Below are 54,381 nucleotides of genomic sequence, written 5' to 3'. Positions count from 1 at the left end.
ACCGGGGGACCGGGGACGGAGTGGGCACAAGGAGGACGCGCGGGAAGAACCCACTGCCATCACGTAGCGCGGGCGCCGCGTGGCCCTACCTGCCGTTCACTCCATCGGCATGGGTGTGGTCTGCACTTCGCCCGGCTCCGGCGGGGTTTCAAGAGGCGGAACGGGCTCTGGTGGCGGCACATCAGGGCTGGTGGCCATGTTTGTTTATTTCTCCTTTTTTCCTGCCTTGCGAGGCAAGTCGCGGATCATGGCTTCGCCTTTCTCGTCGCGCCCGTCGGAAGGCAGGTCTTCTTCAAACGCCGGCTCGGGCTCCTCGTTGCCTGGGCGCTTTTCCTGGCGCTTCCCGGAGCGGGATGACGGCTGCGCACCCGCGGGTCTGGCAGCCGGGACTTTGGTGATTTGTGCCGGCTCGGCAGGCAGCGTGTGGGCGGGCTCGTCAGGTGAGCCTGCCCCCAAGGGGGCGCCTTCCGGAGACCGTCCACGCGCGGCGTTCATCACAACAGGCCTACCATCATCAGCGGCAGATCATGCGTAGCCAGCGCGGCCGCGGCGGCCATGCTGGCAAAGACGGTGATCAGGAAGGCGATATACGCGGCGGCCCGCGGACGGCGAAAAGTGCGAGGCTTGCGCTGTTGCTGCTGCGGCGGCTGGAGCAACTCACCGCTGAGATCGTAGGCGGACGGACGGAAAGCGCTGGAAACCGTGGTGGAGTCTGAATGGAAATTCATGGCGGGCCTGCCTTTGCACAATGGTTTGCACAACGGGAACTCGGAAACTCGGAAGAATCTTTGCCTTGATCTTCCCGCTTGGCCCGAAGTCCGCCTATAGGCCGCCAGGCCCTGACCTTGTCAGGCGCCGTCTGACAGTAGCGCCGCCGGTTTCAGTGGTGATGCGCCATGCTGCTGATCAGCGTCACCAGACCAATGCCGATGGCCAGCCAGGCGATTTGCGCCACGGTCTCCCGCGCGGTGACGCGCTTTTGCAGCTGGGGAATCAGGTCGGCCAGCGCGACATAAATGAAGCTGCTCGACGCCATGATCAGAAAGAACGGCAGGTAGTCATAGAGCTGGTCGACCAGCGCATAACCGACCACCCCGCCCAGCGCCGTGACGGCGCCGGCCAGCGACACCTTGACAAAGGCGGCGCGCCGGTTGTTGGAGGTCTGGCGCAGCACCACCAGGTCGCCCATGTGGTGCGGCACCTCGTGCACCAGCACCGCCAGGGCGGCGACCACACCCAGCCGCAAATCAGCCATGAAGGCCGACGCGATCAGGATGCCGTCACCGAATGCGTGCACGCTGTCGCCGGCCAGCACGGCCCAGCTGCCGCTTTTGGCTTCAGCATGGCCGTGGCCATGGTGGCTGTGCGCGGCATGCACGTGCTCCGCATGGTCATGCTGCGCATGCGCCGCCACTTCAGGGCCGTGGTGCTCGCCGCCATGGTGTTCATGCCCGTGGTGCCACAGCTCGGCCTTGTCGAGCAAAAAGAAAAAGACCAGCCCCACCAGCAAGGTGGCAAACAGCTCCTTGGCGCCGGCCTGGCTTTCAAAGGCCTCGGGCAGCAAATGCATGAAGGCCGTGGCCAGCAATGCGCCGGCAGCCAGGCTGAGCATGTGCTGGGTGTAGCGCGCCAGAATGCCAAAGCTGAGCAACGCCGCCAGCCAAACGCTGCCAATGCCGGCGGCCAGGGTCCCGACCAGGATTGCTATCAAAGTCATAGCTGCTTGCGCTCGTATTTATTGGGGCTAAGGCCCGAAATCATTCAAAAATATCCGCAGAGGTTACACCACAGACGACAAAACCCCGGGCGCGGCATCCAATGCCTGCGGCCGGGGTTGCTTTGATCTTATCAAGCGTGTCAAGCGGTTAGCCCCCACGGTCGCTCACTTCGTGTAGCTCCCTGCCCCCCGAGGGGCCGCCCGCCCTACGGCCCGGCAAAGCCGGTTCCGGGGCTCATGCTGGGTTTAAGAGCTCTTTGGGTGCAACCAGCGACCGCAATAAAAAAGCCGCCGGCGGGGTCTTAGGCCACGCCGTGGGACTTAAACCATTCCAAAGCACGCTTGAAGCCGTCATCCGCCGCATCCTTGCGGTAGCTTGGGCGGTAGTCGGCGTGGAATGCGTGGGGCGCTTGCGGGTAGACGACGAACTCGGAAGCGGCGGCTGCCTTGTTGCCTTTGGCGGCCGCTTCGGCCAGCGCGTCTTTCATCTGGTTGACGGTGGTCAGCGGAATGCCGCCGTCCTGCCCGCCGTACAGGCCCAGCACCGGCGCCTGGATGTTGGCAGCCAGGTCCACGGGGTGCTTGGGCGTGAGGGCTGATGGCTGGCCGACCAGGCGGCCGTACCAGGCCACGCCGGCCTTGACGTTCTTGCTTTGCTCCGCATACAGCCAGGTAATGCGCCCACCCCAGCAGAAGCCGGTAATGCCGACCTTTTTGGCATTGCCGCCGTTAGCGGCTGCCCACTTCACGGCGCCGTCCAGGTCGGCCATGACCTGCGCATCGGGTACCTTGGAGACGACTTCGGCCATGAGCTTGGCCATTTCGTTGTAGGTGCTGGGGTCGCCTTGGCGCGCGTAGAGTTCCGGGGCGATGGCGAGGTAGCCGGCCTTGGCAAAGCGCCGCGCGGTGTCGGCAATGTATTCGTGCACACCGAAGATTTCCTGGATCACCAGAACCACGGGAAGGTTGGTCTTGCCTGCGGGCGCGGCGAAAAACACCGGCACCTTGAAGCCATTGACTTCATACGTTGCTTCGCCGGTCTTGAGCCCCTCCGAAGTGGTCTTGATGGCCGTCTGCGCCATGATCGGCATCGCCGTGGCTGCGTAACCCACCCCGAGAGCTGCTTTGAGCGCGGTACGGCGGCTGGCGCCGGCTTCGGTGGTTTGCCCGGGCAAGAGGGCATCGAAGTCATTTTTCTGGTCGTGTGCAAGCATGGCAATTTCCTCAGTAAATAGGTGGAGGGGCAAAAAGCAAACAGTCGGAGTCTATGCGGCGCCAGAAGTTCTTGCCGCAGCAAGGCGATGACAAGGGCATCCTGGCTTGCGGGGGCCGTACACCTCACAACCAGGCTCAGGGTTCCAGACATCTCAATCCCCCGGGACAGCCCATTGTGGGCACTCGATGAGTTTCTCCCCACTGACCAGGGCTGCGGCTGTTGCCCTGCACACGGGGTAAATCAGCGTCGCGTCACACCCATGCACGGCCATGGCGGTGGCGATGCGTGAGTTTCGCCCAGTGAAGGATTGTTCGCCGATCTTGCGGTTGCACCACTTTTCGAACGGGGCAGCGCCGCAGAAAAATCAATTCGCGAGAATATTTTTATATTTCCGTCTTGACAGAAATTAATGAAAGCGTATATTCGAATCCATGGAACTCAGCACTGTCGCTCGCAAATTTGTCGTCCACTGGGGAGAAATGGGCACCGCTTGGGGCGTGAACCGCACCGTCTCGCAAATTCACGCCCTGCTCTTTTTCCATGGCCGGCCGTTGCATGCGGAAGAAATCGCCGACACGCTGGCGGTAGCGCGCTCCAATGTGAGTACCAGCCTCAAGGAACTGCTGAACTGGAACCTCATCCGCACCACCCAGGTACTGGGCGACCGGCGTGACTATTACGAAACCTCGCTGGATGTGTGGGAGCTGTTTCGCACTGTGGTGCGCGAGCGCAAGGAACGTGAATTCGATCCCACCGTTCGCATGTTGCAAGGGCTGGTGAAGGAAGAAGGCTTTGAGGCCGAGTCCGCCGACGCGCAGGACCGCGTACGAGAAACCCTGCGTCTGATGGAGTCGCTGGGCCTGTGGGCCGACGAGATGCTGCGGCTGTCGCCCACCACACTCGAGAAAGTCTTGCGCATGGGCGCCAGCGTGCAGAAGTTTGTGCGCGGAGACAGCGACGCCAAGCCCATGGACCCTTCTGAACTTTTGCCGCCTACTTTTTGATTTGAGGACACGGCCAGCTTTGGCCCTTTTTTTGACTATTAATTTCTGTTTGTACTGAAATTTCTAAAGGAGAGAAATATGAGCAGCATCCACAGCATCCCTGATCTTGGCAACACCCGCTACGACAGCTTCAAGGCGGGCCTGGATCCGACTGTCTATCCGTTGACTTTGTTCTACGAATCCGCCTGCCCGCTCTGCAATGCGGAGATGAGTAATCTCATGCTGCGCGACACCGAAGGGCATCTGCGTTTCTCCGATGTCTCGGCACCAGATTTCAACGACGTGCCCGCCGGCGCCACGATGCAGGATCTACTGGACTTGATCCATGCGCGCACCGCAGATGGCCGCGTGCTCAAGGGTGTGGAAGTGTTCCGTCTGGCTTACAAGGCCGTCGGCCTGGGTTGGGTCAGCTCTGCCATGCGCATGCCGCTGCTGCGCCCGCTGGCCGAATGGGGTTACCCGGTGCTGGCGCGCAACCGCCACCGCATTCCGCGTGGCTTGGTCCGCCTGATGTTTGAAGGTGCCGTGCGGCGAGCAGCCGAGCGCTCGGCCCTGGCGCGCTGCGACGCCGAAAGCTGCCTACGTTAAGCGGCCCATCACCTTTTATTTCTTCATCCAACCATCCCGAGCAAAACGAAAGGAAATCATCATGAGTACCAACCTGTTTTTTGTCTCCCTGCTGATCGCATTGGTCGGCCCCGTCATCGCCATCACGTACCTTAAGCCCATCCTCTACAAAGTGCTTCGCATGCTCTGCGACGCCGACGGGGGCGCAGAGTTCTGGATACGCTGCGCCTACCTGCTGGCGGTGTCGGGCACCTTGCTGCTGATGCTGAGCTTCGGTGAATTCAATGAACGCAACAGCGTCATCGACACGGTGCGGCGTTCCCTGTGGCTGGTGTTGGCAGGCGTGTTTGTCACCGTGGCGGTCATCTCGCGCAATGTGTGGATGCAGGTGCGGCAATGGCTGGCGGCGAAAGAACTGGCGGCTCATGTGCAAAGTGCCCGCATCGACAAGCCTGCCGTATCCGCAGGACCCTCCGCTGCTGCCCGGCCGGCCTGAAAGCACTGATAAACGGAGAGCAAAAATGATCACCACAACGCCTTCCGCTCACCCTGCAGCCAGTCCACAAATCAAAGCAACACAAGTCCGGCTGGCAGAGATCAGGTCTTACTACAACGCCGTGGCCGATGACTACCGCGCCTGGAGCCCCGGCATGAACATGCACTTCGGCTATTGGTCCCTGAAGGTCAATCCCTTGGGCCGTGAAGCCATGCTGGAGCGCATGAACCTCGAAGTGCTTCACCGGCTGGCCCTGCCAGACAGTGGCGCCGTGCTGCTTGCCGACCTGGGCTGCGGCGCCGGCGCCACGGCGCGATCCATCGTCCAAAACCGCAAACACAGCACGGTAGACGCCGTCACGCTGGTGGCGCGGCAAATCGTCCAGGGAGTCGCACTCAACCAGGCCGCGGTCTTGCCCAACCAGGTTCGCTTTCACCTGGCCGACTATGTAGACACCGGCTTACGCACGGGTGTTTACGACGGCGTCTATGCGCTGGAAAGCGCCTGCCATGCGCCGGGGGCTGACAAGCGCGCGTTGGTGCGGGAGGCGGCACGCTTGCTGCGGCCGGGCGGCACTTTGGTCATCGCCGACGCCTTGCGTCGCAACAACAGCCCTCTGCCGGGATTCATGGAGCGAATCTACAGGCTGTGGTGCCGTCACTGGGCAGTGAACGAGCTGGCCGAAAAAGAAGCGCTGCACAGTGCACTTGCAAGCCAGGGGTTTACCGACATCCGGTTTCAGGACATCAGCCTGCGGCTGGCACCCAGTGCCTTGCAGATTCCGCTATTTGCCACACGCTTTGCCTTGCGTGAACTCTGGCGAGCCCGCTTTCGCCTGTCGCCGCTGCGCCGCGGACACATCGTGGCGTCCTACGCGGCCTTCCTGCTGGGCATGTGGTTGCCGGGCTTTGGCTACTACATGGTCACTGCGCGTAAACCAGCGGATAACCAGGTATCGCACTAAGCCGTCAACGCACCCGCGATTGCAGAACAAAACAAGCCAGCAACTGATCCCCATGGCGCGCGATGGCTTCCTCACACCGAAAGAGGAATCATCGTCTCCGCCGGGAACGCGGCACTGTCTTGACTGCCACCGTGCCGGCCAATCACCTGTCTGAACCAGGCGAACCGGCAGCATGTGGTAGCGCCGGAACAAACTGCGGTGCAGGTGCCGGAAGCGATAAAACTAGCGTGCGGGCCCGGCAGCTGCGGCGTGCCGCATGACCACCGCACGTACGCCGTCGACGACTTTTGCCATGCGCCGGTAATCCAGCCTGTCCGCGGTGTCCTGCGGCGTGTGGTAAGCCTTGTTCCGGTAAAAAGCCGTGTCGGTGACCATCATTCCGACATAGCCTTCATTCCAGTAATTGAGGTGGTCCGAGAAATCGACCCCCACCACAAAACCCGGCGCATTGATGGAATACACCGGCAGGTCGGAGGCCGATTTCATCGCCGCCTTCACCTGGCGAGCGACCTCGCCGTCCTGGTAGAAGCCCACCAGCGAGATGAAGTTTCCGGTGGTCGGGTAGATCGCATTGAGAAGCCGCATGGGATGGTCCTGGCTTCCCGGCTCGTCACTGAAGTAGCCGATGCATTCGAGCGACAACATGAGGGACGCGCGCTTGCCGGATTCAGTGAGTGATCGTGCATGAATGGCGCTGCCCATATAAGGCGTGCGGAAAAACGGAGGCTCTTCATTCGTGTAGACCACCAGCTCCACCCGCTGGCGGAAAGACTGCCCCTTGAGCAGCCGCGCCAGTTCAACGAGGCCCGCCACGCCGCTGGCGTTGTCGTCCGCGCCGGGCTGCTCCCCCGCGACGTCATAGTGGGCGCCCACCACCATCACCTCAGGCGTATCGGGGCCTAGCTTCACGACCAGGTTGCGGTAGGGCCGGCCCTCGGCGGTGAAGCGCTGGCTCTCGACCTTGAGGCCCAGCGCGGACAACTGTGACTCCAGATAGACGGCGGCGCCATTCAGACGGGTCGCATTGTCAAAAGTGCGGTCCGGAAAATCGGTGGAGAGCTTATGGACCAGCTGTTCCAGCCTCGCGGCGGATGCAGTTTGTGCTGCCGGGGCCGCCGTTTCGCCGGCCGAGACAAAGGGTTGGGTCAGGCGGTACCAGGCATACCCCGCCGCGGCACCAACCACCAGCAAGGTCAGCACGATGCCGGCGACGAGGGCTGTCCAGCGCCTCCTCACGCGCGAGCCCACCGCATTGGCGGGGAGCGGCTTAATGGGCCTTGTCCCAGTTCGGCCCAATGCCGATCTCGGCCAGCAGCGGCACTTTCAGGTCCGCCACGCCGGCCATCAGGCGCGGGATCTCGGTGCGCACCCATTCGACTTCCGCCTCTGGCACCTCGAACACCAGTTCGTCATGCACCTGCATGATCATCTTGGTGGCGCGTTTTTCCTCGTCAAGCACCTGCTGCACCTTGTTCATGCTGAGCTTGATCAGGTCGGCCGCCGTGCCCTGCATGGGCGCGTTGATAGCCTGGCGCTCGGCCGCCTTTTTTCGCGGGCCGTTGCCGCCGTTGATTTCCGACAGGTACAGACGCCGGCCGAAGACGGTTTCGACGAAATGGTTTTCCTGGGCAAACACCACGGTCTGGTCCATGTAGTTCTTGACACCGGGATAGCGCTGAAAGTATTTGTCGATATAGGCCGCCGCCGCCTTGGTTTCTATGCCGAGGTTGCGCGCCAGGCCGAAGCTGCTCATGCCGTAGATCAGGCCGAAGTTGATGACCTTGGCGTAGCGGCGCTGTTCGCTGCTGACCTGCTCCAGCGGCACGCCGAACACTTCAGCGGCCGTCGCGCGGTGCACGTCCAGGCCGTTGGTGAAGGCGCTGAGCAGCGCCTCGTCGCCGCTGATGTGGGCCATGATGCGAAGCTCGATCTGCGAATAATCGGCGCTGGCGATCACGCTGCCCGGGGGCGCGATAAAGGCTTCGCGCACGCGCCGGCCCTCGACCGTGCGTATCGGAATGTTCTGCAGGTTAGGGTCGTTACTTGAAAGCCGCCCCGTGACCGCAACGGCCTGCGCGTAGTGCGTGTGCACACGGCCCGTGCGCGGCAGCGCCAGCTGCGCGAGCTTGTCGGTGTAGGTGCCCTTGAGTTTGCTCAGCGAACGGTGTTCAAGCAGCTTGGCCGGCAGCGGATAGTCCTCGGCCAGCTTTTCGAGCACCTCCTCGTCTGTGCTGCGCGCGCCGCTGGGGGTCTTCTTGATGACCGGCATGCCGAGCTTGTCAAAGAAAATCTCGCCCAGTTGCTTGGGGCTGCCCAGGTTGAAGGGCTGGCCGGCGATTTCGTAGGCTTCGGTTTCCAGCTGGATGATGCGCTGGCCCAGCTCATGGCTTTGCGCGGCCAGCGTGGGCGCGTCGATCATCACGCCGTTGCGTTCGATGCGGTACAGCGTTTCGCTGCTCTGCATTTCCAGTTCGTAGATAAAACGCAGCTTTTCGTTGGCCTGGATCTGCGGCCACAACACGCGGTGCACATCCAGCGTCTGGTCGGAGTCTTCGCACGAATACTCGGCGGCCTTGGCGATGTCGACCTGGTTGAACTTGATCTGGTGCGCGCCCTTGCCGCACAGGTCTTCATAGTTGATGCCGCTGCGGCCCACGTGCCGCTCGGCCAGACTGGCCAGGCCATGCGGCTTCGTCACTTCCAGCACATAACTTTGCAGCATGGTGTCGTGCGCATACCCCTGCACTTCGATGCCGTGGTTGGCGAATACATGGCGGTCGTATTTGACGTGCTGGCCCAGCTTGGGTTTGGCCGGGTTTTCCAGCCAGGATTTGAGGCGCGCCAGCACCTCGTCGCGCGGCAGTTGCGCGGGTGCGCCGGGGTAGTCGTGGGTGAGCGGGATATAGGCCGCTTCGCCGGGCGTGACGCTGAAACTCAGGCCGACGATTTCGGCCAGCATTTCGTCGAGCGAGGTGGTCTCGGTGTCCAGCGCGACCAGTTCGGCCGCTTCGATCCTGGCCAGCCAGCGGTCGAACGCCTCCCAGGTCAGCACAGTGTCGTAGTTCAGGTTGCTGGTGCGCTGGGCCGGCGCTGTGTCGGTGAGCGGCGCCTCATCGAACAGGCCCGGCGAATCGGACCGGCCGCCTGAGCCGCCGGGGGGCGGGGGCTGGTGCCGGCCTTCGGGCCCGCCTATCAGTTCAGGCGGCGTGCTCTCAATCTCGATCTGCTTGACCAGGCCCTTGAAGCCGTACTTTTCGTAAAAGGCTTTCAGGGCTTCAGTCTGCTGTCCGCCTATGGTGATTTCGTCCAGGGCGGGCAGGCCGGCGATGTAGTCATCCAGTTCGCAATCTTTCTTGATAGTCAACAGTTCACGGCCCTTGGGCAGCCAGTCCAGCGACTGGCGCAGGTTTTCGCCGACCACGCCCTTGATCTCACCGGCACGCGCGATCAAGGCGTCCAGCGAGCCGTATTCGAGCAGCCATTTCACGGCCGTCTTCGGGCCGACCTTGGGCACGCCGGGGACGTTGTCGACCGCGTCGCCGACCAGGGCCTGGTAATCGACCATCAGCCGCGGCGGCACGCCGAATTCGGCCTCGACCCCGGCCAGGTCGCGGCGGCGGTCGTTCATGGTGTCGATGACGGTGATGTTTTCGTCGACCAGCTGGCTCAAGTCCTTGTCGCCGCTGGAGATGATGACTTCAATGCCCTGGGTGGACGCCAGGCAGGCCAGCGTGCCGATCACGTCGTCGGCCTCCACGCCGGGCACGTCCAGCACCTTCCAGCCCAGGAGGCGCACCACTTCATGGATGGGCTCGACCTGGCTGCGCAGGTCATCCGGCATGGGCGAGCGCTGCGCCTTGTACTCCGGGTAAAGGGCATCGCGGAAGGTCGGCCCCTTGGCGTCGAACACGCAGGCGGCGTAGTCGGCGCGCACGTCCTTGCGCAGCTTCTGCATCATGTTGACCATGCCGCGTATGGCGCCCGTGGCCGGGCTGGCCGGGTCACCCGGATTGGCGCGCAAATCGGGCATGGCATGGAAAGCGCGGTACAGGTAGCTGGAGCCGTCCACCAGCAGGAGCGTTTTTTTGTCGGTACTCATGAAACCGATTGTCGGGGATATCGGCCGGTCGCTGCCTGGAGGCCAACTAGAGCCTCACGCCTGCTCCAGCGGAAGCTTTCCGCCTACAGCCCCACCCCCTGTATTACGACATGCAGGGCTTTATTCACGGGCACGTGCAGCCTACAATGCAGTCATGAACCACGTTACCCGCCCCCTTCTTGCCGCCGCGTTTGCGGTGCTGCCGCTGGCTGCGGCCATGGCCCAGGCGCCCGCGCAGAATGTGGCGCCTGCCACCAAGGCTGAAGCACAGGCGCCGTCGGGCCGACCTGACCAGAAGATCCAGCGTATCCGCACTGAAGATGCGGGCAGCCGTATTGACGAGTTGCGTGTGGGGGGCCAAACCCAGCAGATCACCGTGCAGCCCAAAGTTGGCGGCGCAGCTTACGAAGTCAAGCCCGCGGAAGGCGCCAAAGGCACAGCACCAGCGTCCACCAACAGCGACACCAACGGTTCGCGCGTCTGGAACGTGCTGAAGTTCTGATTTTCGTTTCCAACCTCCAAAAGATCCCAGGGTTCAGTTTCAGGCATGGCCGTATACACCGAAGTCTCGTTTGACGAGGCTGCAGCGCTCTTGAACGCCCTGAATCTGGGGCAGCTGCAAAACATCAAGGGTGCCGCGGGCGGCATCGAAAACACCAACTATTTTGTCGACACCGACCAGGGCGAATATGTCCTGACGTTGTTCGAGCGTCTGACGTTCGAGCAGTTGCCGTTTTACCTGCACCTGATGCAGCACCTGGCGGCGCACGGCATCCCGGTACCCGACCCGGCAGGCGATACCAAGGGCAACATCCTCCACCAGCTCAAGGGCAAACCCGCTTCTGTGGTGAGCAAACTGCGCGGCCACAGCGAACTGGCCCCTACCGCTGACCACTGCGCCAGCGTCGGCCAAGCCCTGGCGCGCATGCACCTGGCCGGCCTGGACTATCCGCGCCGCCAGCCCAACCTGCGTGGCCTGGACTGGTGGAACGAGACCGTGCCGGTCGTGCTGCCCCACATCACGCCTGAACAGGGCAGCCTCATTCTGAGTGAACTGGCCTACCAGAACCACATCACGGCCTCCTCTGCCTGTCGGAGCCTCCCGCGCGGCGTGGTGCATGCGGACCTCTTTCGCGACAACGTGATGTTCGAGGACGGCCAGCTCACCGGCTTTTTTGACTTCTACTTTGCCGGGTGCGACACCTTTTTGTTCGACATCGGCGTCTGCCTGAACGACTGGTGCATTGACCTGGCAACCGGGGTCAAGGACGATGCGCGTTCCGCGGCCTTCATGGACGCCTACCAAAGCGTGCGCCGCCTGACCGCGCAGGAACGCAGCCTGCTTCCGGCCATGCAGCGGGCCGGTGCCCTGCGGTTTTGGCTGTCGCGCCTGTGGGACTTCCATCTGCCGCGTGAAGCAACGGTGCTCAAGCCACACGACCCCAGCCATTTCGAGCGTGTCCTGCGCGAACGGCTCACGCAGCCTTACGTTTTGTAGCGCCCGGCAGAGATTGATTCAAGCAGCTGCTGCGGCACCCTGCCGCTTTGAGGCACACTGCCCCTGCAGTCCCCTTGCAATTTCTGCCCGGTCCCTCACCCGGCAACCCTCCCTGCAAACACCATGAAACTCAATATCGTTCCCGCGAGCACCGGCATGACCTGGGTCCGGCTGGGCATCAAGACCTTCCTGCAACAGCCCCTGGCGATGTCCGGGCTGTTTTTCCTGTACATGGCGGCTGGAACACTGCTGTCGTTGCTGCCTGTTGTGGGCTGGGTCCTCGCACCAGTCATCGTTCCGGCTGCCACTCTGGGGCTGATGGCGGCCACGCAGGAAGCGCTCAAGGGGAAATTCCCGATGCCTACGGTATTGATCAGCGCTTTTCGCGTTGGCCGCCAGAGAATGCGCGCCATGCTGGTCCTTGGAGTCCTGTATGCGGCGGCCTGCCTGCTGGTCGTGATGGTGGTAAGCCTGCTGGTGGATGCACCGCCTGCCCTGCCCGCCAATGCGGGACAAGAAGCCATGATGACGCCAGAGTATCAACTGGCCATGATGAAGAACATGTCCGTCACACTGTTGGTGTACTTTCCCGTTCTGGTGCTGTTCTGGCACGCACCCGCCCTGGTTCACTGGCACGGTATTTCTCCCGTAAAAAGCCTGTTTTTCAGCCTTGTCGCCTGTGCCCGCAACGCAGGTGCCTTTGGGATGTACGCCCTGGGCTGGACCGCAGTGTTTCTGTCCATGGTCGCCGTGCTTGGCTTGGTTGGCGGCCTGACCGGCAACGTTCAATTGGCCGCCGTGGCCATGCTTCCCGTCATTTTGATCCTGCCTGCCATGTTTTCCACCTCGATTTACTTTACGTTTCGTGATAGCTTCGTGGCCACGCCACCCGACGATTCGGCGGGGAGCGCTGAGGACGCCCAAAACATCAACGACAACCCCTGACGGCCCCACCGTTATCCCAGGAGATCCTTCATGACCCAGCACCAGCTGCAAGGCCGTAGCGAAAAAGAGATTTTGTGGTTTCAAAGGCGTGACACGCTCAAGGCTGCAGCCGCCTGGGTCGCCATGGGCGGGCTCCCTGCCGCGATGGCTCAGCAACGCAGCAACATCGTCGAACTGCGGGGCGACGCGCTGCTCAACGGCAACCGGCTGCAAACCGGCCAAACCATCATGACGGGCGACCAGATCCAGACGGGGCCCGGCTCAAACCTGATGTTTGTCATCGGCAATTCGGCCTTCCAGGTGCGCGAGAACTCGATGATGAAGGTGGAGCGCGGCAGCTCGCTCAATGCCGTGAGCCTGCTTCGCCTGCTCACCGGTGCGGTGGTCAGTGTGTGGGGCAAGGGCGGCAATCGCTCCATCGTCCTGCCCACCCTGACGGCGGGCATACGCGGCACGGGCGTGTACGCCGAAGTGTTCGCCAACCAGGACAACCGCAGCTATTTTTGCAACTGCTATGGCACGGTCGACATGGAGTCGAGCGGCGAAAAAACAGTGTCGCAGGCCAGCTACCACCAGTCATTCTGGGGCGAAGTGGAGCCTAAAAACGGCCGCCGGCTGACCCCCGCCAATGCAATCAACCACAGCGACGAGGAGCTGGAGTTCCTCGCGGGCCTGATCAACCAGCAAACCGCCTGGCAGATCGCCGGCAAAAAAGGCGTCAAGGACGGCAGGGGCTATATGGACGAGCAGCCTGGGCAGGCTCATCCCGCGCAATCGACGCGCATGCCGGTCCGCTAAGCGCCTGACAGGCTGCGCGCCGGTGGTGCCAGCTTGCAAGAGCCCACTCGTGATGCGCCCCGAATTCTTAAACCCAGCATGAGCCGTGGAACCGGCTTTGCCGGGCCACAGGCGGGCGGCCCCCTCGGGGGCAGTGAGCTACACGAAGTGAGCGACCGTGGGGGTCTAGCTTCTGCGCACTTCGAGGATTTCGTACTCCATCGCTTCCTCGTAGGTCTTGGCGTCGCTGAGCGCCAGGTGCAGCAGTATCTTCGGCGCGTGGGCCTTGATGACCCGGTGCATCAAAACGCCGACGACGATCATAGGCAAGCCCACCCACAGATAGCCGTAAAGTGAAAGCACGACGCCGATGCCCAGCAACGGCAACGAAATACCCACCACAAACAGCCGGTGCTTGACGTATTTTTGTGCACGCTCCGGATTCACGATCACGCGGAACTGGCCATAGGGCAGACCGGTTTTGAACTCCTGGTGCGGAACGTAAATCGCTGAATTGCTGTCGGGGGCGTTTTCAGCGCCTTCAGTGCCCTCATTGATTTTTCCGGTTTCGATTCCGGTTTCAATTCCGTTTGTGGAATTTGTCTCTGTCATTTTTTTCTCACCAGGATAAGTTCACCAAAACGCCGCAGCCGGCGCAGCCACTACACCACTGTCAATTTGGCCACGCTCAAGGCCAGCCACTTCACCCCGTGGCGCGTGAAGTTGATTTGAGCACGGGCATCGTCGCCGCTGCCTTCGAGCATCATCACCTTGCCTTCGCCAAATTTGGCATGGAACACTTCCATGCCGCTTTTCAGACCATGCGAAGGTGCGTTCTTCTGCGGCGGCACCGGCGGGTTGGCAAAACGTTCGGCCGAACCAGATTTTGAAGAAAAAACGCTGCTAGCCCAGTCGTTACGTCCACTTCCCGCTCCTGAATTACTAGCACCACCCCAGGATCCGGACCCCATGCCTGACGCAAAACCCTGGTTCTTCGGTGTGATCCATTTGAGCGCGGCTTCCGGCAGTTCATCAAAAAAGCGGCTCTTGAGGTTGTAGCGTGTCTGCCCGTGCAGCATGCGTGTCTGCGAATAGCTGAGGTACAGGCGCTTGCGCGCGCGCGTGATCGCCACATACATCAGGCGTCGCTCTTCCTCCAGGCCATCGCGGTCGCTCATGGAGTTTTCGTGCGGAAAGATGCCGTCTTCCAGTCCTGTGATGAAGACGCAGTCAAACTCCAGCCCTTTGGACGAATGCACTGTCATGAGCTGCACAGCGTCTTGCCCGGCCTGCGCCTGGTTGTCGCCCGATTCAAGCGCGGCATGCGTGAGAAATGCCGCCAGTGGCGACAGTGTCTCGCCAGTTTCAGTGTCTGGCGCCAGTGCCTCCGGCAAAGGCTCGTTCACCAGCGGCGCTGACGCATCCAGCCCCTGGCTGGCCGGCGACTGCGTAAGCCGTACGCCCAGCTCATCGACCGGCAGCGCCACCGCATCGCGGCCAAAGCCCTCCTGGCTTACGAAGGATTCCGCGGCGTTGACCAGTTCGGCCAGATTCTCCAGCCGGTCCTGGCCTTCTTTTTCGGTTTTGTAGTGCTCTTCAAGCCCGCTGTGCTGCAGCACCAGCTCGATGATCTCGCGCAAGGAGAGGCCCGTGGTCTGCTCGCGCAGCACGTCGATCCTGGCGACGAAAGCGCCGAGGTTGGCGCCGGCCTTGCCAGTCACCGCACTCACGCTGTCATGCAGCGAGCAGCCCGCGGCTCGCGCGGTGTCCTGCAATTGCTCCAGGCTGCGCGCACCAATGCCGCGCGGCGGAAAGTTGACGACGCGCATAAAACTGGTGTCATCGTGCGGGTTCTCGAGCAACCGGAGGTAAGCCAGCGCGTGCTTGATTTCAGCGCGCTCGAAGAAGCGCAGGCCACCGTACACACGGTAAGGCACGCCGGCATTGAAGAGCGCGGTTTCCATCACCCGGCTTTGCGCATTGCTGCGGTACAGCAGCGCGATCTCCTTGCGCTCGGTGCCGTCACGCACCAGCTGTTTGACCTCGTCGACAAACCACTGCGCCTCGGCAAAGTCTGTGGGCGATTCATGCACGCGCACAGGCTCACCCGGGCCGGCTTCGGTGCGCAGGTTCTTGCCCAGGCGCTTGCTGTTGTGGCTGATGAGCTCGTTGGCCGAGTCGAGGATGTTGCCGAAGCTGCGGTAGTTGCGCTCCAGCTTGATCTGGTGCGTGACTTCAAATTCACGCACGAAGTCGGCCATGTTGCCCACGCGCGCTCCGCGAAAGGCGTAAATGCTCTGGTCGTCGTCGCCCACCGCCACCACCGAGCCGCCCGGCATAGCACCAGCGCCCTGAATGGCATCCGGCCCCTGCCCCGCCAGCATCTTGATCCAGGCGTACTGCAGCTTGTTGGTGTCCTGGAACTCGTCAATCAGGATGTGGCGAAAGCGCCGCTGGTAGTGTTCGCGCACCGGTGCATTGTCACGCAGCAGTTCGTAGCTGCGCAGCATCAGCTCACCGAAATCGACCACGCCTTCACGCTGGCACTGCTCTTCATACAGCGCATAAATCTCGACCTTCTTGCGGCCTTCTTCGTCGCGTACCTGCACGTCTTTGGCGCGCAGGCCGTCTTCCTTGTTGCCGGCGATGAACCACATCAGCTGCTTGGGCGGAAAGCGCTCGTCGTCAATGTTGAACTGTTTGCACAGGCGCTTGATCGCCGAGAGCTGATCCTGCGTGTCCAGGATCTGAAAGCTCTGCGGCAGGTTGGCCAGTTTGTAATGCGCGCGCAAAAACCGGTTGCACAGCCCGTGGAAGGTGCCGATCCACATACCGCGCACATTCACCGGCAGCATGGCCGACAGGCGCGCCATCATTTCCTTGGCCGCCTTATTGGTGAAGGTTACCGCCAGAATGCCGCCCGGCGACACCTGCCCGGTTTGCATCAGCCAGGCGATGCGCGTCGTCAGAACCCGCGTCTTGCCGGAGCCAGCTCCCGCCAAGATCAGCGCGTGCGTGGCAGGCAAAGTTACAGCGGCGAGTTGCTCCGGGTTAAGATTTTGTAAGAGCGGGGATGTTGGCGCGACTTCTGAGAACATCCCTCATTGTAGAAAGCCCCGATGAAACCATTTGTGCACCGTTCTTCAGCCCTGGCGTTTACGTCGTTAATGCTCGCCGCCCTGGCACCCGGCGCCGTCTGGGCCCAGTCGTTTTGCGCCAGCGATGGCCAGCCCAGGCCTGCGCAGTTGCTGGAGCGGTTTATCAACGCCGACTGTGACAGCTGCTGGGCTGATCCGGCCACGCCCAAGGCTGGCGCCAATACGCTGGCGATTGACTGGGTGCTGCCGGGAAGCAAGGGCGACGATGCTCCGCTCTCGGCCGTGGCGGCCCGCGAATCGCGCGACCGCCTGGCCGCGCTGCGCCAGAGCCCGCCGGCGCAGACCTTTGCCAGCACATTTCCCGTCACCGGCCTCAAAGGCGCCACGCTGCGCGTCGCACAGGGCCTTCCGCTTAGCGGCTATTTGGGCACGTCGATCGAACTCAAGCCCATTCCGGCTGCCGCCAAAGGCCGCCAGTGGACGGCCTGGCTCGCTCTGGTCGAAACCCTGCCCGCCGGCACCGAAAACTCCCCGGTAGAGCGAAATCTGATCAGAAATGTGCTTCAGTCCAATTGGGATGGGCGCAAGTCGCTATCAAAAACAGCGCAGAACCGCTTTTTTGACGCACGCTCCATGAGCATCGCCGAAGGCGCCAACCCCGAGCGCATGCGGGTGGTGGGCTGGGTGGAGGACGAAAAAGGCCAGGTGCGGGCCGCCGCGCAGTCCCGCTGCACCCCCGCGCAAAAATAATTCGCTGCATTTAACCCCGTTGCGCCGCGCGCCCCGTTCAAGGGTGCATCGCCAACAACAAAGGGGTTTTCATGCCAAACGGTTTTCATGGTTTCACCGCACTGACCGCCATTCGCCTCCTTCAGGCCGCCATCGCGGTCTGCTTCAGCCTTCAGGCGCTGGCGCTCAGCCCAATCCCCCAGCCCGTCTCCAGCGGCAAATTCGCGCCACCGCCCGACTGGCGGCCACCCGTTGTCGCGCTCAACAACGCATCGGGCCAGCCCATCGAGTTGCGGGCGGCGTCAGTGGAGGTCGATCTTTTTGGCGACCAGGCGCAAACACGCGTCGAGCTGCGCCTTTTTAATCCCAATCCGCGTGTGCTGGAGGGCGAATTGCAGTTTCCGCTGCAGGAAGGCCAGGTGGTGACGGGCTTTGCGCTGGACGTGAACGGCCGCCTGCGTGACGCCGCGGCGGTGCCCAAGGCGAAGGGCCAGGAAATCTTTGAAGACATACGCCGCCGGCGCGTAGACCCCGGGCTGCTGGAAGCCACTGCCGGCAACCAGTACAAGCTGCGCGTCTACCCCATACCCGCGCAGGGAGAGCGCCGCGTCGTCATCACCATCAACGAAACCCTGCCACGCCAGCAGGGTGCCGGCGTGCTGCGGGTGCCGCTGGCATTCGCGTCGGTGGTGGGACAACTGCAGGTGAGCGTGCGTGCGCACAGCGCTGCGCGGCAAGACGTGCAACTGATCCAGGCCCCGGCGGATGCGCAACTTACCTCCGGCATTGCGGGCACCGAATTGCATTTGCAGAAGAGCCAGTGGCTGGCGCCTCAGGGCCCGACAGGATGGCTGCAGATTGCCGTGCGCCATTCCGGCAAACCACAGGTCATGGTGGGTGAGTCCGGCGGCAAGCCGTTTTTCGCTGCGCAGATGGACTTTCGCGATGAACTGGTGAGGCGCCCCACACCATCGCACGTCGCACTGGTGTGGGACGCATCGGCGTCGGCCGCCGCGCAAGCCCGGGTGCTGCCGGTGCTGGAGGCTTACTTTCGCAAGCTGGACAAAACCATCAAGGTGAGCCTGCTGGTCGTGCGCAACAAGCCCGAGCCGGTGCGCACCTTCACGGTGGCGCCGGGCGGTTTCGGCAACCTGGCCGATGCCTTGCGCAGCGAACCGTTTGACGGCGCCAGCAACTTTGACCACCTGCCTATTCCCGCTGACGCAGACATCACATTGATGGTGACGGATGGACTGATGACGGACGGAAAGAAAAGCATCAACTACCTGCATACAGCACCCGTCATGGCGATCAACGGCGCTGCCGCCGCAGACACCGCGCGCCTGACGCGCCTGGCCGACCGCACCGGCGGCGCGCTGGTAGACGCCACACTGCTGACAGCCGAGGGTGGCGCACAGGCCATGCTGCTGCACGGCTGGCGCATTGAACGGCTGGGCAGTTTGTCGGCGCAACAACTCGTGACGCCCACAACCCGCGTACAGCAAGGCCGCATCGCTGTGGCAGGCCAGTTGCAGGACACGCAAGCACGCGTCGACATCGCGCTGGTGCACCCCGACGGACGCAAGCGCACACTGGCACTGAACATCAACACCAAAGCATCTACCGGCCGCTGGCCCGGTCAGCAGTGGGCGCAATGGCGCAGCGCCGAGCTGGCAGAAAACGCCGCACTGCACAGCAGCGAACTTCAACGCATTGCAGCGGCGCATGGCATCGTAGGCCCCAACAGCTCACTGATCGTGCTTGAGCTCGCAAGCGATTACGCGCGCTACAACCTGCCGGCACCGCCCGAGCTGGCCGATGAAGTGGCGCGGATCAGCCAGCAGATGATGGCGCAGGCCACCCACACACGGCAGGCGCATATCGAGGCCATGGCCAGACAGTTCGACAACAGGCAGCGCTGGTGGGACAAGGACTTTCCCAAAGACGCACCCAAACGGGTTGAGCCCAAGGGAGAAGTGCACGGCGCCATAGGTGCGGCAACTTCGACGGCTGCCACTGCGCGCTTGCGTGAGCAGTCCGATGCCAGAAAGGGCCAGGTATTCGCAGGCGCTCCCCTGGCCATGGCCGCGCCTGCGCCGGCCGCGCCTGTCACTGCTGCGCCTGCCGCACGCATGGCCGAGGCGGAAAACCGCCAGGCGAAAACCACATCCTCCGCAATGGTGCCCTCTCCCACCATCGCCCTGCAAGCCTGGGTGCCCGACGCGCCCTACATGAAGCGCCTGCAAGAGGCCGACAAGGCCCAGCTCTACCACGTCTACCTGGACGAACGCGCCGCTTACCTGAGCAGCAGTTCCTTCTACATGGACGCAGCCGGCGTGTTCTTTAACCGCGGCCTGCCTGAGCTTGGCTTGCGCGTGCTCTCCAACCTGGCAGAGATGAACCTGGAGAACCGCCAGTTGCTGCGCCTGTATGCCTACCGCCTGGTGCAGGCAAAACGCAACGACCTGGCCATTCCAGTGTTCGAACGCATCAGCGAACTGGCACCCAATGAGCCGCAGTCGTGGCGCGACCTGGGCCTGGCGCTGGCTGACAACGGTGAGCCGCAGCGTGCCGTCAACGCCTTGTGGGAAGTGGTGTCGCGTCCCTGGAACGGCCGCTTCGCCGGCATCAACATGATCGCGCTGGCCGAACTCAATGCGATTGCCGCCCAGGCCGCTGCAGCCGGCCAGACTGCAGACATGGCGCCGCTGGACATGAGCCGCATCGACACACGCCTGCGCCGCAACTTGCCACTGGCCCTGCGCGTGGTGATGGCCTGGGACAGCGACGACACCGACATCGACATGTGGGTGACAGACCCGAACGGCGAAAGAGCCAGCTATGCGAACCGGCTGACCCGCCAGGGCGGCGCCATGAGCCCGGACGCCACCGGCGGCTACGGGCCTGAGGAGTTCTCCTTAAAAACCGCCAAAGCCGGAAAGTACGCGGTGCAGGCGCAGTTCTACGGCCACCGCCAGCAGGTGCTGTCGGGCGGCACCACAGTGATGGTGCGCGTCACCACCGGTTTCGGTACACCGCAGGCGCGTGATGAATGGACGACCTTGCGCCTGGCCAACGGCCAGGAGACCGTGCGAGTGGCCGAAGTCGAGGTGCGCTAAGGGCTCCGCAAGATGCCTGGATGCATATAAAGGCTATACCGCTTTGCAGAAGGCAGTGCGCATGACAAGCGCATAGAATCAATCACCGGGCCCAAGCAATTGCGCCCGGTTTTTTGTTTTTTTCTTGCCTCGCGCAGGTGCCTGCAAAACAAAAACCGGTCCAGTCCAAGTGCCTTCTGTTTCTTCAACAGTTTTTAAAAGGCTTGGGAATCATGGAAATCTTCGACTACGACAACATCCTGCTGCTGCCGCGCAAATGCCGCGTGGAAAGCCGCTCTGAATGCGACGCCAGCGCCACGCTGGGCGGGCGCAGCTTTCGCATCCCTGTGGTGCCGGCCAACATGAAGACGGTGGTCAATGCCGAAATCTGCGCCTGGATGGCGAAGAACGGCTACTTCTATGTGATGCACCGCTTTGACCTCGACAACGTGCGATTCGTCAAAGACATGAAAGCACGCGGCGCCTACGCCTCGATCTCGCTGGGCGTGAAAAAGCCCGACTACGACACGGTGGACCGGCTGGCGGCCGAGGGCCTGGTGCCCGAATACATCACCATCGACATCGCGCACGGCCATGCCGACACGGTGCAGAAAATGATCGGCTACCTCAAACAAAAACTGCCGGCATCTTTTGTGATCGCCGGCAACGTGGGCACACCCGAAGCGGTGATCGACCTGGAGAACTGGGGCGCCGACGCGACCAAGGTCGGCATCGGCCCCGGCAAGGTTTGCATCACCAAAATGAAAACCGGCTTCGGCACCGGCGGCTGGCAGCTCTCGGCGCTCAAGTGGTGCGCGCGTGTGGCGACCAAGCCCATCATTGCCGACGGCGGCATCCGCGAGCACGGCGACATCGCAAAATCAGTGCGCTTTGGCGCAACCATGGTGATGATCGGCTCCATGCTGGCGGGCCTGGAAGAAAGCCCGGGCAAGACCGTCGAAGTGGACGGCAAGCTCTTCAAGGAGTACTACGGCAGCGCCTCTGACTTCAACAAGGGCGAGTACAAGCACGTAGAAGGCAAGCGCATCCTGGAACCCGTCAAGGGCACGCTGGCCGACACGCTGCGCGAGATGGAGGAAGACATCCAGAGCTCCATCAGCTATGCCGGTGGCACCAAACTGCTGGACATCCGCAAGGTCAACTACGTCACGCTGGGCGGTGACAACGCGGGTGAGCACCTGCTGATGTGATTCCATTTCTACTTCAAAGCGATAGGTCGTTGCGCCGCCTTGCCGTGCTACAGCACTGTCTGCGGCGGCGCGCCTACTCTCGCATTGAATTAGAAATGGAATGAGTGCGGAGATCTGCGCTATTCGTGCACTGTTGAAAGACCCAACAACCCAAGCGCCAGCAGGTGCAGGCGATGGGTGTGCTCCGTCAGGGCATCAAGCACGCTGAAGTGGTTGCGGCGCAAGTGCGATTCACACACCGGCACCACACGCGAACCCCAGGCCTGCTGGATCAGCAGGTTCTGGCGCAGGAACTCGGCGCTTTCGTCGGCACCCGCCACGCTGTAGAGCGTCCCGCACGCCGGGGCCGGCAGCAGCGCCGGGCTGGCCTTGGCTGCATCCTGGGGCGTGAGCTTGAGCGAGTCTTTGAGAAAAGGCGCGTGCCGCAGCGGTTCCAGTTCGTACAGGCCTGAAATCGACAGCGCGTTCTTGACGAGGTCTGCCGGCAAGTCGCTGCCGTAGGCCTTCCAGTTGCAGGCCAGCAACATGGCCGCCAGATGGCCGCCGGCCGAGTGGCCGACTACTGTGATGCGGTTCGGGTCGCCGCCGTAGCGAGCAATGTGGCGCCAGGTCCAGGCCAGTGCCTTGACCATCTGCATCGTGATGTCCGGAATGGTTACCGCGGGGCACAGCGCGTAGTTGGGCACCACGATGCAGGCGCCCGCCTGTGTGAACTCGGGCGCAACAAACGAGTGCTCGGATTTGTCGAGCGCACGCCAGTAGCCCCCGTGGATAAACACCAGCACCGGCGCACCCGCCTGGCCCGGCTTGCCGCCCTGCGCACCAAACCCGCCTGCGGGAAACACGTCCAGCATCTCGCCGGCGCGGTTGCCGTAGGGCACATCGATCTGGCAGGGCAAGCGCTTGCGCACGCTTTGCGACGCTTCGGCCCAGCGCGCGAAATACGCCGCGTGGTCGGGCACCAGCGCGCGGTTGTTGTACATGCGGTCCAGCCAGGCGGGATCGGGCGAGGTCATCGGGTTCTCCTGAGAAAAATCAAAACAGTACGCACGGCGCTGGCCGAAGGAAGGCGGGAAAGACGGCGGGAAACAGCGGCAATAGCTGCCATCTTGGCACAGCCAGGCGAGCATTCAGCCAGCGCGCGGCCTTACCCGGGTAAACCCGGGCTACGCAATTTTTTCGTTCGACGTATTCTGTATACAGAGTACCGAACCATGAACCCCCAACTCATCAAAATCGAAACCACTCCCGACCTGGTCGACCAGGTTTACCGCAGCCTGCTGGACGCCATCAGCGAAGGCTCGCTCGCGCCGGGCGCGCGCATCATGCAGGAAGACCTTGCTGCGCAGCTGGCGGTGTCGCGCCAGCCCGTGCTTCAGGCCCTGCGCCTCCTGAAGAAAGATGGTTTTGTATTGGACGCCCCGGGCCGCGGCGTGCTGGTCGCGCCGCTGGACGTGGCCTGGCTGGTGCAGATTTACCAGGTGCGGAGCGCGCTCGATGCGCTGGCCGCACGGCTGGCGGCGCAAAGCCGCTCCCAACTTGACCCGCAACTGATACGCCAGGGCCGCAAAGCCGCACGCGGCCACGACGTCAAAGCCATGATGGCGGCCGACGCGCAGTTCCACGCGGCCATTTACGCCGCCTCGGGCAACCCCTTGATCGCCCAGAGCGCGCAGTTGCACTGGCACCACATCCGCCGTGCGATGGGCGCCGTGCTGCAGGTTTCGACCATGCGCGAATCGATCTGGGACGAGCATGAAGCGATTGCAGACGCCATTGGCGCCGGCGATGAAACCCGGGCCGAAGCGCTGATCCGTGAGCACGGCGAAGAAGCCGGCCATAACCTGGCCAGGCTGCTGTCCAGTGCGCTCGGCCAGAGAGCGGAATCAGCGGCGAGTTCTGCCACCTGAGCTTCCTGAATCTTCCCGAACAAGCAACCCGAAGACCCTCGAACAATTTACAAGGAGACATGGGATGAGACTGACCCCCGAGCAACTTGCGCAATTCGACCGCGATGGTTACCTGTTCTTCCCTGGCCTCTTCACGCCCGAAGAAACCCACACGCTTAACGAAGCCGTGCCCGAGCTCTACAGCCGGCGTGAAGACTACAACGTGCGTGAAAAAGGCAACGACGCTGTGCGCACCAATTTCGCTGCGCACATGTACAGCGAGCCTTTCGCACGGCTTGCCCGGCACCCGCGCATGATCGAGCCGGTAGAAGACCTGCTGGGCGAAAAGCTCTACATGCACCAGTTCAAGATCAACGGCAAGATGGCCTTTGAAGGCGATGTGTGGCAGTGGCACCAGGATTACGGCACCTGGCTGAACGACGACATGATGCCGACCGAGCGCGCGATGAATGTGGCCATCTTCATGGACGACGTGACCGAGCACAACGGCCCCCTGATGTTCATCCCCGGCAGCCACAAGAAAGGCGTGGTCGATGCGAAACATGACCTCACCACCACCAGCTACCCGCTCTGGACGGTGGACAACGACCTGATCCGCCAGCTGGTGCAGCGCGCCGGCGGCAAGCAGGGAGGCATCGTGAGCCCCAAAGGCCCTGCCGGCTCGATGATCCTCTTCCACTCCTGCCTGGTGCATGCCTCGGGCAGCAACCTCTCGCCCTTTAACCGGGTGAGCGTTTACCTGAGCCTGTGCGCGGTGAGCAACCACATCCGCCGCCACAAGCGCCCTGAATACATCGCCCACCGCGACTTCACGCCCATCATCTGCCTGCCCGACGACTGTCTGCTGAAAGGCTACCCGGTGGACTTGCCTTGGAAAGACGGTGTGCCAGCGAGCGCATTGCAAACGTCGATGGAAGAAATTGCGCCTGAGCGCAAGGTGGCCTAGCCCTCCCCTACCCGTTCGGGCTAAGGTATCGAAGCCCCGCGCTGGGTAGCACTTCGACAGGCTCAGTGCGAACGGGGTCACACACAAAGCACCATGAATCTCTTTACCAAACTCCAGCAACGCGCCGCCGAAAACAAACCAGTTCGCATCGGCCTAATAGGCGCCGGCAAATTCGGCTCCATGTACCTGGCGCAAGTGCCGCGAACACCCGGCGTGCACCTGGTCGCGATTGCCGACCTGTCGCCTGACGCGGCTCGCGCCAATCTCGCGCGTGTAGGGTGGAATTCGGCTGTAACCCAGGCAGAATCGGCACAGGAAGCTATTAAAACAGGAGCAACCTGGATCACCGACGACTGGCAGGCCGTGGTCACGCATCCGCAAATCGACATCATCGTGGAGTGCACGGGTAACCCGATTGCGGCGGTGGACCATTGCCTCAAAGCCTTTGAACACGGCAAGCATGTGGTCAATGTCACGGTAGAGGCCGATGCCTTTTGCGGCCCGCTTCTGGCGCGCAAGGCGGCTGAGGCCGGTGTTGTTTACTCGCTGGCCTTTGGCGATCAGCCGGCGCTGATCTGCGACCTGGTGGACTGGGCGCGCACCTGCGGCTTTCCGGTAGTGGCGGCGGGGCGTGGGCACAAATGGCTACCGCATTTTTGTGAATCGACACCTGAAACCGTGTGGGGCAACTACGGCCTCACGCCCGAGCAGGCGGCGCGCGGCGGGCTGAACCCCAAAATGTTCAACAGCTTTCTCGACGGCTCCAAGCCGTCCATCGAATCCACCGCCGTGGCCAACGCGACCGGCCTTACCGTGCCCAGCAACGGCCTGCTCTACCCGCCGGCGAGCGTGGAAGACATTCCCTATGTGACACGCCCTATCAGCGAAGGCGGTGTGCTTGAACGCAAAGGCATGGTCGAAGTGATCTCGTCACTCGAAGCCAACGGCCGCAAGATCCCTTACGACATCCGCATGGGCGTGTGGGTCACCGTTGAGGCCGAGACCGACTACATCAAGAACTGCTTTGAGGAATACAACGCCCACACCGACCCGAGCGGGCGTTACTTCACGCTCTACAAACGCTGGCACCTGATCGGGCTGGAAGTAGGCGTGTCGGTGGCCAGCGTGGCACTGCGCGGCGAGCCCACGGGCGTGGCAACTTGCTGGAATGCCGACGTGGTGGCCACTGCCAAACGCGACCTGAAGCCCGGCGACATGCTGGACGGCGAAGGCGGCTACACCGTGTGGGGCAAGCTGCTGCCGGCCGACACGTCCATGAAAATGGGCGGGCTGCCGCTGGGCCTGGCGCATAACGTCAAGGTCGTGCGCGCGGTCACGAAAGGCCAGAGCCTGAGTTGGTCCGACGTGGCGATGGACACATCCACCGGTGCGTACAAGGTACGCCATGAAATGGAAACCATGTTTTCGCCGGCGCTGAAAAAAGCAGCCTAGAAAGCTCGCTGACAGCCTTCTCCCCGCAGCTTCCTTCATGATGATTCAAGAGCCATTTTGAGGATATGAATTGACCATCACCAGCGACACCTCCCTGCCCCGCATTGCTTTTTTGGGTACGGGCATGATGGGTCTGCCCATGGCCAGGCGCCTGTGCGAAGCAGGCTACACGCTGCAGGTGTGGAACCGCACACCGGGCAAAGCCGGCCCGCTCACGGCGCTCGGTGCCACGATCCATGCACAAGCCGGCGCCGCAGTGGCCACGGCGGACATCGTCATCAGCATGCTCGAAAGCGGTCCCGTGGTGCAAGACGTGCTGTTCACGCAGGGCGCAGCCGCCGCGATGAAACCGGGCGCGCTTTTCCTGGACATGGCTTCCATCCAGCCCCGCGAAGCGCGCGACCATGCAGCACGCCTGGGCGCGCTGGGCATCGCCCATGTGGACGCGCCAGTCTCGGGCGGGCCGGGCGGCGCGGAAGGCGGCACGCTGGCCATCATGGCCGGTGGCAAGGCGGACGACTTCGCGCGCGCCGTGCCCGTGCTCAAGCACTTCGGCCACGCGGTGCATGTGGGCCCGCACGGCAGCGGCCAGCTCACCAAGCTGGCCAACCAGATGATTGTCGGCATCACGATTGGCGCGGTGGCCGAAGCACTGCTGTTCACCGCGCGCGGCGGCGCCGACATGGCCAAGGTCAGGGAAGCGATTACCGGCGGCTTTGCCGACAGCCGCGTGCTGCAATTGCACGGCCAGCGCATGCTGGACCGCGACTTCGCGCCGCGCGCGCGCATGGACATACAGCTCAAGGACATGCGCAATGCGCTGGCCACCGCGCAGGAGATCGGCTTTGAAGCGCCTGTGACAATCCTGTTTGAAAAACTCTATGCCGAAGGCGTTGAAAACGGCCTGACCGACCTGGACCAGTCGGCGCTGTTTGTCGAGCTGGCCAGCCGCAATGGCATGAGCTGACAACGGCCGGGCCTGCTCGGAAGCTCAGCAGATTGACGTGCGGCAACAGAGCTGGCGAAGTTTCATGTTTCTCCCTGGGCGCCATCGATACGTACGGCGACTCCTTGATGCCTGCCTGATGGCTGCCCGAGGTTTACTTGATGGCGACCGCATCGGGTGCGCGGGGCAGAAGATCTCCTCGATAAACGAGATGAATCTTGTTCCCGTCTGGGTCGCGTATGTACGCACCGTAGTAGCCTGCGCCGTACCTGTCTCTAGGGCCTGGCTTGCCATCGTCAGTCCCGCCTTCCTTGATCCCGTTCTCGTAGGCGGCATCGACAGATTCGGGATTCGGAGCGACGAATGCGACCATGCTTCCGTTGCCGGAGGTACAAGGCCTACCGTCGTAGGGAAGATATATATAGAAGCGCGGTAGCTCCGCCCCGGGCATAATCCAGCACGACCAGAGTCGCCCAGGACGGGGCGGGACCAGACGCCTGACGAGGCCCAACGGCAGCAAAATCGCGTCGTAGAAGCGACTGGATATGTCAAGATCGCTGCAGCCGACGGTGATGTGACTGAACATCGGTGTTCCAAAGCAGTTGAAAGTTGGAGCATAGCTGGGCATGTCAGAATATTCAAATAAGTGTTCTAAGCACATGCCCAGCCCCGCTGTTCGATACTCGCAACTGGTTGACTGTGTGGATCTGCCTCAAAATGCGCCGCTCGCCACAGATTCCGGTTTGCCGGGTTGCCAGCCGCCACCTAGCGCCTTGAAAGCAGCCACCGCTGCGCGTGCTGATTCCGTTTGCGCATGTGCCCGCGCATCGGAGGCACGCAGCAGGTTTTCATCGGCCTGCAAGACTTCGATCAAACAGCTTCCAGAATCCCGGCCTACGACCAGGAGCGCAGCGTCGTTGCCCAGGCCATTCAAAGAAAAAGTCCATCAAGCGCCGGAGCCCGACGGGGTGGCCACCACGATTGTCGATGCCGCTTTGGGTACATGGAAATGCGGCGTACGCCCAAAGGCGAGGCCTCTCTTCTGGCCAGGTTGCGCCGTTTCATGCCCAGCTGGCCCTGTCGAGGCAGGCCTGAGGAAAACGTTCGGCCTGGCCTGAACACCTCGCTGCGAAAGCAGGTGCGCCTGTTCTGGGCCATGCGGGCATGAAAAAGGCCGCTGCAGACAGTGTCTGCAGCGGCCTTTGTTTACCGCAGCGAGGGCGCTAAAGATTAGTCGCGCGCTGGCTTGGAAAACTTGCCGGACTTCTTGGCCGCATCACGGGGCACAAATACCTTGCCAGCTGGCTTGGCAAAGCCGCCTGGCTTGCGATTGGCAAAGTCAGGGCGCGGAGCAAAACCTTCGTTGCGGGCGCCGAAGTTGCGGTCTTCACGCGGCGCGAAGCCGGTGTTGTTGCCGCCACCACCAAAACCACGGTCATCCTGACGGCGCGGGCCGCGGTCGTTGAAACCGGAACGATCGCCATAACCACCTTGTGGTCCAGGAGCGCGTCCCTGGAAAGGAGCGCGGTCGTCACGGTCGTTGTGACGAGGTGCGCCGAAGCCGCCACCGCCGCCAAAACCACCGCCAGCACCACCACCAAAGCCACCTGCCGGCTTGCGGCCGGCATAGCCGCCACGATCACCGCCGCCGAAGCTGCGGCCACCGCGGTCGCCACGGTCACCACCGAAGTTGCCGCGAGGGCGATCGGAAGTTGGGGCAAAGCGCTGTTGTGGCTCCAGGCCGGCGATCACGCTGGGCTTGAGGTTCTGCTGCATGTAGTGCTCGATGTCCTGGATCTTGCGGCGATCACGGAACTCGGCGATCGTCACAGCCTTGCCTTCGCGGCCGGCACGGCCTGTGCGGCCAATGCGGTGCACATAGTCTTCGGCTTTCATCGGCAAACCGTAGTTCACCACGTGGGTGATGGTCGGAACGTCGAGGCCGCGGGCGGCCACGTCAGTTGCCACCAGGATTTGCACGCGGCCGTCGCGGAAAGCCATCAGGCGGCGGTTGCGCAGGCCCTGGCCCAGCGCGCCGTGCAGCGCCACAGCGCTGAAGCCTTCCTGCACCAGGTCATTGGCCAGGCCGTCGCATTCAACCTGGGTGCTCGCGAACACGATGGCCTGGTTGATGGTGGTATCGCGCAGCAGGTGGTCCAGCAGCTTGCGCTTGTGGGTCATGTTGTCGGCCCACAGCAAAGACTGGGTGATCGACGCATGTTTTTCATGCGGCGAGTCGATCTCGACACGCTGCGGCTGGCGCATCACGCGCGTGGCCAGCTGCATGATGCGGGGCGCAAACGTGGCGCTGAACATCATGGTCTGCTTGCGCTCGATCGTGAGCTGGTTGACTTCGGTCAGGTCATCGGCGAAGCCGAGGTCAAGCATGCGGTCGGCTTCGTCGACCACGAGGAACTGCACCTGGTCCAGCTTGATCTGCATGCTGCGCTGCAGGTCGAGCAGGCGGCCAGGGGTAGCCACCACGAGGTCGGCATTTTGCAGCTTGGCAATTTGCAGCTGGTAAGGAATACCGCCCACCACGTTGGCAATGCGCAGGCCGCGGCAATGGCGAACCAGGTCGATGGCATCAGCGCAAACCTGCTGGGCCAGTTCGCGCGTCGGGCACAGGATCAGCGCGCCGGGCGTGGCGGCCTTGAAGTTGCGGGGGCTGGTCGGGTCCTTGCGCTTGGGCTTTTTCAGCGGTGCTTCGCCGCGGGCGATGGCTTCTGCGCTCAGGCGTTCAAACTCGGAACGCTCAAAGCGCTCGGCCTCTTCCTGCTGCTTGAGCAGAGTGTGCAGCACCGGCAGCAGGAAAGCCGCGGTCTTGCCGCTACCGGTCTGGCTGGAAACCAGCAGGTCGGTGAACTTGGCTTTAGGGTCGCTCTTGGCGTCGTGGTCCAGGGCCTGCATGGCCTTGGGGATGGTGGCCATCTGCACGGACGTCGGCTGGGTGAAACCCATGTCGGCGACTGCTTGCAGGAGTTCCTTGGCCAGGCCCAGCTTCACGAAACCATTGGGTTCGGGCGCTACGGTTTCCAGGGAGGTAGGGGCCGCCACAGGTGCGTCCGAAGAAAAGTCCGGAATCACGTGGATCACGGCGTCAGCGGCGGTATCAATATTTGCGTCGGGCAAAACGTCGCCACGAGCCTCAAAAGAGTCAGTCATGTTTTTTCTCACTAATCACCTGTCCGCAACGCTTTTGGCGAGGGAACAGGAAACTTCACCCCCGCGATGCGGAGGATTCGTTCATGGTTAATAAAACATCAACCATCAAACGAATATGCGGTCCAGGCTGCAGAAATGTGCCCGAAGCGGTGACTCCGTTGGTGGAGTCCAAAAGTGTGAGGTAGATGTACAAATGCAGGGCACCCAGTGCACTGCAAGCCCACGATTATAGCGTGCTTTGCGGGTTTCTACCAGTCCCCCATCTGTCCGGGGGTGCTGCCGCGTCCTTCCGGAACCCGGCAGCGCCAGCTATTGCTATTATTTCAATAGCTGGCTGCGCCCGTCTTGCCTGGCCAAAGCCCCGAAATAGCCCTTGTGCAGATTTATTTCAGGAAGTGTTGCCGGTAGTGCTCAAGTTCGTCAATCGACTCGTGCACGTCGGCCAGGGCGGTATGACTCTGGCGTTTTTTAAACGCGCTGTAGACCTCGGGGCGCCAGCGTTTGGCAAGTTCCTTGAAGGTGCTGACGTCGACGTTGCGGTAATGAAAAAAAGCTTCCAGCTTGGGCATGTACTTGACCAGGAAGCGCCTGTCCTGGCTGATGGTGTTACCGCAAAGGGGCGATACGCCTTTGGGCACATACCGTGCAAGAAACGCCAGCAGTTGCGCCTCCGCATCCGCTTCGGTCACCGTACTGGCCTTGACCTTGTCGATCAGGCCGCTGCGCCCATGGGTGCCCTTGTTCCAGTTGTCCATCTGGTCCAGCAATTCGTCGGTCTGGTGGATTGCCAGCACCGGCCCTTCGATCCGTGGCGTGAGTTGCGGGCCGGTGACGATGACGGCAATTTCAATAATGCGCTCTTTTTCCGGGTCGAGGCCCGTCATTTCGCAGTCCAGCCAGACGAGGTTCTGGTCTGATTTTTTAAGTAGGGGTTCAGTTTCGGGCATCCTCCGATTCTCGCTGATCGCCTAAACTGCCAGCCATGACCGACTATTCGCTTGTTTTCACTGGGGTGTTTGCCGCCTTCCTGGTACTGGGGCTGCTCACGAAGTTCTACCTGGCTTCGCGGCAAATCCGCCATGTGGCGCAAAACCGCGACGCGGTGCCCGCCGCTTTTGCGGCCACGATTTCCCTGCAGGCGCACCAGAAGGCAGCGGACTACACCATCGCCAAAGCGCGCTTTGGCATGCTGGAAATGGCCTTCGGCGCGGCCGTGCTGTTGGGCTGGACGCTCCTCGGCGGCATTGACGCGCTGAATCAGGCAATCACCGGTTCCGGCCTGGCTGCCTACGGTGTGCTGGTACCGCAACTGGCCCTGCTGGCTGCTTTCGGCCTGGTCAGCGGCTTGCTCGACCTGCCCTTTACCCTTTACAGCACCTTTCGCATTGAAGAGCGTTTCGGCTTCAACAAGATGACCTTCAAGCTCTGGCTGGCGGACCTGGTGAAATCAACGCTGGTCGGCGTGGTGATTGGCCTGCCCATCGTGGCGCTCATCCTGTGGCTCATGGGCAGCGCGGGAAGCCTGTGGTGGCTATGGGCCTGGGGAGCCTGGATGGGCTTTAACCTGCTGGTGCTGGTGCTCTATCCCACCGTCATTGCGCCGATGTTCAACAAGTTCAAGCCACTCGAAGACGAAGCCTTGAAAGCCCGCGTCACCCGCTTGATGCAGCGCTGCGGCTTTGCGGCCAAAGGCCTCTTCGTGATGGACGGCAGCAAGCGCTCGGCCCATGCCAATGCCTATTTCACCGGCTTCGGCGCAGCCAAGCGCGTGGTGTTTTACGATACCCTGCTCAAGCAACTGAGCCCCGGAGAAGTTGACGCCGTACTCGCGCACGAGCTGGGCCATTTCAAACACAAACACATCATCAAACGCATCGTCTCGATGTTTGCCATGAGCCTGGCTGGTTTTGCCTTGCTGGGCTGGCTGTCATCGCAGGTGTGGTTCTACACAGGCCTTGGCGTGCGGCCCAACCTCACCGGCGCCAACGACGCGCTCGCGCTCCTATTGTTCCTGCTGGTCGTGCCGCTCTTCAGCTTCTTTGTCTCGCCGGTCTTCGCCCAGTTTTCGCGCAAGCATGAGTTCGAAGCCGATGCCTATGCCGTGGCACAGACGGACGGCAAAGACTTGCAGAGCGCGCTGCTCAAGCTCTACCAGGACAATGCCAGCACCCTCACGCCCGACCCGGTGTTTGTGAAGTTTTACTATTCGCATCCGCCCGCCTCCGAACGGCTGGGCCGCATGATTCCTTCCATTGAAAGCACCGCGACATGAACCCCATCCACCAGAACCGCCGGGCGCTGAGCGCCACCGAAATCGTCACCCAGCTGAGCAAACTCAACGGCGAGCAAGCCTTGGGCTGGCGCCTGATCGACGGCTCGCTCGAAAAAACCTACTCCTTCAAAAATTATTACGAAACCATCGCTTTTGTGAACGCGCTGGCCTTCATCGCCAATGCCGAAGACCACCACCCCGATCTGGCGGTGAGCTACGGAAAATGCACCGTGCGCTTCAACACGCACGATGTGGATGGAGTCTCCGCCAGCGATTTTTTTTGCGCGTCGAAGGTTGACGCCCTGCTGGCTTGAGCAAAACGGCACGCCGCCCCGCAGCGCCCATCGCAGGGACACAGCCAGGGCTGGTGGTAGCCGGTTTCGGCCGCCATGTATTGGTAGAGACTGATAGCGGTGAGCGTGTCATCTGCCACCCCCGCGGCAAGAAAAGCCAGGCCGTGGTCGGCGACCGCATCCGATGGTTGCCCTCAGAGGATGAAGGCACCATCGAAAAGATCGAAGAGCGCAGCAACCTCTTTTATCGCCAGGACGAGATGCGCACCAAGTCCTTCGCGGCCAACCTTGACCAGGTGCTGATCCTGATTGCGGCCGAACCCGAATTTTCGGAAAGCCAGCTGACACGCGCGCTGATCGCGGCCGAAGCCGAAAGCATCACACCCGTCATCGCACTGAACAAACGTGACCTGACGGAGCCCTTTGGGCGCGCCTGGGCCAAGCTGGCGCCCTACCGGGCCATGGGCTACAGGATGCTTTCACTGGCCATCAAGCCCAAGACTGCAAACGATACCCAGACCAGCAGCCAGGCGGCCGAACTGCAGGAACTGATTGAGCTGCTGCGAGGTAAAAAAACGCTGGTATTGGGGCCCTCAGGCGCCGGCAAGAGCAGCCTGACCAATCTTTTGGTGCCCGATGCACGGGTATTGACGGCAGAGATATCCCAGGCCCTCAACTCGGGAAAACACACCACCACCAGCACCACGCTGTACTGGGTTAACACGGGGGACGGAAATACACGGGGGACGGCCCTGATTGACTCTCCCGGTTTTCAGGAGTTCGGGCTGCACCATATTGACCCGATGCGGCTGGCGGGCTACATGCCTGACTTCAGGATCCATGCGCAGGACTGCAAGTTCTACAACTGCACCCACCTGCATGAACCCGGCTGCGGCGTGATTTCAGAGGTCAAATCGGTCGATCACCCAAGCAGCATCAGCGCAAGCCGCTATCGTTTATATAGCGAGTTATTTGCGGAGCTGTCGCAAACCCGTTATTGAGGCTTCGGCGAAACGCGCCGCTCAGCCCAGCAAGCGGGCCAGGGTCAGCAACGCAAGAAGCACCATCCACAACACCACGGAGCGCCACACCAGCCCCACGATGCTTCGCAGGTGCGCGACTTCCGGCTCGCGTCCCGGCGTGGCCGCGGTCGCAATGCCGTCTTCGGCATCCAGCCCTCCCGCCTGGAAACCTTGAGATGCGTTCGGAGAGAAAGTTGTCTTGAGCGCTTCCCCACCGAGCCGCACATTTACTGCACCCGAGGTAGCCGCCAGAATGACGCCGTCGTTGCGGTTCTCAGCGGTCACAGGCGCATTGGCTGGAAACCGCTGGGTATAGTTGCGCCAGGCGTCAATGGCATCTTCAAAACTGCCGACGACCGCAAACCCCAGCGAAGTGACACGCGCCGGTACGAAATCGATCACACCCCAGGCCCGGCTGGCGGCGAGCTGAAGCGCCATGCTGGCCCCCTCGCCCGCAGCGGCGGCCGATTTGCGTTTGTAAGCCCAATAACGCGAGACAAACTCGCTCATGCGGTAGAGCACCGCACCCGCAGGTCCCAGCCCCAGCGCAGCAAGCACGGAAAACCAGCCCAGAACCCCAAACACGTGGCGATGGGCGGCCAGCACCGAATACTCAATGACGTGGCGGACAATTTCGCTGCGCGGAAGTTCGCTGGCGTCTACCTGGCGCCACTGCGCCAGCAGCTCGCGCGCCGTTGTTTCGTCGCCGTCATCCAGCGCATCGCGTATGTCCGTGAAGTAGTGACTGAATTGCCGAAAGCCCAGCGTGACATAAAGGATGGCCACGTTCCAGGCAAAAGCCAACACAGGATTGATGTTCCAAAACAGCCAGTGGATCAGGAAAGTGACCAGTGCCGGCACCAGCACGGCGACGGTCCATGCAATCCAGCCGTGGTGCGGTTTGCCGGCATCCAGGCTACGGTTGGTCCAGCGCGCCCAGCCGCGAAAGCCGGCGTGAATCCAGTTGCCGCGGGCCAGGGGCCGGGCCTGTTCGATGATGAGTGCAAACAAAACGGCAAAAAAGCTCATGAGGAATCATAACGTGGCCCCCACGGTCGCTCACTTCGTGTAGCTCCCTGCCCCCCGAGGGGCCGCTGCGCCTGCGGTCTGGCGAAGCCAGTCCCGCGGCCCCTGCTGGGTTCAAGAGTTCAGTTCGTAGCCAGTGCGGGGTATTTCACAGGGGTGCCGCGGAACCGGCTTTGCCGGGCCGCAGGCACCGTCCCCTGCAAGGGGAAAAGGGCTACACGAAGTGAGCCCGATAGGGGTGTGCCAATTTTTCGGCTTCGCCGGCCGCAGGCGCCGTCCCCTTGAGGGGAGAACCGGCTACACGCAGTGAGCCTGGACAGGGGTGGGCTATGCGCTCAGAAAGCGGTAGAGGTTGCGCAGCATACCGGCCGTCGCGCCCCAGATATAGCGCTCCCTGGCGTCGTTACCATCACCCCCCATGGAGGGGTCGGAGTACGGCATCGAGAGCCACTGGCGTATGGCGCCGTCAAACTCCATCTCGTGGCGGCGATGATTTGCCGGGTTCATCAAGTAGCCCAGCGGCACTTCAAAAACATCAGCAACTTCATTCGGATTGGGCTGCAACACGAAGCCGGGCCTTACCAGCGCCACAACCGGAGTGATGATAAAAGCCGTCCCGGTGACATAGGTTGGCAAGGTCCCCAGCACCTCCACATGGTCACGCGGCAAACCGACCTCCTCGTGCGCCTCCCGCAGCGCAGTATCCACGGCATCATGGTCAGTGTCGTCCGTGCGGCCGCCCGGCAATGCGACCTGGCCTGAGTGCGTGGAGAGATTGGTGGTCCGCTCGGTTAGCAGCAGCGTCAGTTCGTCGCGCATGACCAAGGGAATCAGCACGGCAGCCAGCGCAGGCGTGCGGTCGGTGAATTTTTTTTCCACACTGTGTTCGGGTGTCCAGACGGGCGGGTGCCGAAAGCGCTGGCGCAACGCTTCCGGTGAAAGGTGCGCCGAAGGGACTCCCGCCAGATGGTCATCAATACCCAGCACCGGGATGCTGCGCGGATCAAACTTCGGCAGAGGCCGGGTGTTGTTCATGGTCAGAGGTTAGCAGGCAAAAAAAAGCCGCTCGACAGAGCGGCTTTTCAGGGCGGAGGTGCTTTTAGGCAGCCTTGGCGCCCAGCTTTTCCTTGATACGTGCGGATTTGCCGCTGCGGCTACGCAGGTAGTACAGCTTGGCACGGCGCACATCACCACGGCGCTTGACTTCAATCTTCGCGATCAACGGGCTGTAAACCTGGAACGTACGTTCCACGCCTTCGCCATTGGAGATCTTGCGAACGATGAAGCTGGAATTGAGGCCGCGATTACGCTTGGCAATCACCACACCTTCAAAAGCCTGCACACGTTTACGCGTACCTTCCACCACATTGACGCTCACGATCACGGTGTCGCCGGGAGCGTAAACGGGAATGGTTTTATTCAAGCGGGCAATTTCTTCCTGCTCAAGGGTCTGAATCAGATTCATGATATTTCCATCTAACTTTTTTCGTTCATTCACGCGCTACGCTAAAGACCGCAAATCCATGGAATCACCCGCAGGTGATCAGATGGTTGCAGTGGCCGCCAGAGGATCGAAAAGCCTTTGATTATAGCAAGCTGGCGCTTTCTCAAGCATCTTTGTCCGGGTTTTCGACCAGATCCGCCAGAAAAGCTTCGTCGCTTTCGCTCAAATGCCCACGCTGCCGCGCCATTTGCACCAATTCGGGGCGCTGACTTTGCGTCAAAGCCAGGCGCTGCTCACGGCGCCAGCGCTCGATGTGGGCGTGGTTTCCCGACATCAGGGTCTGCGGTACCGGCTGGCCGCGCCAGTTTTCCGGCCGCGTGTAATGCGGGCAGTCGAGTAGGCCGTCGAGCGCAGGATTAAAACTGTCCAGCTGGTGACTGCCTTCGTCATTGAGAACACCGGGCTGCAGCCGGGCTACCGCGTCGAGCAGAGCCATGGCAGCGATTTCCCCTCCTGACAGGACGAAATCACCCAGGCTGACTTGCAGGTCGACATAAGCCTGGATAAAGCGCTGGTCCAGACCTTCATAGCGGCCGCAGATCAGCACAGCACCGGCGCTGGCCGCCCACTCTTCCACACCGGCATGGTCCAGGGTTTTGCCTACCGGGGAAAAAAGTACGGTCGGAACTTTGGGCGCATTGCCCGCAACGCGGTCAGCCTGGATTTTTTCAAGACACAGCGCAAGCGGCTCGGCCATCATCACCATGCCCGGGCCACCCCCGAAAGGGCGGTCGTCCACACGGCGGTAGTTGCCGTCGGCAAAGTCCCGTGGGTTCCAGAGCTTGATCTCGACGAGACCTGACTCGTAGGCACGGCGAGTCACGCCGCTGACAAGAAAGGGCGCGAAAAGCTCAGGGAAAAGGGTGACGATATCGAAGCGCATGAAGGCTATTGTGTGCGAGCCCGGCGCTTCAGGGCAACAGCCCCTTGGCCTACCAAAATCAGTAGTCCGGCTGCCAGTCAACCGTGATGCATTTGCCGGCAATATCCACCGTGTCGACATAGACAGAGACAAATGGAATCATGCGTTCGGCGGGGACGCTTGAGCCGTCTTCCTGCTGGGTGGTGTACTCGACGCAAAGCACCGAATGCGGACCGGTAGCCATCAAATCACGCACCTGGCCCAATGGCACGCCTTCGCGGTTCACCACGTTCAGGCCGATCAGGTCGACCCAGTAGTACTCGTCCTTGGAAGCCGCAGGAAAGCTGCTGCGGGGCAGGAAAATGCGCGCGCCACGCAAGGCCTCGGCCGCATTGCGGTCGTCCATGCCAATAAATTTGGCCACGACGGTATCGGAGTGGATTTTGGCCTCGTCCACACTCAGTGAAACGGTGCCGGAAAATACGGTAAACCCCGGACGGAATTTGGCGTCAGGCGCCTGCAAAAACCAGGATTTAGCCGAAAAAAGCGCTTCTGGATCGGTGCTGTGCGGCAGGATTTTCACCCAGCCCTTGACGCCCCAGGCATCCAGGATGCGCCCGACTTCGATGGCGTCGTCCGGGAGGCTTGAGGGTGTCAAGCCTGCCGACGACTGAAGGCCGGGCTGCATCAAATCTCTAAATCAGACCGGTTTTCAGGCCGTTTTGACGGCAGCCGCGCCTTGCTTGACCAGGCGCAGAACGGTAGGAGACGGCTGTGCGCCCACACCGATCCAGTGGGTCAGGCGGTCTTGCGCAATGCGCAGGCCTTCTTCGCCACCTTTGGCGATCGGGTTGTAAAAACCGATGCGCTCGATGAAACGGCCATCGCGGCGAACGCGTTTGTCAGCCACAACGATATTGAAAAAAGGACGGTGCTTGGAACCGCCGCGTGCAAGTCGAATGACGACCATGATTTATCCTTCGGGTGGTGGGGCTTACCGGTAAAGTAGATACCCCAATGTTCTGCAGCGCTTGAGACACACGACATGGCCACCCGGCCAGCGAATTGCTGCAAAGCCTGAGATTATAGCCTGCGGAACCGTTTTAGCCCAAATTCCTTCGCCGCGTCTACGTCCAAGCCCGAACGCCCGCCTGAATCCGTCCCCTTCCTTCCCGAATCACCCGACATGCCCCTCATACGACCCAGCCGCGAAGAAGACCTTCCTGCGATCACCGCCATCTATAGCCATCACGTGCTGCACAGCACAGGGACCTTTGAGACCGAACCACCCAGTGTGGCCGACATGACCACCCGCAGGGCTGATGTGCTGGCCAAGGGCCTGCCTTACCTGGTCGCCGAGCAGGACGGAAAGATCGCCGGCTTCGCCTACGGCAACTGGTTCAAGCCGCGCCCGGCCTACCGGTTTTCCGTCGAAGACTCGATTTACCTGGCACCTGACCTGCACCGCAAGGGATTGGGCCGTGCGCTTTTGGCCGAACTTCTGGCGCGGCTCGAAGCCGTGGGCATCCGCAAGGCCATGGCCGTGATCGGCGATTCGGCCAATGCAGGTTCAGTGGGCGTACACCGCTCGCTCGGTTTTACCGAGGTAGGCACGATTGCCTCATGCGGCTGGAAATTCGGCGCCTGGCGCGACATCGTCATCATGGAAAAGACCTTGGGCGCGGGGGACACGTCGCCGCCGCAGGGACAGGCGCACGAACGGTCCGCCGCATAATCGCCGCATGCACCCCCCCACCTCCCAAGCTCCCAAAAACAAAACCCTCGCGGCCTGGCTGGCCTTCATCGGCGGCCAGCTCGGGCTGCACCGTCTCTATCTTTTCGGTCTGGGCGATGTCTGGGCCTGGGCGCACCCGATTGTTGCGGCCCTGGGCTGGTGGGGCGTCGAACGCGTGCGGCTTTACGGTCAGGATGACCATCTGGCCTGGGTACTGATTCCGCTGCTGGGCTTCACACTGGCCGGTACCGCGCTCACGGCCATCTACTACGGCCTGATGTCGACGGACAAATGGAACGCGCGCTACAACGCCGGTGCGCCGGGAACGATGGCCGGCAACACCAACTGGCTCACCATAGGCGCGGTGGTGTTCGCCCTGCTCTTCGGCACCATTTCACTGATGTCCAGCATCGTCTTCAGCTTCCAGCGCTACTTCGAATATCAGGTCGAGGAAGCACGTAAGATTTCCCAGTAGGAGCCGATGGATGGACCAAGCCACAACAGCAGACATTCTGATCCGGGCCGCCGAACCCGGCGATGCTGCTGCCATTTCCGCCCTGCTCGGTCAGATCGGCACCTTCGAAGGCACCTTGCAGCTCCCCGACATGCCCGTGGCCTCGCGGCTCGATTTCCTGCAGCGCGTTGACGCGCACAGCTGCAATCTGGTGGCGCTCGCCGGCGGGGAAATCGTCGGTATGGCTGGCTTGCACCCTCAGCAGCCCAGCCTGCGGCGCAGTCATGTCCGTGGCTTGGGCATCGGCATCTCGCCCGGCTGGCAAGGGCGCGGCTTGGGACACCAGCTCATCACGCGTCTGCTGAACTGGGCTGACGGCTGGGCCGGCATTCTTCGTATCGAACTGCATGTTCACGCTGACAACGAACGTGCAGTAACGCTCTACCGCAGCCTGGGCTTCGTCGAGGAAGGCCGGCACAAGGCCTACGCCCTCAAAAATGGCCTCTATGTAGACGGCATCTCCATGGCGCGCCTGCACCCGAACCCGCCACGTATTGCGGATTGATTTTTCAGAACATCTGCAGGCTGACCCAGTACGCAATCGCTGCAACAAAAGCCGAAGCCGGAATCGTGAAAATCCAGGCCCAGACGATATTGCCGGCCACGCCCCACCGCACGGCAGACGCGCGCTGTGTAGAGCCGACACCCACGATGGCGCCGGTGATGGTGTGTGTGGTCGACACCGGAATGCCCAGCGCGGTGGCCAGGAACAGCGTCATGGCCCCACCGGTTTCCGCGCAGAATCCGCCTACCGGCTTGAGCTTGGTGATTTTCTGGCCCATGGTTTTGACGATGCGCCAGCCGCCGAACATGGTGCCGAAGCCGATGGTGATGTAGCAGACGATAACCACCCAGACCGGCAGGTGCTCGGTGGTCGCCATCATCCAGGTCGGCAGGCCCTGCACATTGCTGGTGGTGGCAGCGATCAGCAGCAGCCAGATGATGCCTGCCGTCTTTTGCGCGTCGTTGCCGCCGTGGCCCAGACTGTAAGCACCTGCGGACACCAGCTGAAGCCGGCGAAACCACCGGTCGGCCTTCGACGGGGTCGTACTGCGGCAGACCCAGGCCACCGCCACCATCATCAGCGAGCCGAGCAGGAACCCGAGCAAGGGCGAGACAAAGATAAATGCCAGCACCTTGAACACACCTGAAGCGATCAGCGCGCTCGCACCAGTCTTGGCAATCACAGCCCCCACAATGCCGCCAATCAGCGCATGCGAGGAACTGCTGGGGATGCCGTAATACCAGGTGACGATATTCCAGGTGATGGCGCCCGTCAGTGCGCCAAACACCACATGTGTGTCCACCACACCGGGCATCACGATGCCCTTGCCAATGGTCGCGGCCACGCTCAGGTGAAAGATGAAATACGCCAGGAAGTTGAAAAAAGCGGCAAAAAGCACCGCCTGCCCTGGCTTGAGCACGCCGGTCGACACCACGGTTGCAATCGAGTTGGCCGCGTCATGAAAGCCGTTCATGAAGTCGAAAGCGATGGCCAGAAAGACCAGCAGGAACACCACCCACAGGGCGGCCTGTACGGTTTGCATGGTTCAGCCGCCCGTGATCAGGAGTTCTCGAGGACGATGCCCTCGATCAGGTTGGCCACGTCCTCGCACTTGTCGGTAATGGTCTCCAGCAGTTCGTACACCGCCTTGAGCTTGATGACCTCCCGCACATCGGGCTCTTCGCGGAACAGCCGGCTCATGGCCGAGCGCATCACGCGGTCGGCGTCAGATTCAAGTTTGTCGATTTCCTCGCAGGTCTTGAGCGCGGCTTCGGCCGTCGCGGCGTCGCTGACTTTTTCGATCAGCGCCACGGCGTCTTGCAGGCGCTCGCAGCATTTGACGCTGAGGTCGGTCAGCCGCACAATGTCTTCGGTCATGTGGCGCACGTCATACAGCGCCATGGTTTCAGCCGAGTCCTGGATCAGGTCGGCCACGTCGTCCATGGTGTTGATGAGCTTGTGGATCTGTTCGCGGTCGATGGGCGTGATGAAGGTCTTGTGCAGTGCGCGGTTGACTTCATGCGTGATGCGGTCGGCGGCGCGCTCGGCATGGTCAACCTCGCGGTTGAAGGCTTCGCGCTTTTGCACGTCACTGTAGTTGGCGACCAGCTTTGAAAACGCATGGGCAGCTTCGACAATCCGTTCGGCATGCTGGTTGAACATCTCGAAAAAATTGCCTTCGCGGGGCAGCAATTTGCCAAACAGCATGGGAACTCCTGGGGGAATGTGTCAGAAATATGACGTTTTTGTGACAGCCGGGAGTTTAACCGCCCAGGATTTCAGGGTAGTTCGGATATCTGATGGTCTTGCTGAGGCTGCTGGCCGGGGTTGCCCGGCATGCAACTCACTTTCTCTTGCTTCGCCAAGAGAAAGTAAGCAAAGAGAAGGCGACCCTGCTGTCTGCGTCCCTTCGCTTCGCTGCGGGCAACCTGCGGTGCTCGGTCCAAGCGGGGTCTCGCTCGAACTCGCTTCGCTCAGACAATCGCGATCCCTGATCCGCCTGGCCCTGCGCTCCTCGGCGCATACAGAAGGGGTGGGGAGAGGAATATCAGATACCAAACAGCTGAATACCAATCCGATAGCGGATATTCAGGCACTTCGGAAAATGAAATACACCGCACCCACCATGCACAACGCAGCCCACAGGTAATCGAGCTTTAGTGGCTCATTCAAATAGAACACCGCAAAGGGCACAAACACGCTGAGCGTGATGACCTCTTGCATGATCTTGAGCTGCCCCACGCTGTATTGGGTAAAGCCGATGCGGTTGCCGGGTACTTGCAGCAGGTATTCAAACAGCGCAATACCCCAGCTGACCAGCGCCGCGATGTACCAGGGCGAGGTGGCCAGGCTCTTGAGATGCCCGTACCAGGCAAAGGTCATGAATACGTTGGATAGCAGCAGCAGGCCGATGGTTTGCGCCGATACAGGCAGGGACTGAAGGAACTGCATCAATGGCTCCGTAAATGATGTCTACACAAACCGCCCGACCAGCAGCAACACCACGGTGAGCGTCACCAAAGCCAGTGCGGTCGACACCACCACACTGGCAGTGATGAGCTCTTCAGCGACCTTGTAGCGCTGGGAAAACAAGAACACATTGGCGCCGATCGGCAGGGCCGAGGCCACCACCATCACCGCCATGGGCACGCCGCTCACGCCCAGCAGCCGGCACAGGCCGAACACCAGCAGCGGATGCAGCAAATTCTTCACCCCGGCCAGGGCCACCGCCTGGCGCCAGTGCTCGCCCACACGCGTGTTGGCCAGCGTCACACCCACCAGCACCAGTGCCAGCGGCCCGAAGGCGTTGGCCAGCAGTTCGAGCGGTTTGTCGATCACGGCCGGAATCGTGAACCCGGTCTGTGCAAACAGCAGGCCCGCCATGATGGGCAGCGGCACCGGGTGCAGCAGCGCGTTCTTCACGGCCATCAGCACCGTCGCCACCGGGTGCCGCGGCGCGGTGGTGACCTCGTCGTGGGTGCCCAGTTTTTGCTCATGCGCTACGGCCAGCTCGAGCACCACGGTGGCGCTGGTCAGCAGCACCAGCGAATGCACCGAGACCAGCGTGAACAGCGTGACCAGCCCTTGCGGCCCGTACATCAGGCCGACCAGCGCGATGCCGATCATGACCGTGTTGGAAAAGGTATTTGCCAGCGCGAGCACAGCTGCCCGGCGGTTGAACCCTTGCAGCAACAAGGTGCCGCCAAACAAAATGATGACTGCCAGGAAGTACGCCAGCACCGGCTTGAAATCCAGCGCTTCGACATGCACCTGGCTCATGGTGCGAAACAGCAGGGCCGGCGTGAGCAGCAGGAAGATCAGGTTTGAAAGATCTTTTATCGCGTCAGGCCTTATCCACTGTGCGCGGCCAGCTATAAAACCTGTAGCAATCAACAACACGACCGGAAACAGGGACACAAAAACAAGCTGGTTCATCACGCAATCTTAGCGTGCGAACTACCGCTCCCCTCCTCGCGTCCGGCTCCCATTTACAGCCGGCGAGTGCCTGGAAAGCGGCCTACCGGCCCATTTCAGGCTGCGCCCGGGCAGAGGTGTCCTGAAACGCGGTGACCGCCAGCACCAAGGCCGCGCTGCCCTCCCGACAAAGCCAGTTGCCGATGTGATGCCTTCGCGGCCACCTCGGCATCATGCGTCACCAGCAGCACCGCGCACTCGAACTCCGCCGCCGCATGGCACAGCACCTGAATGGTCTCGCGCTGGGTAATCGGGTCCAGCCGCGACGTGGGTTCGTCCGCAAAGATAAACCTCGGCCGAAGCAGCAGCAAGCGCAGCAATGCAAAGCGCTGGAGTTCGCCACCTGATATTTCGGCCGGTTTGCGCGCCAGCAAGGCTTTGGACAACTTGAGTTTTTGCAGCAGGGGAAAGACGGCTGACGCGTCCAGGCCGTGCAGCGCCACCAGGTCCTGCAACGCTGTGTTCAGGCTGCTCTGCGGTGCGAAGGCCGCGGGCGGGTCCTGGTAGAGCTTTTGGTACTGCAAACGATTGCTGTCCGTAGCGCGGCGTACCTGGCCCTTGTCCGGTGGCACCAGGCCCAGCAGCATGTTGCCAAGCGTCGTTTTGCCACAGCCGCTGGGGCCGACGATGGCAACCACTTCGCCGCGATGCAAGCTGATATTCTGGTTTTCAAACAAGGAGCGGGTGCCGTAGGCTTTGCCCAAACCGCAGCCTTCAATCACGCGTGGCTGAGACGCGTCGAAGGTGCCCAGCATTGACGGCCACCGTGCCGGTTGTGCCGCCAGCAGCTCGCGGGTATAGGCATGCTGCGGCGCGCGCAGCACGTCCGACGCGGTGCCAAATTCCACCACCTTGCCCTCGCGCATCACAGCCAGCATGCCGCCCAGTTTTTCGGCCAGCACGATGTCGTGGGTGATCGTGAGCAGGGCCTGGCCTTCGTTTTGGCGTGCCAGCAACAGCTCGGCCACCTGGTCGCGCAGCTCGGCATCGAGTCCCTTGGTCGGCTCATCGGCAATCAAAAGCCGGGCCTCGCTCAACTGGGTCGTGGCCAGCGCAACCCGCTGTGCCATGCCGCCCGAAATTTGATGAACCCATTGGCGCGCAGCATGCGCCACCCCCAGGCCACCCAGCCGCTGATGCGCCTGCGCGCGGGCTTGCCTCCAGGGCAGGCGGGTGCCAGGGCGGTAATGCGCAGCTTCTGCCACCTGGGGCAGCACGCGCATCAGGGGATTCAGCGACAGCCAGGGCTCCTGCGGCAGCATGGCCACTTCGCGCCCCCACAGGGCACGGGTCAGCTCACGCCGCCCGTCTGTCGGCACACCCTGAATACGCACTTGCCCGCTTGCCTGCAAGCCGGCGGGCAAGGTGCCCATGATGGCCTGCGCAAGAATTGATTTTCCCGAGCCAGACTCGCCCATAAGGGTCAAACGCTGGCCGGCGTGCAGTTCAAAACTCAGGCTTTGCAAAAGATTGAGCCCGGTACTTTGCACTCGGACTTGCAGGCCTTCAACAGCCAATGCGGGTAAATGGGTCATGCGTTCTCCCTGGCAGGGTCAAAAATCCGGGCGCGCGGCTCGCTTGAAAGCGCTTGCAGCGCCAACACCACACCCAGCAGTAAAAGCACCGGGGCAGCCAGCAGCCAGGGCGCCTGTTCGTAATAAGGCAGGGCCTCGGTCATCAAGATGCCCAGTTCAGCAGCCGGCGGGCGCAGGCCCACGCCGACAAACCCCAAGGCCGCCACGGCCAGCACGGCATTGGCCACCGCGTAAGCCGCCAGAGTCAACAAGGCACCCAGCATGGGCGGCGCCAGATGGCGGCGCAAGATGTAGCCAGCTCCAAAGCCCAGCAGGCGGCTGGACTGCACCTGCGGGCTGGCAAGCAACCCGTTCGCGGTGGGACGCACATACCTGAAAAACTCGACCCAGGCCGTCAGCACCAGGCCCAGGTACAGCGGCCACTTGTCGCCCGGTGCCAGTGCAGCCAGCAACAACACCCACAGCAAGCCCGGCAAGGCAGCCACGGCGTCGGCCAGCAGGCTGGCCAGCCGGTCAACCCAGCCGCCGCGCCAGGCGGCGAGCAAGCCCAGCGCGGTGCCCAGCGACACGGCGAAGAACGCCGAAACGACCGCCAGCCCCAGGGAAAGCCGTGCGGCCTCACCCAGACGTGCCACCACACTGCGCCCCAGATGGTCGGTGCCCAGCCACGCGCTGGCACCGGGCGGCTGCAATGTGGCGCCCAGGTTTTGCGCATGCGGGTCCGGGGCCAGCCACGGCGACAAACCCATGAACAACATCAAAAGAAACAGAAAAATCAAGCCATTTAGGGGCCCACCCCTTACAGATTGGGCGCAGACAGCTATTAAATTGATAGCATTCACGATGTCACCCCTCCGGCCTGGAGCCTCAGCCTGGGGTCAAGCCGATGGTGCAGTGCGTCCAGCACGGCGTTAAGCAGCACAAAGAGCAGGCCCATCACCAGCGCCGTCGCCTGGATCATCGGCACATCGCGCGCGATGATGGCGTGCACCAGCGCGTGGCCGATGCCCGGCCAGGCGAAAAAGCTTTCGACCACCACAATGCCCTCGACCAGCAGCACCAGCTGCACACCCATGTAAGCCAGCACCGGAACGGCAACATTGCGCGCGGCATGCCGCCAGAGCGCGGCACGCATCGGCAGGCCTTTGGTCAGCGCAAATTCGAAGTAGTCGCTTTGCAGCACGGCGCGCAGCTGCGTCCGCGTGACCTGCGCCAGCCCGGCGCTGAGCGCCAGCGCCACGCTGAGCGCCGGCAACAGCACATGCTCGGGCCCGCCATGCCCCGCCGCAGGCATCCACTGCAAATGCACCGCCAGCAAAAGCGACAACAGCAGCGCGCTGACGAATGCCGGCGAAGCCTTGAACAGCGTGGCCAGCGTGTCGATACCGCGGGCCAGCCAGGAACCGGGCCTGAGCGCAGCCAGCAAACCCAGGCCGAGCCCCATCAACAGCGCCAGCCCCCAGGCTACGGCCGCCAGATACAGGGTGTGGCCGAGTTGATGCGCCACCTCTTCCAGGACCGGGTCGCCCGAGACCATGGAGTTGCCCAGGCGCAAATGCAGCAAGTCAACCAGCCAGCGGCCGAGTTGCTGCAGCAGGGGCTGGTCCAGCCCCAGTTCGCGGCGCACCGCATCTGCGGCGACGCTGTCGACCAGGTCGTAGCCGTACCGTCCCGCGGCGATGCGGTAGGCGGCATCGCCCGGCAGCGCCCATGTCATGAAAAAACTGATCGCTCCCACAGCGCCGGCAACCGCCACGGCCTGGCCCACGGTGCGCGCCATTGGCTTGAAAAAGCCCTGCAACATGGCGCCCGCGCTCATTGGGCCCACCGCATTTGGCTGATGCGGTAGCTGCGCTCCATCGGGTCAATGCTCACATTGCCCAGGCGCTTGCTGCTGGTGGCGGTGTGCTGGTACCAGGCGATGGGAATCACCGGCAACTCAGCCTGCAGCACCGTCGCCAGGGAACCGCGCAAGGCTGAGCGCCGCGCCGGATCGACCTGGGTGCTCAGGCTTTCCAGCGACGAACGCACCGAGGCACTGCTCCACCCCATGGCCCCCCAATCACCGCCGTTGGCAGCAAAGTCCTGCAGCAGCGTGCCCAGCGGGTCCGGCACCAGCGAGTAGTTGCGCGCCAACAGGGCAAGTTCCAGCGTGCCGTCCTGGTGACCGGCCGGGATTTCGCTGCTATTGCCCACCGACACCTGCAAATTGATGCCCACCTCCTTGAGCTGCGCCTGAATGGCAGCAGCCATGGGCGGCAGCTCCGGGCGGTCAGAGAAGGTCCGAAGGGTCAGGTTGAACGGCTTGCCGTCTTTGCGAAGCAGGTTGTCAGCGCCGCTTTGCCAGCCGGCGGCCTGAAGCAGCGCGCGTGCCTGGGACAAATCGCGCTTGAGCGGGGGCAAGGCGGGTACCGACCACTCCGCCAGGATCGCCGGGAACAGCTGAGTGGCTGCCGCCTTGGGCTCGCGCAAAATGGCGCCGGCAATGCCATCGCGGTCAATCACCAGGCTGATGGCGCGCCGCACATTCACGTCTTTGAGCAGGGGATGGCCCGCGTTGACTTTCAGGTAAATGGTGCGCGGAATCGGCAAGGTGTGGAAAGTGACGCCGGGCTTTTGTTTCAAGCGCGCAATCGCCGCCGCGTCATGTGTGAACACCAGGTCAACCTGGCCGCTTTCGGCCAGCATGCCGCGTGTCTCGCCGCGCCCTGCCGCCAGGTAGCTGATGCGCCGCACCGCAGGAGCCGCACCGTCATAACCCTCAAAGTACTGCACCTCCAGCTTTTGCGGTGGGCTGAGGCTTGTGATCCGGTAGGGCCCGGAGCCGATCACGGCTTTGACAGAACCATCCGGATTGAAAGACGACAGCGCCAGAACTTGTGTGCTGGTATGCGCCAGAAAAGCCGGCAGAGAGGCAAACGCCTTGCTCAGTTCAATGACCACCACATCGCCTTGGGCCGTCATGCGTTTGATGGGTGTATTGCCGAGCACGCCGGGGTTGGCCTTGGCGCGCTCCAGGCTGCGCAGTGCCACCTCGGCGGTCACGGGCGTGCCGTCATGAAATTTTGCGTTGGGCCTCAGCTTGAAGCGCCAGGTGAGCTGGTCTTTTGACACCTCCCAGGTACGGGCCAGGCCGCCTGCCAACGCGCCTTGCGCATCGACATCGACCAGGGTTTCGCTCACTTCAAGCCGGCTGAAGACATAACCGGCCTTGGAAGGATCCAGGCTCCCGATTTCCCAAGGTGCGGCTACGCCAAGAACACGTGTGTTACTGCCCTGGGGAACCTGGGAAAAAGCGCTCGCGGGGACCAACACGATGGCAGCAAGCACAAGCGCCGGCATGGACCTGGGGAATAGAGACTCCGATAGAAACTGCGATAGAGATTGCGGTAGAGATTTCATGCTGACTTTCAAAAAACAATGTGATCCGCGCACCCGTCCTGGGGGAACGTGTGGTGGTCAGGTACTGCTCACGCCCGGCAAGCCGTCCAGCGTTTCACCCAACGTGGTTTTGGAGCGAAATAGCAACCTGACCCTTGAATACTGTGCGGCAGGTGCTATCAAATCAATAGCGCCCAACGGATTGCCGGTGACCGTGATTTCACTGGAGCTGGAAGCGGCCATGGATGCCGGAGCGGGGGCTGACTCGCTGAATCGGGAAAACCAAAGAGAGCAAAGCTGCGCCCTGGCCTGATGGCCGGCACAAAGCAGACGGAAGGATTCAGCGAGAGGAAGGCGGGCCGCGCGCGTCAAACAACGCCGCCCAGCGGGCGAGTGCTTCGCCGCGGGAGATATCAAAAGCCACGCTGGAAAGCACCAGCGGCAGGCTCAGCATGGGCAGCACAGGCGCCGCCTGGCCGTGGCTGGCCTGGTCAAACAGGCGGCAGTCCGAGTCGTCGCCATGTGAAGAAAACAGGGACTCTAGCCAGCCGCTGCCGTGCTCATCCTGCACAGTGGCTGAGTGATCGTGATCACCATGGTCGTGCGAAGCATGCGCAGAGGCAAACTCGTGATCCACGGGAGAATCCAGATGCGCCTGCGGCACGTGCACCACACCGTGCATCAAACCCAGCAGTTGGGCCAGCAGCAGTGTGGCAGCCAGCAGCCACGGCAAGGCCCTCGCCGGAATACGCGGCAAAGCGGTCATGGGCTCTCGCTCCGGCGCCTGGGGCGGCTCTCACTTGACGCTGGTGGCATCCGTGATCCGGTAGTAAAGCCCGTAAGAGTCGTCGTTGAGCACCAAAAAGCGCCCCTCCACCACCACCGGCTCCATGCTGTACTTCACCGGCGTTTTGGTTTTGACTTCAACCATGCTCTCGGGCCCGCCCGGCAGGCAGAAAGCGCAGGTCAACGGCACCGACGACAGCAAAAAGTGCTTTTGCTTTTCGCCGGGGTCCAGCGGCATCATGAAACCCTGGATGCGCTGGGTTTTCTGGTTCAGCGCCAACTGGTCAGGGTTAAAAACAGGAAGGATGCGGTTCTTCTCGGTTTTGGTTTTCACCGCCGTCAGCACCGACCAGGGGATCACATCAGTACGGGCTGCGAGCGGCGGAAACGGGCTGTTGGCGCCGTGCACGCCCGGGCCCTGTCCGGCCGGCAAATCAAAACCCGAAGCAACCGCAGCCGGTTTTGCGCCCGCGGGCGCGGGGGCAATCGGCGAAGACAAGGTCTGCGCCGATGCGCCGGCCACCGCCAGCAGCGCGCCGCAGGCCAGCGCCCGCCTCAGGCCGGGCAGGTAATCAATGCGTGCGCGAAGAATGGTCATGCGGGTGCTCCAGAGTCCAGAAGAAAAAAGCAGAACAACGCGCCTCAGTGGGCGTGCTTCATGCCGCAGTATTTACCGACGGCAAGCCCTTTGCAAGCGGCCTGCAATTCCTTCATGCAGACGTCTTCTTTTTTGCCGGACTCCAGGCATTTGGCCGCGCCTTCGTGCGCAGCAGCCAAGGCGCGGTGGCGCTGGATGTCTTCCTTGGTTTCCTTGTCGCTGTGCTGCGCGTGGGCCATGGAAAAAGTCGCGCTCAGCACCAGGGCAGCGAAGGTCGCCAGGAAGGGGTTTGCGGCAGGGTTTTTCATAGGAGATTTACCTTGATTGGAGAAGTTCAAACACACTGACCCGGTAGGCTTCCCAGGCGGGCAGCAGCGCGGACGCCAGCGCCACCCCGAAAGCCAGTACCGGCACACTTACCAGTTCGACCGGCCATGACAACGCACCGATCAACACGGATTTTTCAAGCTGCAGCGCCCAGGCCAGCAGCGCCGTCAGGCCCTGCCCGGCCAGCACGCCGAGCACGGTGGCCAGCAGTGCCAGCCACAGCGCTTCGCACAGCAACAGCCCAGCCACCTTGGCCGGCGGCGCGCCCAGCATGCGCAGCAGCGCCAGGTCGGCCCGGCGCTCGCGCACGGCACCCCATAGCGCGATAAAAACGCTCAGGCCCGCGGTCAGCAGCAACACGCCGGCCAGCGCGCGCAGCACATCGGTGCCCACGCCCACCATGCTCAAGAGGCGAGTGATCTCCAGCGCCGGCGCGGCGGCCTGCATCTCGGTGCTGCTGTTGATGTAGCGTGGGAAAGTCACCGCCGCCAGCGGCGATTTGTACTGGATCAGCGCCAGCGTGATTTCCCGGTCTTCTTCCAGCACCTTGCGGTCGTCGTCGTCCAGCGCGGTGTCGGTCTCATGCACCTGCCAGACGGATTCGGTGGACGTCAGCACCAGGCGGTCGAGCACGGTGTGGCTGTCAGCCAGAACGCCTGAGACCACATAAACGCTCGAGTTGTGCTCTTCTCCACCACCGCCGAGGCCGTGCGTGCCGGAAAAAGTGTCGCCCACTTTCAACCCCGTTTGCCGCGCCACCTGCGCACCGGCCACCGCCTGCATGGGCTTGGCCCACAGCGTGCCCTGCGCCAGTTGCGCGTCGTAGTGGCTGATGTATCCAGGCGTGGTGCCCACGATGCGATAGCCCCTGAAGCTGTCGCCCAGGCTGATCGGGATAACCTTGGCCACCTGCGGGTTGGCCTCGAGCGCCCTCACTGCCGCCAGCGGCACATTACCCGTCGGCACGTCGAGGTGGAACACGCCCGACAAAATCAGCTGCATCGGGCTGCCCTTGGCGCCCACCACCACGTCGATGCCGGCCACGTCCCGGTCAAAGGCCTGGCTGATCTGGTGGCTGACCAGCAGCAAAAAGGTGATGGAAGCCAGGCCCAAGGTGAGCAGCAGCAGGTTCAGCGTGGCCGCCAGCGGCCGCGACCACAGGTAGCGCCAGGCAAACGCAATGGTGTTAGTCGCTATGATTTTCATAGCGCGCTGCCCATTATTTGCAAGGACTGCAGATCTTTTTTACCCTTAAAAAATTCCGCCACACGCGCATCGTGCGTAGCGATCACCAGTGTTGCGCCCTCCCGGCCGGCAGCAGCACCCAGCAAGGCGAGCGAAGCGCGGGCCGCATCGTCGTCCAGGCTGGCCGTCGGTTCGTCCGCCAGAATCACGCGCGGCTTGAGCAGCACCGCCCGCGCCAGCGCCACACGCTGCGCCTGCCCGCCCGAAAGTTGAGAGGGCCTGCGACCGGCCAGCGCACGCACATCCAGCGCATCCAGCGCCTCGGCGATACGGCCTTCATCGGCTGGCTGGCCGGCCGCCCATTGCGCCATGGCCAGGTTGCCCTGCACCGTCAGCGCCGCACTCAAATGCAATTTTTGCGGCAAAAACCCGATGGCCTGCGCGCGCCAGGCATCACCCGCACGCGCGCCCAGCGCCTTGATGGATTGACCCGCCACCGTGATGTCGCCTTCGGCGGGCGTCAGCAAACCCGCAGCCAGCGCCAGCCAGGTTGACTTGCCCGAGCCCGACGCACCGCGCAGCAGCAACGTGCCCCCCTGCGGCACATCGACATCCGCAAAGCGCAAATCGGGGCCGTTGGCGTAGCGGTAAGCCAGTTGGTGTGTGCTGATCATGAAGAGGCCGTGCCCGGCGCGCCAGTCGCGCAATCGGCGCACACACCGCGCACCGCAAAGTCCATGCTCATGCCCTGATAGCCCAGCGCCTTCAACGCTTCCAGTGCGGTTTGCGCGGCGCGCTCCAGGTCTTCGGCGCTGGCCTTCAACGCGCCCGAGCGCTTGCCCGACAGCGCGCCCGACAAGGGGCTGTCGCGGTGGCAGCTCTGGCATTCAAAGTGCGGAATTGCATGCACGCTGCTAGGCATGGCCTGGTAGCGCCGCACCCGGTTGGCATCGACCCGGCACAGCAGCAAACCCACCTGCGTGAGCCGGTCGATCAGGCGGTACAGCGTGACGCGGTCCAGCGGCGATTCGGCGTCGTCCGACAAAGCTTCCTGCAATTGGGCATGGGTGTAGCTGGTGTCAGGGTGCGCCAGCAGCCATCCCAGCACCAGGCGCGCCGCTGCCGTGCGGCGCAGGCCGTGGGCGGACAAGAGAGTGTCTATGGGATCTGCCAGATCACGGGCGGCGTCGCTGCCTGCATGGCTTGCGCTGCGTTTGCGACTGCTGGGGGGCGAAACTGCGGGCATGGAGGTGGAAATCCTGAATCGGTCATAACGCAACCGGGTTGCATCAGAATATACCGCAACTTGATTGCATTATGCGGCGCGCAGCTATTTCACATAAGTCAACTGAACCATTCTTTTCATGTCTTTGGACCACCACTTCAACGTGAAGGCCTGGTCGTTAAAAAAATAGACATCTACGTGTGCATAGACAGCCGAATTAACAGACTCGTCAGTGCGCCAGGTAACGCGATGGCTTTTGCCTTTCCATTTTCCAAGACCCATGGCGATCGGCTCAGTGCTGTTCACCGCCCGCCTCCCAAAATAGCGGTTGACCCGTTCTTCCGACGATTTCGCCGGGATGCCTTCCAGAAGCGCTTCAACGAAAGCAAGCTCCTCTTTGCTCAGGTCAATGTGCTTTTCATCATCACATGAGGTGATGTATTCGCAGATCCGTACACTGGGATCCTTCATCCACTGCTGCGCGTTCACCGTCGCATGCATCATCACCAAGGCAATCGGCAATACGAGGTTCCGCGTAGACCGTTCAAACACGAAGCAAAGAATTTCACGGAGATTTTTCAAGTTTCTTCCCTTCCAGCTTCTGAACAAATTCTTCACATTGCGCGGCCAGTTTTTGCCACGAACCGTCAATCGCCATAATGGCCTCCCTCCGCCTGAACGCCGTGGTGATATCGCGCGCCTTCATGGGCTTCGGCGATGTGAAGTTCATTGAAACGATGGGAGGATTTTGCGGATCACAGCTGTTAGTCGGCTCGCCTCGGTAATACGTACATTCCCGCAAGGCCCAGGACCCATTCACCCGCGTGACGCGCCCGGAGGAGGAGTACATCTGGCCCCACTCGCTGCTCACCCGATAGCCATCACCGTCACGCTCGACCGAGTACAGGCTGTACGGGGTGCGGCCGATTTCCGGGATGCAGGTGAGCCATACCCCCTCAACTGGCTCGCCTGCGAATGAGCCCAGGCCGTGGCTTGCCAAAATAAGAAGCACAAGAGTATTTCGCATGATTTTCCCGTCTATTAAACAGCAGCCAAGCCACGCACAGATTCAGCCAAGAAACGGCTCTTGGCTTCGGCGCGCACCCGGCCGCCGCGTGCCCGGCCACTGGCGGTAATGGAGGCGCCTTCTCAACGGTAAATCAAACCCGACAGCTGCCACGCCATGCGATTGCGCATTTTCGGCAGACGCGACACCAGCGACATCACCAGGTTGCGCAGCGCGCGCAGCCCGGGCCGAACGGTGGCCAGGCGCGTCAGGCGGTCGGCCAGGGCGACGATCTGGCGCGCCACGGGCCGGCGCTTTGCGGCGTAGGCGTCGAGTGAGGTCGTGCTGCCCGCCAATGCCTGCTCTAGCGCATCCGCCAGGCTGATCGCATCGAGAATGCCGGCATTCATGCCCTGGCCACCGGCCGGGCTGTGTACATGGGCAGCGTCGCCTGCCAGCAGGATACGGCCGGCACGGTAGCTTTCGGCCACGCGATGATACACACGAAAGCGCGAGCCCCACACCACCTCGTGCACCACGGCGCGCTCGCGCTGCGGCCCGCGCGCATCCAGCAGCGCCTGCACATAAGCCGCATCGGGCTGCTCAGGCGCGTCGCTGACCGTCGCGACCACACGATGCACGCCGTCTGGCAAGGGGGCCAACACCACCATGCCCGCCGGTGAGAAGTAAAGGATCACCTCGTCAGACGGAGCGCCGCCGCTCAGGCGCACATCGGCCAGCACAAATGATTCACCGTAGCTGCCGCCGTTGAAGGCGATGCCGGCACTCTCACGCACGGCACTGTGCATGCCGTCCGCGCCCACCACATAGCGCGCGCGCAGGCAGCTGCCGTCGTCCAGCGTGGCCGTCGCGCCTGACTCGTCTTGAACCAGCGCAGCCAATGTGCGCGGACGCAGCACCTGCCCGCCCAGCTCCACCAGGCGCTGCAGCAACACGCTTTCAGTGACGGCTTGCGAAACCATCAGCGTGTACGGGTACTGCGTGGGCAAGTGATCGAAACCGATGGGCACAAGCACCCTGTCCCGGTCACGGATGGTGAAACGCCGGGCCTGTATGCCCAGCGCGACCAGGCGGTGCGTGACGCCCAGGGGCTCCAGCACCTCCAGCGTGCGGGCGTGGACGACCGCCGCGCGCGAGGTGTTGGCGCCTTCGGCCTGCCGGTCGATGACGCAGGTGCGCACGCCGCGTGCCAGCAACGATGCCGCCAGCGTCAGGCCCGTGGGGCCGGCGCCGACGATCAGGACGTCGGCGTCAAAACCCGCGGATGAGGCG

The 54,381-nt window shown here is 62.3% G+C and carries 57 protein-coding genes and 2 pseudogenes (1 of these 59 only partly in view); 23 read left to right on the top strand and 36 right to left on the bottom strand.

Going from position 1 to position 54,381, the window contains the following annotated elements; all coding sequences use genetic code 11:
- Positions 1-204 precede the first annotated feature (204 nt).
- The 4 genes from ACQ4MS_RS16060 to ACQ4MS_RS16045 form a co-directional block, all read right to left on the bottom strand.
- Positions 205-495 carry a hypothetical protein gene (locus ACQ4MS_RS16060; protein ID WP_431095632.1) on the bottom strand — a complete coding sequence of 97 codons (291 nt, stop codon included), beginning with the start codon at positions 493-495 and terminating at the stop codon, positions 205-207.
- Complete coding sequence (locus ACQ4MS_RS16055) at positions 495-728, bottom strand: hypothetical protein (RefSeq protein WP_431095631.1); 234 nt, start codon at positions 726-728, stop codon at positions 495-497. The genes ACQ4MS_RS16060 and ACQ4MS_RS16055 overlap by 1 nt, the downstream gene beginning before the upstream one ends.
- A 152-nt stretch (positions 729-880) precedes the next feature.
- The gene (locus tag ACQ4MS_RS16050) at positions 881-1,717 is read right to left on the bottom strand and encodes a ZIP family metal transporter (RefSeq protein WP_431095630.1); all 837 of its coding nucleotides are present in this window, start codon (positions 1,715-1,717) and stop codon (positions 881-883) included.
- Between the two features lie 302 nt (positions 1,718-2,019).
- A complete protein-coding gene (locus ACQ4MS_RS16045; RefSeq protein ID WP_431095629.1) occupies positions 2,020-2,931 on the bottom strand; it encodes a dienelactone hydrolase family protein in 912 nt (303 codons plus the stop codon).
- A gap of 433 nt (positions 2,932-3,364) precedes the next feature.
- Here ACQ4MS_RS16045 and ACQ4MS_RS16040 point away from each other — a divergent pair, with 433 nt between their 5' ends.
- The 4 genes from ACQ4MS_RS16040 (at position 3,365) to ACQ4MS_RS16025 (ending at position 5,964) form a co-directional block, all read left to right on the top strand.
- Entirely contained in the window at positions 3,365-3,937 is a 573-nt protein-coding gene (locus tag ACQ4MS_RS16040; RefSeq protein ID WP_431095628.1) for a GbsR/MarR family transcriptional regulator, read from the top strand.
- 78 nt (positions 3,938-4,015) lie between these two features.
- A complete protein-coding gene (locus ACQ4MS_RS16035; protein WP_431095627.1) occupies positions 4,016-4,525 on the top strand; it encodes a thiol-disulfide oxidoreductase DCC family protein in 510 nt (169 codons plus the stop codon).
- Between the two features lie 61 nt (positions 4,526-4,586).
- Positions 4,587-5,000, top strand: a complete 414-nt coding sequence (locus ACQ4MS_RS16030; protein WP_431095626.1) for a hypothetical protein — start codon at positions 4,587-4,589, stop codon at positions 4,998-5,000.
- A gap of 25 nt (positions 5,001-5,025) precedes the next feature.
- Positions 5,026-5,964 (top strand): methyltransferase domain-containing protein, encoded by a 939-nt coding sequence (locus ACQ4MS_RS16025; protein ID WP_431095625.1) that lies wholly within the window; start codon positions 5,026-5,028, stop codon positions 5,962-5,964.
- A 222-nt stretch (positions 5,965-6,186) separates the two neighbouring features.
- Here ACQ4MS_RS16025 and ACQ4MS_RS16020 read toward each other — a convergent pair whose 3' ends face one another.
- Together ACQ4MS_RS16020 and polA are read right to left on the bottom strand one after the other, a co-directional pair.
- On the bottom strand, positions 6,187-7,200 hold the full coding sequence (locus tag ACQ4MS_RS16020) for a M28 family peptidase (RefSeq protein ID WP_431095624.1): 1,014 nt from the start codon (positions 7,198-7,200) through the stop codon (positions 6,187-6,189).
- Positions 7,201-7,231: 31 nt separating this feature from the next.
- Entirely contained in the window at positions 7,232-10,063 is a 2,832-nt protein-coding gene (gene polA / locus ACQ4MS_RS16015; RefSeq protein WP_431095623.1) for a DNA polymerase I, read from the bottom strand.
- A 154-nt stretch (positions 10,064-10,217) separates the two neighbouring features.
- Here polA and ACQ4MS_RS16010 point away from each other — a divergent pair, with 154 nt between their 5' ends.
- The 4 genes from ACQ4MS_RS16010 (at position 10,218) to ACQ4MS_RS15995 (ending at position 13,304) form a co-directional block, all read left to right on the top strand.
- Positions 10,218-10,565, top strand: a complete 348-nt coding sequence (locus ACQ4MS_RS16010) for a hypothetical protein (RefSeq protein WP_431095622.1) — start codon at positions 10,218-10,220, stop codon at positions 10,563-10,565.
- 45 nt (positions 10,566-10,610) lie between these two features.
- Positions 10,611-11,561: a homoserine kinase gene (locus tag ACQ4MS_RS16005; protein ID WP_431095621.1), complete on the top strand. Its 951-nt coding sequence runs from the start codon at positions 10,611-10,613 to the stop codon at positions 11,559-11,561.
- Positions 11,562-11,684: 123 nt separating this feature from the next.
- The gene (locus ACQ4MS_RS16000) at positions 11,685-12,506 is read left to right on the top strand and encodes a BPSS1780 family membrane protein (protein ID WP_431095620.1); all 822 of its coding nucleotides are present in this window, start codon (positions 11,685-11,687) and stop codon (positions 12,504-12,506) included.
- Between the two features lie 30 nt (positions 12,507-12,536).
- Positions 12,537-13,304, top strand: a complete 768-nt coding sequence (locus ACQ4MS_RS15995) for an iron dicitrate transport regulator FecR (RefSeq protein WP_431095619.1) — start codon at positions 12,537-12,539, stop codon at positions 13,302-13,304.
- Positions 13,305-13,469: 165 nt separating this feature from the next.
- Here the strand turns inward: ACQ4MS_RS15995 and ACQ4MS_RS15990 are convergent, their stop codons facing one another.
- Positions 13,470-13,895, bottom strand: coding sequence for a hypothetical protein (locus ACQ4MS_RS15990; RefSeq protein WP_431095618.1), 426 nt, complete (start codon positions 13,893-13,895; stop codon positions 13,470-13,472).
- Between the two features lie 50 nt (positions 13,896-13,945).
- Positions 13,946-16,381 carry a UvrD-helicase domain-containing protein gene (locus tag ACQ4MS_RS15985; protein ID WP_431095617.1) on the bottom strand — a complete coding sequence of 812 codons (2,436 nt, stop codon included), beginning with the start codon at positions 16,379-16,381 and terminating at the stop codon, positions 13,946-13,948.
- Positions 16,382-16,402: 21 nt separating this feature from the next.
- Here ACQ4MS_RS15985 and ACQ4MS_RS15980 point away from each other — a divergent pair, with 21 nt between their 5' ends.
- The 3 genes from ACQ4MS_RS15980 to ACQ4MS_RS15970 all read left to right on the top strand — a co-directional run bounded on the left by ACQ4MS_RS15980 (position 16,403) and on the right by ACQ4MS_RS15970 (position 21,419).
- Entirely contained in the window at positions 16,403-17,131 is a 729-nt protein-coding gene (locus ACQ4MS_RS15980; RefSeq protein ID WP_431095616.1) for a hypothetical protein, read from the top strand.
- Positions 17,132-17,202: 71 nt separating this feature from the next.
- Positions 17,203-20,229 (top strand): VIT domain-containing protein, encoded by a 3,027-nt coding sequence (locus tag ACQ4MS_RS15975; protein ID WP_431095615.1) that lies wholly within the window; start codon positions 17,203-17,205, stop codon positions 20,227-20,229.
- Positions 20,230-20,441: 212 nt separating this feature from the next.
- Complete coding sequence (locus ACQ4MS_RS15970; RefSeq protein ID WP_431095614.1) at positions 20,442-21,419, top strand: GMP reductase; 978 nt, start codon at positions 20,442-20,444, stop codon at positions 21,417-21,419.
- A gap of 119 nt (positions 21,420-21,538) precedes the next feature.
- Here ACQ4MS_RS15970 and ACQ4MS_RS15965 read toward each other — a convergent pair whose 3' ends face one another.
- Positions 21,539-22,435 (bottom strand): alpha/beta hydrolase, encoded by an 897-nt coding sequence (locus tag ACQ4MS_RS15965; RefSeq protein ID WP_431095613.1) that lies wholly within the window; start codon positions 22,433-22,435, stop codon positions 21,539-21,541.
- Positions 22,436-22,633: 198 nt separating this feature from the next.
- Here ACQ4MS_RS15965 and ACQ4MS_RS15960 point away from each other — a divergent pair, with 198 nt between their 5' ends.
- From ACQ4MS_RS15960 to ACQ4MS_RS15945, 4 genes are all read left to right on the top strand, one after another.
- On the top strand, positions 22,634-23,329 hold the full coding sequence (locus ACQ4MS_RS15960; RefSeq protein ID WP_431095612.1) for a GntR family transcriptional regulator: 696 nt from the start codon (positions 22,634-22,636) through the stop codon (positions 23,327-23,329).
- 64 nt (positions 23,330-23,393) lie between these two features.
- Positions 23,394-24,275 carry a phytanoyl-CoA dioxygenase family protein gene (locus tag ACQ4MS_RS15955; protein ID WP_431095611.1) on the top strand — a complete coding sequence of 294 codons (882 nt, stop codon included), beginning with the start codon at positions 23,394-23,396 and terminating at the stop codon, positions 24,273-24,275.
- 93 nt (positions 24,276-24,368) lie between these two features.
- Positions 24,369-25,727 (top strand): NAD(P)H-dependent oxidoreductase, encoded by a 1,359-nt coding sequence (locus ACQ4MS_RS15950; protein WP_431095610.1) that lies wholly within the window; start codon positions 24,369-24,371, stop codon positions 25,725-25,727.
- 70 nt (positions 25,728-25,797) lie between these two features.
- Entirely contained in the window at positions 25,798-26,694 is an 897-nt protein-coding gene (locus ACQ4MS_RS15945; RefSeq protein WP_431095609.1) for an NAD(P)-dependent oxidoreductase, read from the top strand.
- 133 nt (positions 26,695-26,827) lie between these two features.
- Here the strand turns inward: ACQ4MS_RS15945 and ACQ4MS_RS15940 are convergent, their stop codons facing one another.
- Positions 26,828-27,259: a VOC family protein gene (locus ACQ4MS_RS15940; protein WP_431095608.1), complete on the bottom strand. Its 432-nt coding sequence runs from the start codon at positions 27,257-27,259 to the stop codon at positions 26,828-26,830.
- Between the two features lie 126 nt (positions 27,260-27,385).
- Positions 27,386-27,547: pseudogene (locus tag ACQ4MS_RS15935) on the bottom strand (TolC family protein); the annotation flags it as partial.
- 6 nt (positions 27,548-27,553) lie between these two features.
- On the opposite strand from ACQ4MS_RS15935, the pseudogene ACQ4MS_RS15930 reads away from it, so the two are divergent.
- A pseudogene (locus ACQ4MS_RS15930) lies at positions 27,554-27,791 on the top strand (oxidoreductase); the annotation flags it as partial.
- 112 nt (positions 27,792-27,903) lie between these two features.
- On the opposite strand, the gene ACQ4MS_RS15925 reads toward ACQ4MS_RS15930, so the two are convergent.
- Both ACQ4MS_RS15925 and orn read right to left on the bottom strand, forming a co-directional pair.
- A complete protein-coding gene (locus tag ACQ4MS_RS15925; protein WP_431095607.1) occupies positions 27,904-29,838 on the bottom strand; it encodes a DEAD/DEAH box helicase in 1,935 nt (644 codons plus the stop codon).
- 383 nt (positions 29,839-30,221) lie between these two features.
- Positions 30,222-30,785, bottom strand: coding sequence for an oligoribonuclease (gene orn, locus ACQ4MS_RS15920; RefSeq protein WP_431095606.1), 564 nt, complete (start codon positions 30,783-30,785; stop codon positions 30,222-30,224).
- A gap of 35 nt (positions 30,786-30,820) precedes the next feature.
- Here orn and ACQ4MS_RS15915 point away from each other — a divergent pair, with 35 nt between their 5' ends.
- The 3 genes from ACQ4MS_RS15915 to rsgA are packed head-to-tail and all read left to right on the top strand — an operon-like array spanning position 30,821 to position 33,404.
- Positions 30,821-32,110 carry a M48 family metallopeptidase gene (locus tag ACQ4MS_RS15915; protein ID WP_431095605.1) on the top strand — a complete coding sequence of 430 codons (1,290 nt, stop codon included), beginning with the start codon at positions 30,821-30,823 and terminating at the stop codon, positions 32,108-32,110.
- Complete coding sequence (locus tag ACQ4MS_RS15910; protein WP_431095604.1) at positions 32,107-32,424, top strand: 4a-hydroxytetrahydrobiopterin dehydratase; 318 nt, start codon at positions 32,107-32,109, stop codon at positions 32,422-32,424. The genes ACQ4MS_RS15915 and ACQ4MS_RS15910 overlap by 4 nt, the downstream gene beginning before the upstream one ends.
- Positions 32,421-33,404 carry a ribosome small subunit-dependent GTPase A gene (gene rsgA / locus ACQ4MS_RS15905; RefSeq protein WP_431095603.1) on the top strand — a complete coding sequence of 328 codons (984 nt, stop codon included), beginning with the start codon at positions 32,421-32,423 and terminating at the stop codon, positions 33,402-33,404. The genes ACQ4MS_RS15910 and rsgA overlap by 4 nt, the downstream gene beginning before the upstream one ends.
- Positions 33,405-33,425: 21 nt before the next feature.
- Here rsgA and ACQ4MS_RS15900 read toward each other — a convergent pair whose 3' ends face one another.
- The 6 genes from ACQ4MS_RS15900 to rpsP form a co-directional block, all read right to left on the bottom strand.
- Positions 33,426-34,454, bottom strand: a complete 1,029-nt coding sequence (locus ACQ4MS_RS15900; RefSeq protein ID WP_431095602.1) for a CobD/CbiB family protein — start codon at positions 34,452-34,454, stop codon at positions 33,426-33,428.
- A gap of 324 nt (positions 34,455-34,778) precedes the next feature.
- Positions 34,779-35,486 (bottom strand): CoA pyrophosphatase, encoded by a 708-nt coding sequence (locus ACQ4MS_RS15895; protein WP_431095601.1) that lies wholly within the window; start codon positions 35,484-35,486, stop codon positions 34,779-34,781.
- 64 nt (positions 35,487-35,550) lie between these two features.
- Positions 35,551-35,916, bottom strand: coding sequence for a 50S ribosomal protein L19 (gene rplS / locus ACQ4MS_RS15890; protein WP_077595343.1), 366 nt, complete (start codon positions 35,914-35,916; stop codon positions 35,551-35,553).
- Between the two features lie 142 nt (positions 35,917-36,058).
- A complete protein-coding gene (trmD, locus tag ACQ4MS_RS15885; RefSeq protein WP_431095600.1) occupies positions 36,059-36,838 on the bottom strand; it encodes a tRNA (guanosine(37)-N1)-methyltransferase TrmD in 780 nt (259 codons plus the stop codon).
- A gap of 58 nt (positions 36,839-36,896) precedes the next feature.
- Positions 36,897-37,505 carry a ribosome maturation factor RimM gene (rimM, locus tag ACQ4MS_RS15880; RefSeq protein ID WP_431095599.1) on the bottom strand — a complete coding sequence of 203 codons (609 nt, stop codon included), beginning with the start codon at positions 37,503-37,505 and terminating at the stop codon, positions 36,897-36,899.
- Positions 37,506-37,529: 24 nt separating this feature from the next.
- Positions 37,530-37,787 carry a 30S ribosomal protein S16 gene (rpsP, locus tag ACQ4MS_RS15875; RefSeq protein WP_431095598.1) on the bottom strand — a complete coding sequence of 86 codons (258 nt, stop codon included), beginning with the start codon at positions 37,785-37,787 and terminating at the stop codon, positions 37,530-37,532.
- 216 nt (positions 37,788-38,003) lie between these two features.
- On the opposite strand from rpsP, the gene ACQ4MS_RS15870 reads away from it, so the two are divergent.
- From ACQ4MS_RS15870 to ACQ4MS_RS15860, 3 genes are read left to right on the top strand one after another with little or no spacing between them, the layout of a single operon-like run.
- Entirely contained in the window at positions 38,004-38,552 is a 549-nt protein-coding gene (locus ACQ4MS_RS15870; RefSeq protein ID WP_431095597.1) for a GNAT family N-acetyltransferase, read from the top strand.
- A gap of 7 nt (positions 38,553-38,559) precedes the next feature.
- On the top strand, positions 38,560-39,027 hold the full coding sequence (locus tag ACQ4MS_RS15865; RefSeq protein WP_431095596.1) for a hypothetical protein: 468 nt from the start codon (positions 38,560-38,562) through the stop codon (positions 39,025-39,027).
- Positions 39,028-39,037: 10 nt separating this feature from the next.
- Positions 39,038-39,571 (top strand): GNAT family N-acetyltransferase, encoded by a 534-nt coding sequence (locus tag ACQ4MS_RS15860; RefSeq protein ID WP_431095595.1) that lies wholly within the window; start codon positions 39,038-39,040, stop codon positions 39,569-39,571.
- 4 nt (positions 39,572-39,575) lie between these two features.
- On the opposite strand, the gene ACQ4MS_RS15855 is transcribed toward ACQ4MS_RS15860, so the two are convergent.
- The 8 genes from ACQ4MS_RS15855 to ACQ4MS_RS15820 all read right to left on the bottom strand — a co-directional run bounded on the left by ACQ4MS_RS15855 (position 39,576) and on the right by ACQ4MS_RS15820 (position 47,922).
- Complete coding sequence (locus tag ACQ4MS_RS15855; protein WP_431095594.1) at positions 39,576-40,613, bottom strand: inorganic phosphate transporter; 1,038 nt, start codon at positions 40,611-40,613, stop codon at positions 39,576-39,578.
- A 17-nt stretch (positions 40,614-40,630) separates the two neighbouring features.
- Positions 40,631-41,278 carry a DUF47 domain-containing protein gene (locus ACQ4MS_RS15850; RefSeq protein ID WP_431095593.1) on the bottom strand — a complete coding sequence of 216 codons (648 nt, stop codon included), beginning with the start codon at positions 41,276-41,278 and terminating at the stop codon, positions 40,631-40,633.
- Between the two features lie 381 nt (positions 41,279-41,659).
- Entirely contained in the window at positions 41,660-42,022 is a 363-nt protein-coding gene (locus ACQ4MS_RS15845) for a DMT family protein (RefSeq protein WP_431095592.1), read from the bottom strand.
- A gap of 21 nt (positions 42,023-42,043) precedes the next feature.
- Positions 42,044-43,006 carry an AEC family transporter gene (locus ACQ4MS_RS15840; protein ID WP_431095591.1) on the bottom strand — a complete coding sequence of 321 codons (963 nt, stop codon included), beginning with the start codon at positions 43,004-43,006 and terminating at the stop codon, positions 42,044-42,046.
- 95 nt (positions 43,007-43,101) lie between these two features.
- Positions 43,102-44,580 (bottom strand): ABC transporter ATP-binding protein, encoded by a 1,479-nt coding sequence (locus tag ACQ4MS_RS15835; RefSeq protein ID WP_431095590.1) that lies wholly within the window; start codon positions 44,578-44,580, stop codon positions 43,102-43,104.
- Complete coding sequence (locus ACQ4MS_RS15830) at positions 44,577-45,329, bottom strand: ABC transporter permease (protein ID WP_431095589.1); 753 nt, start codon at positions 45,327-45,329, stop codon at positions 44,577-44,579. Before ACQ4MS_RS15830 ends, ACQ4MS_RS15835 begins: the two co-directional genes overlap by 4 nt.
- 89 nt (positions 45,330-45,418) lie before the next feature.
- Positions 45,419-46,399, bottom strand: a complete 981-nt coding sequence (locus tag ACQ4MS_RS15825) for an ABC transporter permease (RefSeq protein WP_431095588.1) — start codon at positions 46,397-46,399, stop codon at positions 45,419-45,421.
- Positions 46,396-47,922, bottom strand: coding sequence for an ABC transporter substrate-binding protein (locus ACQ4MS_RS15820; protein ID WP_431095587.1), 1,527 nt, complete (start codon positions 47,920-47,922; stop codon positions 46,396-46,398). Before ACQ4MS_RS15820 ends, ACQ4MS_RS15825 begins: the two co-directional genes overlap by 4 nt.
- A gap of 58 nt (positions 47,923-47,980) precedes the next feature.
- Between ACQ4MS_RS15820 and ACQ4MS_RS15815 the strand changes: the two genes are divergently transcribed.
- The gene (locus ACQ4MS_RS15815) at positions 47,981-48,274 is read left to right on the top strand and encodes a hypothetical protein (RefSeq protein WP_431095586.1); all 294 of its coding nucleotides are present in this window, start codon (positions 47,981-47,983) and stop codon (positions 48,272-48,274) included.
- Between the two features lie 27 nt (positions 48,275-48,301).
- On the opposite strand, the gene ACQ4MS_RS15810 is transcribed toward ACQ4MS_RS15815, so the two are convergent.
- The 9 genes from ACQ4MS_RS15810 to ACQ4MS_RS15770 all read right to left on the bottom strand — a co-directional run.
- Complete coding sequence (locus ACQ4MS_RS15810; RefSeq protein ID WP_431095585.1) at positions 48,302-48,727, bottom strand: hypothetical protein; 426 nt, start codon at positions 48,725-48,727, stop codon at positions 48,302-48,304.
- 30 nt (positions 48,728-48,757) lie between these two features.
- Positions 48,758-49,345 (bottom strand): DUF3299 domain-containing protein, encoded by a 588-nt coding sequence (locus tag ACQ4MS_RS15805; RefSeq protein ID WP_431095584.1) that lies wholly within the window; start codon positions 49,343-49,345, stop codon positions 48,758-48,760.
- Positions 49,346-49,389: 44 nt separating this feature from the next.
- Positions 49,390-49,584 (bottom strand): hypothetical protein, encoded by a 195-nt coding sequence (locus ACQ4MS_RS15800; RefSeq protein ID WP_431099603.1) that lies wholly within the window; start codon positions 49,582-49,584, stop codon positions 49,390-49,392.
- Between the two features lie 76 nt (positions 49,585-49,660).
- Complete coding sequence (locus tag ACQ4MS_RS15795) at positions 49,661-50,878, bottom strand: ABC transporter permease (RefSeq protein ID WP_431095583.1); 1,218 nt, start codon at positions 50,876-50,878, stop codon at positions 49,661-49,663.
- Positions 50,875-51,531: an ABC transporter ATP-binding protein gene (locus ACQ4MS_RS15790; protein ID WP_431095582.1), complete on the bottom strand. Its 657-nt coding sequence runs from the start codon at positions 51,529-51,531 to the stop codon at positions 50,875-50,877. Before ACQ4MS_RS15790 ends, ACQ4MS_RS15795 begins: the two co-directional genes overlap by 4 nt.
- Entirely contained in the window at positions 51,528-52,103 is a 576-nt protein-coding gene (locus ACQ4MS_RS15785) for a Fur family transcriptional regulator (RefSeq protein ID WP_431095581.1), read from the bottom strand. Before ACQ4MS_RS15785 ends, ACQ4MS_RS15790 begins: the two co-directional genes overlap by 4 nt.
- An 84-nt stretch (positions 52,104-52,187) precedes the next feature.
- Positions 52,188-52,664 carry a hypothetical protein gene (locus ACQ4MS_RS15780; RefSeq protein WP_431095580.1) on the bottom strand — a complete coding sequence of 159 codons (477 nt, stop codon included), beginning with the start codon at positions 52,662-52,664 and terminating at the stop codon, positions 52,188-52,190.
- On the bottom strand, positions 52,648-53,109 hold the full coding sequence (locus ACQ4MS_RS15775) for a hypothetical protein (protein WP_431095579.1): 462 nt from the start codon (positions 53,107-53,109) through the stop codon (positions 52,648-52,650). The genes ACQ4MS_RS15780 and ACQ4MS_RS15775 overlap by 17 nt, the downstream gene beginning before the upstream one ends.
- 122 nt (positions 53,110-53,231) lie before the next feature.
- A protein-coding gene (locus tag ACQ4MS_RS15770) for an FAD-dependent oxidoreductase (protein ID WP_431095578.1) crosses the window boundary here: on the bottom strand, positions 53,232-54,381 show its 3' portion. 32 nt of this gene lie beyond the right edge of the window; 1,150 of the gene's 1,182 nt are visible here — the last part of the coding sequence; the start codon falls outside the window, past its right edge; it ends in the stop codon at positions 53,232-53,234.

It is taken from the genome of Polaromonas aquatica (assembly GCF_050626995.1).
GTDB lineage: Bacteria > Pseudomonadota > Gammaproteobacteria > Burkholderiales > Burkholderiaceae_C > Polaromonas > Polaromonas aquatica_A.
Note: the sequence above shows the minus strand (reverse complement) of the source record. Positions and strands in the feature narration are given on the sequence as shown.

Coding starts and splice junctions, on each gene's coding strand:
- ACQ4MS_RS16060 (WP_431095632.1), bottom strand. CDS start 495: ATGAACGCCGCGCGTGGACGGTCTCCGGAAGGCGCCCCCTTGGGGGCA.
- ACQ4MS_RS16055 (WP_431095631.1), bottom strand. CDS start 728: ATGAATTTCCATTCAGACTCCACCACGGTTTCCAGCGCTTTCCGTCCG.
- ACQ4MS_RS16050 (WP_431095630.1), bottom strand. CDS start 1,717: ATGACTTTGATAGCAATCCTGGTCGGGACCCTGGCCGCCGGCATTGGC.
- ACQ4MS_RS16045 (WP_431095629.1), bottom strand. CDS start 2,931: ATGCTTGCACACGACCAGAAAAATGACTTCGATGCCCTCTTGCCCGGG.
- ACQ4MS_RS16040 (WP_431095628.1), top strand. CDS start 3,365: ATGGAACTCAGCACTGTCGCTCGCAAATTTGTCGTCCACTGGGGAGAA.
- ACQ4MS_RS16035 (WP_431095627.1), top strand. CDS start 4,016: ATGAGCAGCATCCACAGCATCCCTGATCTTGGCAACACCCGCTACGAC.
- ACQ4MS_RS16030 (WP_431095626.1), top strand. CDS start 4,587: ATGAGTACCAACCTGTTTTTTGTCTCCCTGCTGATCGCATTGGTCGGC.
- ACQ4MS_RS16025 (WP_431095625.1), top strand. CDS start 5,026: ATGATCACCACAACGCCTTCCGCTCACCCTGCAGCCAGTCCACAAATC.
- polA (WP_431095623.1), bottom strand. CDS start 10,063: ATGAGTACCGACAAAAAAACGCTCCTGCTGGTGGACGGCTCCAGCTAC.
- ACQ4MS_RS16010 (WP_431095622.1), top strand. CDS start 10,218: ATGAACCACGTTACCCGCCCCCTTCTTGCCGCCGCGTTTGCGGTGCTG.
- ACQ4MS_RS16005 (WP_431095621.1), top strand. CDS start 10,611: ATGGCCGTATACACCGAAGTCTCGTTTGACGAGGCTGCAGCGCTCTTG.
- ACQ4MS_RS16000 (WP_431095620.1), top strand. CDS start 11,685: ATGAAACTCAATATCGTTCCCGCGAGCACCGGCATGACCTGGGTCCGG.
- ACQ4MS_RS15995 (WP_431095619.1), top strand. CDS start 12,537: ATGACCCAGCACCAGCTGCAAGGCCGTAGCGAAAAAGAGATTTTGTGG.
- ACQ4MS_RS15990 (WP_431095618.1), bottom strand. CDS start 13,895: ATGACAGAGACAAATTCCACAAACGGAATTGAAACCGGAATCGAAACC.
- ACQ4MS_RS15985 (WP_431095617.1), bottom strand. CDS start 16,381: ATGTTCTCAGAAGTCGCGCCAACATCCCCGCTCTTACAAAATCTTAAC.
- ACQ4MS_RS15980 (WP_431095616.1), top strand. CDS start 16,403: ATGAAACCATTTGTGCACCGTTCTTCAGCCCTGGCGTTTACGTCGTTA.
- ACQ4MS_RS15975 (WP_431095615.1), top strand. CDS start 17,203: ATGCCAAACGGTTTTCATGGTTTCACCGCACTGACCGCCATTCGCCTC.
- ACQ4MS_RS15970 (WP_431095614.1), top strand. CDS start 20,442: ATGGAAATCTTCGACTACGACAACATCCTGCTGCTGCCGCGCAAATGC.
- ACQ4MS_RS15965 (WP_431095613.1), bottom strand. CDS start 22,435: ATGACCTCGCCCGATCCCGCCTGGCTGGACCGCATGTACAACAACCGC.
- ACQ4MS_RS15960 (WP_431095612.1), top strand. CDS start 22,634: ATGAACCCCCAACTCATCAAAATCGAAACCACTCCCGACCTGGTCGAC.
- ACQ4MS_RS15955 (WP_431095611.1), top strand. CDS start 23,394: ATGAGACTGACCCCCGAGCAACTTGCGCAATTCGACCGCGATGGTTAC.
- ACQ4MS_RS15950 (WP_431095610.1), top strand. CDS start 24,369: ATGAATCTCTTTACCAAACTCCAGCAACGCGCCGCCGAAAACAAACCA.
- ACQ4MS_RS15940 (WP_431095608.1), bottom strand. CDS start 27,259: ATGTTCAGTCACATCACCGTCGGCTGCAGCGATCTTGACATATCCAGT.
- ACQ4MS_RS15925 (WP_431095607.1), bottom strand. CDS start 29,838: ATGACTGACTCTTTTGAGGCTCGTGGCGACGTTTTGCCCGACGCAAAT.
- orn (WP_431095606.1), bottom strand. CDS start 30,785: ATGCCCGAAACTGAACCCCTACTTAAAAAATCAGACCAGAACCTCGTC.
- ACQ4MS_RS15915 (WP_431095605.1), top strand. CDS start 30,821: ATGACCGACTATTCGCTTGTTTTCACTGGGGTGTTTGCCGCCTTCCTG.
- ACQ4MS_RS15910 (WP_431095604.1), top strand. CDS start 32,107: ATGAACCCCATCCACCAGAACCGCCGGGCGCTGAGCGCCACCGAAATC.
- ACQ4MS_RS15900 (WP_431095602.1), bottom strand. CDS start 34,454: ATGAGCTTTTTTGCCGTTTTGTTTGCACTCATCATCGAACAGGCCCGG.
- ACQ4MS_RS15895 (WP_431095601.1), bottom strand. CDS start 35,486: ATGAACAACACCCGGCCTCTGCCGAAGTTTGATCCGCGCAGCATCCCG.
- rplS (WP_077595343.1), bottom strand. CDS start 35,916: ATGAATCTGATTCAGACCCTTGAGCAGGAAGAAATTGCCCGCTTGAAT.
- trmD (WP_431095600.1), bottom strand. CDS start 36,838: ATGCGCTTCGATATCGTCACCCTTTTCCCTGAGCTTTTCGCGCCCTTT.
- rimM (WP_431095599.1), bottom strand. CDS start 37,505: ATGCAGCCCGGCCTTCAGTCGTCGGCAGGCTTGACACCCTCAAGCCTC.
- rpsP (WP_431095598.1), bottom strand. CDS start 37,787: ATGGTCGTCATTCGACTTGCACGCGGCGGTTCCAAGCACCGTCCTTTT.
- ACQ4MS_RS15870 (WP_431095597.1), top strand. CDS start 38,004: ATGCCCCTCATACGACCCAGCCGCGAAGAAGACCTTCCTGCGATCACC.
- ACQ4MS_RS15865 (WP_431095596.1), top strand. CDS start 38,560: ATGCACCCCCCCACCTCCCAAGCTCCCAAAAACAAAACCCTCGCGGCC.
- ACQ4MS_RS15860 (WP_431095595.1), top strand. CDS start 39,038: ATGGACCAAGCCACAACAGCAGACATTCTGATCCGGGCCGCCGAACCC.
- ACQ4MS_RS15855 (WP_431095594.1), bottom strand. CDS start 40,613: ATGCAAACCGTACAGGCCGCCCTGTGGGTGGTGTTCCTGCTGGTCTTT.
- ACQ4MS_RS15850 (WP_431095593.1), bottom strand. CDS start 41,278: ATGCTGTTTGGCAAATTGCTGCCCCGCGAAGGCAATTTTTTCGAGATG.
- ACQ4MS_RS15845 (WP_431095592.1), bottom strand. CDS start 42,022: ATGCAGTTCCTTCAGTCCCTGCCTGTATCGGCGCAAACCATCGGCCTG.
- ACQ4MS_RS15840 (WP_431095591.1), bottom strand. CDS start 43,006: ATGAACCAGCTTGTTTTTGTGTCCCTGTTTCCGGTCGTGTTGTTGATT.
- ACQ4MS_RS15835 (WP_431095590.1), bottom strand. CDS start 44,580: ATGACCCATTTACCCGCATTGGCTGTTGAAGGCCTGCAAGTCCGAGTG.
- ACQ4MS_RS15830 (WP_431095589.1), bottom strand. CDS start 45,329: ATGGGTTTGTCGCCGTGGCTGGCCCCGGACCCGCATGCGCAAAACCTG.
- ACQ4MS_RS15825 (WP_431095588.1), bottom strand. CDS start 46,399: ATGAGCGCGGGCGCCATGTTGCAGGGCTTTTTCAAGCCAATGGCGCGC.
- ACQ4MS_RS15820 (WP_431095587.1), bottom strand. CDS start 47,922: ATGCCGGCGCTTGTGCTTGCTGCCATCGTGTTGGTCCCCGCGAGCGCT.
- ACQ4MS_RS15815 (WP_431095586.1), top strand. CDS start 47,981: ATGCTGACTTTCAAAAAACAATGTGATCCGCGCACCCGTCCTGGGGGA.
- ACQ4MS_RS15810 (WP_431095585.1), bottom strand. CDS start 48,727: ATGACCGCTTTGCCGCGTATTCCGGCGAGGGCCTTGCCGTGGCTGCTG.
- ACQ4MS_RS15805 (WP_431095584.1), bottom strand. CDS start 49,345: ATGACCATTCTTCGCGCACGCATTGATTACCTGCCCGGCCTGAGGCGG.
- ACQ4MS_RS15800 (WP_431099603.1), bottom strand. CDS start 49,584: ATGGCCCACGCGCAGCACAGCGACAAGGAAACCAAGGAAGACATCCAG.
- ACQ4MS_RS15795 (WP_431095583.1), bottom strand. CDS start 50,878: ATGAAAATCATAGCGACTAACACCATTGCGTTTGCCTGGCGCTACCTG.
- ACQ4MS_RS15790 (WP_431095582.1), bottom strand. CDS start 51,531: ATGATCAGCACACACCAACTGGCTTACCGCTACGCCAACGGCCCCGAT.
- ACQ4MS_RS15785 (WP_431095581.1), bottom strand. CDS start 52,103: ATGCCCGCAGTTTCGCCCCCCAGCAGTCGCAAACGCAGCGCAAGCCAT.
- ACQ4MS_RS15775 (WP_431095579.1), bottom strand. CDS start 53,109: ATGCGAAATACTCTTGTGCTTCTTATTTTGGCAAGCCACGGCCTGGGC.